This window comes from Stutzerimonas stutzeri, assembly GCF_051028275.1.
Classification (GTDB): Bacteria; Pseudomonadota; Gammaproteobacteria; order Pseudomonadales; family Pseudomonadaceae; genus Stutzerimonas; species Stutzerimonas stutzeri_AS.
This window is the reverse complement of sequence record NZ_CP069269.1, coordinates 2,789,977-2,845,637: the sequence shown is the minus strand read 5'-3', so window position 1 is coordinate 2,845,637 and position 55,661 is coordinate 2,789,977. Positions and strand designations below refer to the sequence as shown.

Genomic DNA, 55,661 nt, shown 5'->3' with positions numbered 1-55,661 from the left:
CCCGAGCGATATCCGCAGCTGCTCACCGAAGAGCAGGTGCTTCGTGGGATCGACTTCATTCGGGGCGAAATAGGTCGCTATGGGCAGATCGTGCTGACCTCATCCCTGTCGAGCTTACCGCTGTTGCTGAGCTTGATGATCTACCTGATTCTAGTGCCCATCCTGGTCTTCTTCTTTCTCAAGGATCGCCAGCAGATCAGTGATTGGCTGGTTGGCTATCTGCCGCGGGAGCGGGGCCTGATCACGCAGGTGGCCCAGGAGATGAACATGCAGATCGCCAACTACATTCGCGGCAAGGCGATCGAGATCCTGATCTGTGGTGTGGTTTCGTATGCAGTCTTTGCTGCACTTGGGCTCAACTATGCGGCACTTCTGGCGATGCTGGTCGGCGTATCAGTGGTTGTGCCTTACATCGGCGCCACCGTCGTTACGATCCCGGTGGCACTGATTGGATTGTTCCAGTGGGGATTGAGCGACCAGTTTATCTATCTGATGGTGGCATACTTGATCATCCAGGCGCTGGACGGCAACGTTCTGGTGCCGCTGCTGTTCTCCGAGGCTGTGAATCTGCACCCGGTTGCGATCATCGTTTCAGTGCTGCTTTTTGGCGGGCTCTGGGGGTTCTGGGGGGTGTTCTTTGCTATCCCCCTGGCAACGCTGTTCAAGGCGGTGCTCTATGCTTGGCCGCGTCGCTCAGCTACCGTTCCGGTTGTAGAACACGCCGGATAGCCAATAAAAAGGCCGGCATATGCCGGCCTCTGCTATTCCGCTTGAATTACTGCCTGTGCAGATCTTGGGCCGCTTGCAGTACGGCATCCACATGCCCTGGCACTTTTACGCCTCGCCACTCCTGACGAAGCACCCCCTCTGCGTCGATCAGGAAGGTGCTGCGGTCGATGCCCAGGTATTCCTTGCCATACAGTTTCTTCAGTTTGATCACATCGAACAACTGGCAGAGTTGCTCGTCTTTATCGCAGATAAGCTCGAAAGGGAAACCCTGCTTGGCTTTGAAGTTCTCGTGCGTCTTCAGGCTGTCCCGTGATATTCCGAAGATCAGCGTATTGGCCGCCGCGAACGCTTCATGCTGGTCACGAAATCCTTGGCCCTGTGTCGTGCAGCCTGGCGTGTTGTCCTTGGGATAGAAATACAGAACGACCTGCTTGCCCTTAAGCGTTTCGGGGCTCACGTGCATGTCGCTGGTGGCCAGGGCCTGAAAAGGCGGTACGGGCTGATCGATTTTGATGGGCATCAATTGATTCCTTATCAGGGGTTCTGCGGGCGCCAGGGTTCGATCAATGCGTCCAGATTCAGGGCATCGGCGAAATCCAGAAACTGGTCGCGGAGCCAGCTGATCTGTGTGCCTGCGGGCAGCGTGACGGTGAGCGTCGCGTTAAGCATGGTGCCGCCGGTCTGCGGCGCCTGATATGTATCGCAGGAGAGGGCTTCGAGTTCAACGCGATGGTCAATGAAAAATTGGCACAGCTCGTTGAGAATGTCTGGGCGGTAAACCGAGCTCACATAGGCCACATAAGGCAAGGCTTGTGGTCGGGTTTCCAACGCTTCGCTGCGCACTACGTTAGTGGTGAATTCATGCTTCTTCGCCAGGCCGGGAAGCGCGGTTTCCATACGTGCCAGGGCATCCCAGCTGCCGCTGACTTCCAGCACAAGGGCGCAGCACTCACCATGCCGTGTGAGGCGTGTGGTCACGATGGCGCAGCGATTCTCGTTACTGGCTCGGCAGAGCACATTGGTGAGCTCCATTGGGCTACGGCCCATGGCGCTGATGACGAGAAACTGTTCGCGTGGTACTGGGGGGGTGGACATGCAGCGTTCCTGGCGGTGATGGTTCGGGCGGCCAGCCAAGCCGAAAACGGCTAAGGGTAACGAAAACCAGGGTTCGATGGAATGTATGGATGGCTTCGAGCCTTGGCCCGCTTCACAGTGCGCGCCGGTAATCTCGCTGTAAGGAAGCCCGCTCGCGCACTCGCAAAGCGCAATGGAGCCTTGTACCATTACGCCTCTCTTTTTCCGGCAGGAGTGGTTGCATGATTGCGGGCAGTATGGTGGCGCTGGTCACTCCCATGGACGCGCAAGGCGGTCTGGACTGGGACGGCCTGAGCAAAGTGGTGGATTTCCATCTGCAGGAAGGCACCAACGCAATCGTTGCGGTCGGTACCACTGGCGAGTCGGCAACACTCGAAGTCCCAGAACACATCGAAGTGATCCGGCGGGTTGTGGATCAGGTGAATGGTCGCATCCCGGTGATCGCCGGTACTGGCGCCAACTCAACGCGCGAAGCGGTCGAGCTGACCGAGAATGCTAAGGCCGCTGGCGCAGATGCCTGCCTGCTTGTCACGCCGTACTACAACAAGCCGACTCAGGAAGGCATGTACCTGCACTTCCGCCACATTGCCGAAGCGGTAGCGATTCCGCAGATTCTTTACAACGTGCCCGGGCGGACCGCGTGCGACATGTTGCCAGAGACTGTAGAGCGCCTTTCCAAGGTCCCGAACATTGTCGGTATCAAGGAAGCCACCGGAGACCTCAAGCGCGGGCAGGAAGTGCTGGATCGGGTCGCCAAAGAGTTTCTCGTCTACTCTGGCGACGACGCAACCGCAGTTGAGCTGATGCTTATGGGCGGCAAGGGCAACATTTCGGTTACTGCGAACGTCGCGCCTCGTGCAATGAGCGAACTCTGTGCCGCTGCCATCGCAGGCGATGCTGAAAAAGCCCGCGCAATCAATGCGCTGCTGATGCCGTTGCACCAGAAGCTGTTCCTTGAAGCCAATCCCATACCGGTCAAGTGGGCGCTGCACGAAATGGGCTTGATGTCGGAAGGCATCAGACTTCCGCTGACCTGGCTCAGCCAGCAATACCAGGAGCCGCTGCGCGAGGCAATGCGTCAGTCCGGCGTAATCGCCTGAAACGAACATTCTGGTGTACGGGTTTATTAATGAAGGAACACGCATGAAGCGACTGGCCGGACTCTCGACCCTAGCCCTGATCATCTCTGGAACCAGTGGTTGTGGCTGGTTGTGGGGCGAAGATGGGTATTTCCGCGACCGTGGCAGCGATTATCTGCAGGCTCGCCAGGTCACGCCGATGCAGGTTCCAGCCGATGTGGAACTGCGCCCGATCGAGCCGCTGCTGCCAATTCCGCAGCAGGTTGCTGACAGCCGTTCTACCGGCGACTATGAGGTGCCACGCCCGCAACGTCTCGTGGTTGCCGAAGAAGCCAGCGAGTTCAGTCTGCAGACTTCTGAAGACGCACGCTGGTTGGTCGCCATGCGTCCAGCTACCCAGGTCTGGGCCGCGGTACGGCAGTTCTTCACCGAGCAGGGTTTCCAAATCGCAGAAGAGCGCCCGCAAACCGGCGAATTCGTTACCGCATGGCAAACCCGCGATCAGCTGGCACCCGCTTTGGTTCGTGACCTGGGACTGGGCAATAGAGAAGTGCGCGTCCGAGTGCGTATTGAGCCCGGCGTACAGCGGGACACCAGTGAAATCTATGTGCTCAGCTTGCAACGACCCGCTGGCAGCGCTGCCGACGTCGCCTGGCCAGAGTCGAGCGTAAATGCTGAACTCGATCGGGTTCTGCTCGATGAACTTCAGGTTGGCCTGACCAGAGGGGCAGAGCAGGGCGGTTCGGCTTCGCTACTGGCCGAGCGCGAATACGATGCGCCTAGCCGTGTCACGCTCACCGAAGCCGGTAGCGGCAACCCGATGCTGCAGCTCGATACCGACTTCAACCGCGCATGGTCAAGTGTAGGCCGAGCGCTACAGGCAAGCGATATTTTGGTTGAAGACCTTGACCGCAGTCTGGGCGTTTACTACGTCAATCTGGCCGAAGGCGCAGCCAATCCTGAAGACAAGCCAGGCTTCTTTTCTCGTCTGTTTGGCGGTACGCCAGACCGTGACGAGCTCGACGCGCGTGCCGAGCGGTATCAGCTTCGTGTAACCGATGCTGGTACCAACGTTCAGGTCACGGTCGACAAAGACCTCGATACCGTCGCGCCTGCCGATGTTGCGCGTCGCGTGCTGAACATGCTCAAAGACAATCTGAACTGATTCGGCGAAACATTCGGGTGCCAACCTGCTCAGGCGAAACCAATGGTTTCGCCTGTTTCGTTTCAACGAAGACCGTGCCATAGCGAGCCGAACCGCGCTTGCCGCTGCGATAAACATGAGAACTCCCATGACCACTGCAAACGCTTTAAGCCTGAAGAAGCTTTATTCCGGCAAGGTCCGCGACCTGTATGAAATCGACGACACTCGCATGTTGATGGTAGCGACCGACCGGCTTTCGGCGTTCGACGTGATTCTGGCCGAACCGATTCCAGACAAGGGCAAGATCCTCACCGCCATCTCTAACTTCTGGTTCAACAAGCTCGGCGGTCTGGTGCCAAACCACTTCACCGGCGACAAGGTCGAAGACGTTGTGAGTGCTCAGGAGCTGCCACTTGTCGAGGGGCGGGCGGTAGTCGCCAAGCGCCTCAAGCCGGTTGCGGTCGAGGCGATCGTACGTGGGTATATCGTCGGTTCGGGCTGGAAGGAATATCAGAAGAGCGGGACTGTCTGTGGCATCCAGCTACCAGCGGGCTTGAAAGAAGCCGCCAAGCTGCCGCAGCCGATCTTTACGCCTTCGACCAAAGCCGCTGTTGGAGATCACGACGAGAACATCTCCTTTGAGCAGTGCGAGGCGATCATCGGTAACGAGCTGGCGGCTAAGGTCCGTGATACGTCGATTGCGCTCTATAGTGCAGCCGTTGAGTACGCGGCGACCCGCGGCATCATCATTGCCGATACAAAGTTCGAGTTCGGCCTTGATGAAAATGGCACCCTGACTCTGATGGACGAGGTGCTTACGCCCGATTCAAGTCGATTCTGGCCTGCCGACAGTTACGCCGAAGGCAGCAATCCGCCGAGTTTTGATAAGCAATTCGTACGTGACTGGCTCGAATCCACCGGTTGGAACAAGGAGCCGCCGGCTCCGCCTGTCCCGGCCGAGGTCGCTCAGAAGACCGCCGACAAGTATCGCGAAGCGCTGACGCGTTTGACGGCTTAACCGTTCGTTACTGATCGGGGGCGATCTGCGCCGCATGCCGCCCTGACGGACGCAACGCTCTGAATAAATAGAAAAAAGCAGCGCCGTGGGGGTTCGACAATCGTTTCTGAGCTGCTATGATGCGCGCCGCTGGAGAGATGCCGGAGTGGCCGAACGGGACGGATTCGAAATCCGTTGTACCCTCGCGGGTACCTAGGGTTCAAATCCCTATCTCTCCGCCATTACGTATCGCCAAAACCCCTGAAATTCTTCGAGCTTCAGGGGTTTTTGCGTTTCTGGCTGAGACCACCATTCCCGGTTTGAATGGAGCAGGTCGACAACCAGGTGCAGCGTTTAGTTTGGTCAAAGGGCACGGCATTAACACAGCCGTTCGCTCCCTGTCTTAGTTTGCCTCGCTGCTGCGCCGACATCATCATGTAATTCAGTGTTGGCGAGTGTCCGCTTCGTCATGCTTTTTACGGTCGTCTCCGTGAGCGTTTTCGATGGTGTCGTCGTTCAAGCGTGGCTGCGGATCTTCGCCGGTAGGGTTTTGGTAACCATGCGCGCTCGCCTCGTTGTCGAGGTCTTGCTCGGTCTGGATATTGGCATTTCCCGACTGGTAGTCAGTCGTTTCCTCGGCGGCTGATGCGGTCGTTGTCAGCAAGGCCAGCAAAACTGATGCCGTGATGGTCGAGATATTCATTGCATGCCCCTCCAAAGTTTATGGTCTATCTGTCTAGACTGGCGGTGCCCGTCGTTTGTTCGGGCTTGTACCGGCGCAGCGCCGAGCGGGTTATGGGTGTAAGTGATTTATTAGCGAGAAGATACAGGCACCCAGTCGGCTAAGTGCTGTCCCAGCATGGGACTGACAACGAGGCGTTACATGATCGATTGGTTGATGAAGAACCAGCAGCTGATTTCGTTGCTGATCTCTTTAAGCACTTTGCTGGTGTGGATGTTTTATGCACACCTGCTCCTGCGAAACTTCAGACGGCAACGTCAGCCGAGCCTGCTCATCAATCGAGGTGCAGGCAAAGGGCTTGGCTCGCTGTGCCTGATATCCAACATGAGCGCCGAGCCGATGTTCATCAATCAGCTGCTGGTGTGTATCGAAACGTCTCGTGGCACCTTGTCGGTCGATATCACCGATATCCGCCAGAGCATGGATGATGATGTGCCTCCCGACCTCGCCATCCACCAAACCACCCACCAAGGTCCTCTGAGCAGCGGCGATTTCATCCACGTCGGTACGTTCCAAGGCATGGTGCGGCGTGTCGCCGAGCTAAACGGCATTGAGCTTCAAGGGCATCAGCCCGTTGGCGACTGGCAGTTTCACACCCTTGAAATCCGTGCGGTGGCGTTCTACGGACCGGAGCGCCATCCGCTGGGGGTATTGCGTCGCTTCTGCCTGGGCGACCTCACTGATCCAGAGTGTCGTCTGGTTCCTGAAAGCCCATTTACCCATCAACTGACGTCGTGGCGGGACCGACGGCGGGTACGCGCCTGGTTATCGGAAGGCCTGAACGATTAACCCGAAAATTCGCATCAGCTTAAGCAGGGTGGAACCTTGCCTCGTTTCGAGGGTCCACTTGTAACATTGCGTTTCTGCAATGTAGCGATACGTCCGATTAATAGTGGTACGCACCGCGCAGCGGGACATCGCTGACGTGAAGAGTGATTGGTCAGCCTGGCTTCGGCTAGGCTGCGTTTTGAAGGGAATCGGTCGTGGAGATCAACCGCGTAAGCGCAAGGGACGTTAGCGACGAGCATTATGAGCTAGTCGTCATCGGGTCTGGTTTTGGTTCGAGTTTTTTTCTTACCGAAGCTCTGAAGCATATCACCGGTCGGGCATTGATTATTGAGTGGGGCGATTTTCACCCCTGGGACTGGCAGATACAGACCCAGAGCAGTTCGATCATCAAGCCGGAGTCCACCTACGACAATCGGGGCGAGAAGCCCTGGAATACAACCATTGCCCTTGGTGGAGGAATGAACTGCTGGTATTCACAGACGCCGCGTTTGCATCCCAGCGACTTCGCCATTCGGACGCGATATGGGGTCGGCAATGACTGGCCGTTGAGCTATGCCGAGCTTGAACCCTACTACTGCCAGGCCGAGCAGATCATGTCGATCGCTGGCGACCCTGACATGACCCGCGTGCTGCCACGCAGCCAGCCGTTCCCTCAGCCTCCGCACAAGGGCTCCTCCATCGATATGCTGATGAAGGAGGCTATGCCCGACTATCACTTCATTATGCCGACCGGGCGCGCGAGGGTCGCGACCGGTACCCGTGGCGTCTGCTGCGCCAATGCCACGTGCAACCTCTGCCCAATGAACGCCAAGTTCACCGCGCAAAACGGCTTTGCCGAGCTGTACCGTCACCCCAAAGTTGATGTGTGCCTGAAAACGGAAGTACGAACGCTCGAATACCAGGGCAATACCATCAGGGGCGTGACGATCCGCTCTGAGGGCAAGGAATTCAAGGTATTCGGAGATCTCTTCGTGCTGGGCGCCAACGCTATTCAAAGCCCGGCGATCCTGCTTCGTTCGGATATCAATATTGGCGAAACCGGAATGGGCTTGCACGAGCAGGTGGGAGCCAACGTCGAGGTGTACCTCGATGGCCTGGGCAATTTCGACGGCAGCACCATTACGACCGGGCTTAACTACTCGTTATATGACGGTGATTTCCGGAAGGAACACTCAGCGTGCCTGGTCTATTTCGAAAATCGTTGGCCCTATGGACTGCGTCCGGAGCTCGGTCGGTGGAATCAGACCTTGCCGTTGATGCTCGTCAGTGAAGACCTGCCTAACGTGGAGAATCGGGTCGTTATCGACCCACAAAGCGGGCAGCCCATCATCGATTACCGGGGTGAGTCGGATTACGGCATGAAGGGGGTCCAGTACGGTCTGGATAGTCTGGAAAAACTGCTATCGCCGCTGCCGGTTGAATCAATCAACTTCAGAGAATGGCGTCTGACCGAGTCACATGTTCAAGGTACGCTGCGCATGGGGCACGGTGATGACGGTTCGGTCGTGGATGGGCATATGGTGCATCACAAGATGCGTAACCTCGTTGTGGTGGGCACCGCGACCTATCCGAGCTGCTCGCCAGCGAATCCCAGCCTGACTGCCGCAGCCTTGTCCATCCGTGCTGCCGACCTGCTTTACAGCTAAGGATCGCCAATGAAACGTCGTACCTTGTTGATATCGTCCGCTGCCAGCCTTGGTCTGGTAGCGGTGGGAGCTGGCGCCTGGGTTTATGAGGACCGTCAGGTCTTTATCCCGCACCTACTGCAGCGCCTGGTGGGAACCTTCCAGATGGACGATGAAGATCAACGCAAGTTTGTCGATGCCATGGCTGGCCACTACGGTTCGGAGAAGCTGACTGCGCTGATGGGGCTCTACAAAATCCGCCAGCAAACCGGCGTGGGAACGCCCTACACGGATCTTCGGGTCGACAACTTTGAACGCCGGCTGCTTACCGACTTTATGGTTTCGACTGATTTTCTGCGGCAGCAGAATAAGCCCAACCCGAAGGTCAGCTTTATCGGCTACAGGTTGCCCTGCAGCAATCCCTATGCCCGGTTCGAGGGCTTGACCTGACGCGATGGCGCGCTCGGATGCGAAGTGTGACCGGGTCCCTGGCTATATTCCTCTAACGTGAGGGCGAGCGCGGATAGGGCGCCACTTGATCCACCGCACGCGGAGGTCTGTTCATGCGCATCGCAATCTTCAGTACCAAGCCCTATGACCGCATCTTTCTTGACAAGGCAAACCAGGCACACCAACACGAACTGGTTTATCTGGATGCCAGGCTCACAGCGGAGACCGCTCCGCTAGCAGCGGGTTTCGCAGGCGTTTGTGCGTTCGTCAATGACAAGCTCGACCGCGAGGTGCTGCAGCACTTACGCGCGAACGGTACGGAGCTTGTGGCGCTGCGGTCAGCGGGTTTCAATCATGTAGACCTCGCCGAAGCCCAGCGCCTTGGCATGACGGTGGCGCGTGTGCCTGCATACTCGCCGCACGCGGTCGCGGAGCATGCTGTAGCGCTGGTGATGGGGCTAAACCGGATGACCCATCGCGCCTATAACCGCGTGCGTGAAGGCAACTTTTCCCTTGATGGCCTGCTCGGTTTTGACTTGTTCGGTAAGACGGTGGGCGTGATCGGGACCGGCAAGATCGGCCTGATCTTCGCCGACATCATGCATGGGTTTGGGTGCAAGGTATTGGCCAATGATCCCTTTCCCAGCGCCGACGCCAAGGATTTCGTCAGCTACGTGCCATTAGAAAGGCTGCTGGGTGAAGCGGACATCATTTCGTTGCATTGCCCGTTGACGCCGGAAACCCACCACCTGATCGATGCTGACGCGATCGAGCAGATGAAGCCCGGCGTGATGCTGGTCAATACTGGCCGGGGGCGAGTGGTCGATACGCGCGCGGTCATCGAGGGGCTCAAGAGCGGGAAAATCGGTCGGCTGGGGCTGGATGTGTACGAAGAGGAAGAAAACCTGTTCTTCCAGGACCTCTCACTGCGAGTCATCGGTGACGACCTGTTCATGCGCCTGACGACTTTTCCCAACGTGTTGATCACCGGGCACCAGGCATTCTTCACGACTGAAGCGTTGACCAATATTGCCGAGACCACGCTGGCGAACATCAGCGCGTTCGAGCACGGGAGCGGAACCCTGCATCGTGTGACTATCGACAAGCTGGCGTGACCTCTCGGCTCGCTTTGGCGGCCTGTCTTGCTGGTCGAGGCGATGCCCTGGCCAGATCAGCTCGGGCTTGTCTCGCTGATCAACATCCCGCATGCCACCTGGTAAACCTTGTTCCCACGACGGATCGTCAGCGGCGCTCTTTCCGCAATCACCGCGCCGCTGTCGAGCATTCTTTCGATGTGGGTGCGCAGTTGATGGTATTGCCTGGTGTATTCCCGATGCATCTGGGTCTGTCCTCTCTGCCAGCTCGAATTGTTAGGCGTAGCGATGGTATGACTCGCCAGAAACCGATTTGTCCCCGGTTAACTCAACGAGCGCCTGCAGGCTGATCGCCAAGGCTTTGTTGCAGCGTTGGTCTTCGTCCAAAAGGCAGTAGGATCACAACGCTATAGCAACCGCTAAGCTTTACGTCGGTGAGCCAGAAGCATGAAGGAACAAGGGTTGGTCCAGTGCTGATCGCGAGGCGTTTTCCATTAAGTATCGGCCCGGGTGAACGTTAAGGCCGACAGCCCTTCTAACATCCTGATACATACCGCGCTGCATGTAATGAAGGAGCTGGGCTATGGCAATTTTGCAGTTACGCAAACGCGTACCCCTCGCCGTCGTTATTTCCTGCATGCCATTGGCAAGCCAGGCCGATCTTTATTCGCTGAAGATAGAAAACGACGTTTTCGCAAACGACGACGGTCATTACACAAACGGTTTTGAGCTGATGCGTTCGTTCAAACCCGACGCCGATCATTGGTCCAGACGGTTCGCAGGGGTGATGCCAGGTTGGGAGGTGGAAGAGGTCGACAACGTCGCCTACCGGCTCGGTCATCAGATCTATACGCCCGACAATATCAGACGGGCAGCGTTGATCGAAGACGACCGCCCCTATGCAGCGCTGCTGTTTGCCGGTGTGTCGATATTCTCCGATGACCAGCACGATGGTTGGCGCGGCGCAAGCGGCCTGCATCTGGACGTCGGAATCGTCGGGCCCGCCGCGGGTGGCGAAAAAATTCAGCGGCAAGTTCATCAGTTTACTAACAGCGACGAGCCGCGTGGCTGGGATAACCAGTTGCGCAATGAGCCTTTCGTCAACCTTGCGTTCCAGTACCGCTGGTGGAAGCAGCAGCGGCTCGGGGGGCTGGAGTTCGAGTACGGACCCAGTGCCGGCTATGCGCTAGGTAATCTCTATACATACGCATCTACTGGGTTCGGGTTGCGCATCGGGCAGCGGCTCGACCGCAGTTTCAGCATCCCGGCGGTGGCGCCTGCGCAAAGTGGCAGCATGTTCTTCGATCAGGGTGGTGGGTTCGCCTGGAGCCTGTTCGCCGATGCAGAAGGTCGTTACATGGCGCAGAACATGTTGCTTGAGGGCAATACCTTCAAGGACAGCCACTCGGTGAATCCGAACGAATGGGTAGGGGATGTCAAAGCGGGCGTCGCGCTGACCTGGAACAGTTGGCAGTTGGCCTTTGCCAAGGTCTGGCGCAGCCGCGAATTCAATGCTCAGAACGAGCATGACGAATTCGGCTCGCTGACGGTGTCGACCTGGTTCTGAGGGTAATGAGAAGGGGGGGTGCAAGCGCACCCCGTGGGTGCTGCGCTTACTTCTTGGTCCAGCTGCCGTTGAGCATAATGATCTGGCCGGGTGGGGTTTTTTCGATGGCTTTCTTGCCGGCAATGGCTTCGACGTCACTGACGCTGATGCCATTCTTCTGGGCCAGACGATGGTATTCAGCGCGCCGCGCCTGGTTGATCTGACTGGCGATCTCTTCTGCCTGACCGCTGCTCTGCACGACCCCGAGATAACCGTCGGGCCTTTCGCCGAGCAGGCCGCTGGCCTTGGCCTGGCCAAGGGCTGACATGGCTTCATTGAGGGACATGGCTGTCGCCGGCAGGGTCAGACACAGCGCCATGAGGAGTGTCCCGAGTTTCAGATAGGTTTTCATAAGGCTCCTCAGAACAGACCGCTGTCTTCGTTGATGATCGAGTCGAGCTGCTTGTCGACCTTGATATAGATCTCGTGCTCAATTTTGACGTTGAGGTTGATATTGATCGGCTCGTTGGGCACCGCCAGCTCAACGCGTGGCGTACAGGCGCTGGCCAACAGGGCCAACGCCAGAATGCTAATGGGATGGCACAGCCGCATGGGGTCGTTCTCCTGGTCAATGTCGTCGCTACATTGCCTCATCTCAGGCGCTCCTGCACGCGCCGTTGAATGGTCTCGCTGACGCGATCGGACAATTGCAGACTGGTTAACAGGGCCGGGATGTCTTCTTCGAGGTTGATTGAGAAGTTGATTGGGCGCCCGCCTTCGAGGGCCGGATTGCGCCCGTGCAGCTTGAGCCCAAGGTTAAGCGTACCGTCATCGGCGTAATGTACATCGCTGGCGAGCAGATCGTAATGGAAGTCATCCAGCGCTTCGGTGACCAGACGCATCGCCGGGTTGGCCTGGCCCAGCGCCTGTATTTTCGGCGAGCGGAATTGCAGCGCGCCGCCGGGTTCACGCGCCTTTAACGAGCCCTGTTGGATGCTGATCCCGGCTTCGCCGCGCTGCACCTGCAATTGCCCGTCGATCACGCCCGTGCCGCTCAGCCCTTCTGCCGGATACGCCTCGAGCAGCAAGGGCAACTGCAGGCCGCTCAAGTGGGCAGTAAGCTGCTGCGTGTTCGCCGTGAGGTCTACAGCGCCCGGCTTCAGCCATAGGCGGCCGCCCAACAGACGGACTTCGGCGATGTCCCAGGCCAGGCGGCCCTGAGCGAGGCTGTCGACTGGACCTGCAAACTCGCCCTTGAATTGCAGCGGACCAAACGTGAAACCGGGATTGGCCTCGCGCAACGTCAGCTCGGACACATCCAGTCGCAGCTGATCTCCCTTCAACGCAATCGCCAATTCAGTATCGAGGCCATTAAGCTCGGTGCGGTCATAAATGCCGCCCAGACCCTTGGCGCTGACCGTTGCCGTAGCAGCCAAAGGGCCCTCGGCGGGCAGGGAGAGTTGCGCTTTCCCCTGCAAGCGGCCGCTGATCAATTCCAGTACACGCGGCCAGTCGGCCAGCGTGGCGGCAAGCGGATTACCGGCTCGCAGAAACAGCTCGGGCAATCGCAAATCGAGACGAGTTACACGGTTGGTCAGGTTATAGGTGAGTGCCAAAGGCAGGGTAAGCCCCGCATCATTGCCCAGTGGTCCATCAAGCGATATCCGTTCCAGGTTGCCGTCGAGCGCGCCGCTCCAGCGCCAGCCTTGAGGGCGCAGAGCCGGCTGATTGAGTTCATTGACGGCTAAGGCTGTGTTGCCTTTGACCGCAAGTCGCTGGACCTGGCCTTCGGTAAAACCGGCGTCGACACCGAGCCCAGCGAGGTCCACCTGCAGCGTGTCAAGCGTGATGTCTGGCGTTGCGCTCAGGCTGTTTACCGTCAGCCTTGAGCCCTTTTCAACGCGTATGGATGCGCCCTCCCGGGAGGCTTGACCGTTCAGCCGCAGGTCCGCCTCGACTCCCTTAAGCCGGATGTCTGGCCCCGCCCACTCCAGGTTACGTAGCTGGAGGCGAGTTTTGTCGAAGGTCGCCTCGTAGGGCGGGACGGTTGTCAGCACAAGGTGCGTGTCGAGGCTGAGAGGAGAGGGGCCGCTTGCAGCCAACTGCATGTTCAAGCGCAACGCCTGGGTTGGCTCGGTCGCTGGCGCCGGGGTGACTGCGAGGCTTATGGCATTCGGGCGCAGCTGCGCGGGCCAATCCTCAAGCAGTGCGGCGCTCGGCTGCAGCGTAAGGTCGCTCGACAGGTCTGTCGGCACCCAGGCCCCGCTTTCGACACGCGCCCCGAGATCCAGCTGCCCTTGAAGCAGGCCGATGCCGACCACGGGCCAGGGTGCGGGTAAATTGACCGATAGCCTCAGCTCACCGTCCAGCGTTTGCCAGCTTTCAAGCGGCGTGTTGGCATCGAGCGCGAGCGCCCAGCCTGCGCCGATGCGCATCTGTTGGGGCAGTTTCGGAAGCGTCGGTGGGGTGTACGTCGTCCAGTCCCCTAGCCAATCCAGTAGCCAAGGCGCCTCCGGTAGCTCGTTCATGGCCAAAGTGCCTCGCCATGAGCTCGTTGCGCCGTTGGGGCTGAATTGGTTTTGTAGGCTCACCCGCTCGGCGTCGTCGAGAAGCAGCTGAACATCCAGGTGGATGTCTTTGTTTCGCTCATAGGCTTTGGTAAGCAATGCGAGGCGATGCGTCTCGTGCCGCAGCGTCACGCTCAACTCGGCAGGCAGCAAAGCGTCGCCGGTCAGCTGCCAGCGCATCTCGCCTTGTTCCTGGCAGCTGCCGCGTGCACAGGGCAGCGCTAAATCGAAAGACGAGATAAGGCCTGTGCGGGGCAACCAGCGTGCCCAGTCCTCAAAGTCCTGGCGGCTGGGCAGCTCGAACGCGCTGTCCTTATCGATCTCGTTCGGCTTCGTCGGCCCGGTCTGCCATTCGAGGTGCAGATGATCGACCGCTAGCGTCCGAATGGGCAGCGGCTTTGTCCAGCTATGAATTGCCAGCGACACATTCTCGAGTTGCACCTTGATCTGCTCGCCGCTGTCCGACCGACGGAGTAGGGCGAAATGTCGCAGTCCAAGTCCCCGCGTTGACAGACGCAGCCCGTCGAAATCCAGTGCCTCGATACCCTGCTGATGCTTGAATTGATGCCAGCGATACCCACCGTACAAACCAGCAACCAGGACGATCAGTAGTACCGGCAGGACGGCCAGGAGGCAGATAGTGCGCAGCTTCGTCATCGTCCGTACTCGGGGTGGGTGGCGTCACAGAATAAGCTGGATGACATGCCGTTGCGATGGCATTGCCTTGGCGCAGCGCGATGACCTGTTGGCGTGCTTAAAGTTCCGTCGCGAACGGCTAAATACCACGAATCACGCTATTCGTGCGGTTTTGGCAGGGGTCGCGCCAAACTTGTGCACATCCATGCGTCGGCCTTGTCAAGCGCTTATGACAAACTGTCGCAAACCCTCCTAAACTATAGATCGAATAATAACTAACTGAAAAATATAGAGTTTTTCCAATGGCGAAAAAAACGCCAATCTAACTGGAAGCCCCTGATAATCGGGGCTGCGGAAATCTGTAACCTGTTTGTCCACTGAGTTATCCACAGGAATTGTTGATTAAAAATTTGTGTGATCGAGATCGTGTTTTTTCACTTTTTGCAAGTCTTTAACTCTTTTCAAAAAAGAGTAGAGTGCGCGGCCTTGTTCCCCCGAACCATTCGGTGACCATGAGAACGCGTCCTCTTGCCTCGACTTCAGTCGGGAGCACTTCATCCTCGCCGCGCCTGCCCATGCGTATGGCGTTGTGGCTGCTGGACAGCCAGCGTCTAGGGCAGACCAAGAGTGTCAAACGCATCGCCGGTCGGATGCTGAAGCAGCCGGCACTCGAAGGCGTAGTCGAAGCGCAGAGTCGCCTGGGACGGTTGCTCTGCCATGATTGCGACAGCCAGCGTGACCGTCGTATCGGTTTCGAGCTGCTGCGTCAGGCCGCACGGGCCGGTGATCGCCAAGCCCAGCTGGAGCTAGGTCAGCTCTATTGCGAGGGACAGCATCGTGAATTATCCAAGGCCCGTCACTGGCTGGAACAGGCCGCTGCGCAGGGCTCGGTCGAAGCCTCGCGCATCCTCTCGCGGTTGTTGGCCAAGCGCTAACGCCTGCACTGCAGACGCTCCGGACTGACCTGGCAGGGCTTGCTGGCTATACTGCCCGGCAATTCAGCCGGAGCCGTCCATGCCTCTTGATCCCTTGTTTCTATCAGTCGGGCTCGGGGCCCTCTGTGTAATCCTCGCTGTGCTAGCGGCGGTGTTGCAGCGCCGGGTGTCGCTGCAGCAAGCCGAGCGCTCACTGCTCGACGAGCGGCTGAGTCAGGCGGTCATGGCTCAGGAGGGGCTCAGCGCCCAGCTGGAGACCAGCCGCCAGGATCACGCCGACCTGCAGGAGTCCCGTGCGGCTTTGCAGGCCGAAGCGGCTGTGCTGCGTCGTGAAACCGAATGGTTGCAGGCTCAGCGCCTCGAAACCCGCGAGCTCCTCGACGACTTGCAGGCTGAGCGCGACGCCCAGCAGGCGGAGTTGCGCGCGTTGAGTGCCGCCCATGCAGCCGTTACTGCCGAGCTTAACGAACAACAGAAGACTCATGAGCAGCGCCTGGAAGATCTCCAGGGCGCCCGAGACGAGTTGCGGGCGCAGTTTGCCGAGTTGGCCGGAAAAATTTTCGAAGAGCGTGAGCAGCGGTTTGCAGACGCCAGCCATGAGCGCCTGGGGAAACTGCTTGATCCGTTGAAAGAACGCATCCAGTTATTTGAGAAACGCGTCGAGGAGAGCTATCAGAACGAGGCGCGCGAACGTTTTTCCCTCGCCAAAGAACTGGAGCGGCTACAGCAGCTCAACCAGCGTCTGGGCGATGAGGCGACCAACCTGACCCGTGCGCTGCAAGGGCAGAAAACCCAGGGCAATTGGGGGGAGTTGATCCTCGAGCGTGTGCTGGAGCACGCCGGCCTCGAAAAAGGCCGTGAATACCACACCCAGGTCAGCCTCAAAAGCACTGATGGCGAGCGTTTCCAGCCTGACGTGTTGATCCAGCTGCCAGGAGACAAACAGGTGGTGGTCGATGCCAAGGTCAGCCTCAAGGCTTACCAGGCGTTGATCGGCGCTGAGGACGAAACCAGCCGGGCGCTGGCGCTGAAACAGCACATTCTTTCGCTGCGTAATCACTTGAAGGGCTTGTCACTCAAGGATTATCAGCGTCTCGAAGGAGTGCAGAGCCTGGATTTCGTCTTGCTGTTCGTGCCTATCGAGGCGGCATTCGCAGCGGCGCTGCAGGGCGATCCGGAGCTGTTTCAGGAGGCTTACAGTAAGCACATTGTGATTGTAAGCCCGACCACGCTGTTGGCCACGCTGCGGGTGATCGACAGCCTCTGGCGACAGGAACGGCAAAGCCAGAATGCGCGCGAAATCGCCGAGCGCGCCGGGGCGCTTTACGACAAGTTCGCGGCTTTCATTCAGGATCTGGACGAAATCGGCGCGCGACTTCAGCAGCTCGACAAGGCCTATAACGGTGCGCGCAACAAACTCGCCGACGGGCGCGGCAATCTGATAAGCCGTGCCGAGCAACTCAAGCTGCTGGGTGCGCGTGCCAGCAAGCGCCTGCCCGCCGACTGGCTGGAGCGGGCAGGAGCCGAGACCCCGTTAGAAGCAGAGGACTAGTTGAGGCAGGGCAACCACAGCCTGGCTAGGCCGATACAAAAAAGCCCGGCCAGAGGCCGGGCTTTTTTGAAACTTTCAGGTTTACTGCTGTGTGACGCTCGCCAGGTTGTTGTTGCCTGATTGCATCACGTAAGCAAAATCCGTTGTGCCTGATTGAACGACATTAGCGACGTTCTGCGAGCCAATCTGATCAATCGAGGCTTCGTTCAGCGAGCCCGTTTGAGCAACAGTGATCACGTTGCCATCGCCATCCTGCATCGCAAGGGCATAGTTGTCGGTGCCAGACTGATCCAGCTCGGAGTTGTTGCCGTTGCCGTACTGGACGATTTCCGCCACGCCCAGGTCGCCGTCCTGATACACGTTTGCTTTGTTGTCGTTACCAGTCTGTTCAACGTAGGCGTCTGCGTTGGTCGCCGACTGAGTCTGACTGATAACAGTCGTGTTCATGACACCCGCCTGGATCACGTCAAGTATGCTGTTATTGCCGTATTGGCCAGTAGTCACGCCGTTTTCGCTGCCGTCTTGCTCGACGTAAGCTGTGTTGAAGTTTCCGCCCTGGGCCAGCACGGCGTCGTTGGCTGTACCTGTCTGAAATACGTCTGCGAAGTGATCGCCACCACCACCTTGCACCACGCGCGCCTCGTTCAGATCGCCTTCCTGATCCACGATAGAGTCGTTATTGCGAGAGGCTTGCAGTACCACGTCAACCAGGTTCTCGTTTCCAGTCTGGTAAATCGTAGAGGTTGAATCTACGCCGCGTTGGTTGGTGGTTGCATTGTTAGCGTTGCCATCCTGGTAGATGGACGTTGTGTTGCCGGCGTTGGTCTGATCCACCAGTGCCACGTTGGAGTCACCCGCTTGTTCCACCTCCGCGGTTTGAGAGGTGCCGGCTTGGTTGACGGTTGCCTTCTGCAACTCACCGTTTTGATCGACGGTGGCTTGGTTGCCAGCAGCCATTGCATTGACAGAAGCGGCAGAAATAACCAGGGCAAGCAGTGTCTTCTTGTTGAACATGGTGTAGCTCCGTACGAAAAAGGGGTAACCATCCTGTTCCCACTACCGACCCATACGGATCGGGGATTCTGTTCTAGGTGGCGCTTCGGGAAAATAGCCCTTGCCAGAACGGCGGACATGAACCGAACGGTTGAAATTGCAGGGCGGTCGATACTCATCCTGAAGGCACAGGCGTTGAAGCAACCAGCGCCCGGAGTCGATAGGGGGTAGGGATTCGCCCTGATTGCACGCCTGCAATGGGGATGGCTTAAGCCCGGCCATTTTGCGGCGCCGGCGCTTGAGCCTGAGCCGGCACAGCTCAGCGTCAGTTCAGCGGAACGTGGCGGCTCATCAATGCTCTGAGCGCTGCGGGTTTGACTGGCTTTGCGAGGAAATCCAGACCGGTAGCATGAATCGCTGCGATCAGTTCGGGACGGCCGTCGGCGCTGATGACCACCCCAGGAATTGGCTCGCCGAGGCGGGTGCGCAACCAGGCCATCAGGTCCGATCCCGTCTCGCCGTTGTCCAAGTGATAGTCAACCAGAACCAGCTGGGGTCGTACGTCTTCGCGCAGCAGTGCCTCGCATTCGGCCCGGGTGCCGGCTGTCCAGACCTGGCAACCCCAGCGCGACAGTAGGCTGTTCATGCCCGCCAGGATGCTGTCTTCGTTGTCGATGCACAGCACCTGAATGCCAGTCAGTGCGGTCTGCTGGGCTTCGCCGTTGACCTTGAGCTGCTTGGTCAGGTTGCTGGCAACCGGCACTGTCACACTGAATACGCTGCCCTTACCGGGCCATGAACGGACCGACAGCGGATGGTCGAGTACTTGGCAGAAGCCATCAGCGATCGCCAGTCCAAGCCCCAGTCCTTTCTCTGCACGGGTCTGGTGGCTGTCGAGGCGTTTGAACTCCTCGAAGATCACCCGCAGCTTGTCTTCGGCGATACCGGGGCCGCGGTCCCAGACCTCCAGGCGCAACGAGTCGCCCTGCCTGCGAACACCGAGCACGACACGCCCCTTGGCATAGCGGAAGGCATTGGTAAGGAAGTTCTGCAATACGCGCCGTAGCAGGCGTATGTCACTGTCGACCCGCAGCCGGCTGCCGTGCACCTTGAAATCGACGCCCTGTTCGGCCGCCAATACGGTGAACTCGGTGGTCAGCGTGTCGAACAGATTGGACAGGGGGAACGGGTTGCGGTCGGGGGTGATGCGTCCGTTTTCCAGGCGTGAGATGTCCAGAAGATCGGAAATGAGGTCTTCGGCCGAACGCAGCGAACTGTCCAGATGACGAACCAGATCCTGTGCTTCGCGAGGCAGGGCGTCGTGTTGGTGCGACAGCGCAGCGGAGAATAGCCGCGCAGCATTCAGGGGCTGCATCAGGTCATGGCTGACCGCCGCCAGGAAACGAGTTTTCGACTGGCTCGCGGCTTCGGCGGTGCTCTTTGCAGCGGAGAGGGCTTTGTTCAGTTCGGACAGCTCTTGCGTCCGTTCGCTGACGCGCTGTTCCAGACCTTCGTTGGCGTCCTTCAGTGCACGCTCGGCTTCCCGGTAGGCAGTGATGTCACTGAAGCTCATCACGAAACCACCGCCTGGCATCGGGTTGCCGATCAGCTCGACTACCCGACCGTTGGGGAAGGTTCGCTCCGATGTATGCGCTCGACCCTGGCGCATCCAGTACAGCCGCTTGGCCACATGAGTGTCGGGGTTGCCCGGACCGCACAAGCCACGTTCGGCGTTATAGCGAATGACATCGGCAATCGGTCGGCCGATATACACCAGCCCTTCGGGGTAATCGAACATCTCCAGGTAACGGTGATTCCAGGCGACCAGACGCAGCGATTGGTCAACCACGCTGATGCCCTGAGTGATGTTCTCGATCGCGCCCTGCAACAGGGCGCGGTTGAACTGAAGTACTTCCGAGGCCTCCCCGACGATCCGCACCACGTCGTCGACCTGCATGTCCCTGCCTTCCAGTGCGGCTTTGACTACCGCACGGGTCGAAGAAGCTCCCAGGACACCAGCGAGCAGCCGCTCGGTATGGGCGATCCACTGGCCATCGGCCTGCTGCTTTGGCGAGTAGTCGTGTCCATGGCGACGGGCGAAGCGCTGGAAACTAAGCTCCGCTCGCTCGGCACCGACGAAACGGGAGGCCAGCAGGAGCAGATCCTCCACCTGTACGGCGAGCAGGCGACGTGCGCCGGCAGCCGGCTGGATCTCCTGTCCGATGAAGCGGCTCGCCTGCCAGTGCTCGGCGACACGCGTCTGCGAAAGAATCGATACCCAGAAAAACAGCGTCGCGTTGCCGACAAGCGACAACGTGACGCCTAGGGTCAGTGCGCTGGTGTTGAACGGCAGGCTGGTGGTGTACATCCACTGCAGCCCAGGGAACATCTCCAGCGGCCAGCCCAGCAGTGGCAACACCAGTGTGTAGACCCAGATCAGCGCGCCCGCGGCGAGACCTGCAAATACGCCGCGGCGGTTGGCTTGCTTCCAGTACAGCGCGCCGACCATCGCCGGTGCCAGCTGGGTAAGCGCAGCAAAGGCGATCTGGCCAATGGTCGCCAGGCTCGCGCTGGAGCCCAGCAGGCGATAGCTGACATAGGCCAGCAGAAGGATCGCGACGATGCTGATGCGGCGCACCGAAAGCATCCAGTGCCGGAAGGCTTCGAAGGGCTGCTCGGCTTCCTTGCGGCGCAGCAGCCAGGGCAACAGCATGTCATTGGAAACCATGGTCGACAGCGCAACGCTGGCGACGATCACCATGCCGGTCGCCGCAGAAGCCCCTCCGATAAAGGCCAGCAGTGCCAGCGCGGGATGTGATTCGGCTAGCGGTAGGCTGATGACGAAGGAGTCGGGGCTGACGCCGCTTGGCAGCATGAGCTGACCTGCCAGGGCGATCGGAATGACGAATACCGCAGCGAGTATCAGATATAGCGGGAAAACCCAGCGGGCCAGGCGGAAATCACGCGGTTCGATGTTTTCCACTACTGTTACGTGGAACTGGCGTGGCAGGCAGACGATGGCCATCAGCGCGACGGATGTCTGCACCATCATGGCTGGCCAGTTGACCGTTTCCGCCCAGAATTCCGAGAGCTCGGGTGCATCATGGGCACGGTTGAACAGATCGCCAAAACCGTCAAAGAGGCCAAAGGTGACGAAGGCGCCGACCGCCAGGAACGCGAAGAGCTTGACCAGCGACTCGAAGGCGATGGCCAGCACCATACCGCGGTGGTGCTCGGTCACATCCAGATTGCGCGTGCCGAACAGAATGGTGAACAGTGCCAGCATCATGGAAACGATCAGTGCTGTGTCCTGCGCGCCGGAGCCGGCAACCGCTTCGCTATGGTTGCCGATCAGCAGGTTTACACCTAGAACGATACCCTTGAGCTGCAGCGCAATGTAGGGCAGCACCCCGACCAGGCAGATCAGCGTCACGACCACGGCCAAGGGTTGCGACTTGCCATAGCGCGCAGCGATGAAGTCGGCGATGGAAGTGATGTTTTCCTGTTTGCTGATCATGATCATCTTCTGGATGACCTGAGGCGCCAGCAACATCAGGAGAATGGGGCCGAGATAGATCGGCAGGAACGACCAGAGCTGCTCCGCAGCCTGACCAACCGCGCCAAAGAAGGTCCAGCTGGTGCAGTACACCGCCAGCGACAGGCTGTAGACCCAGGCTCGGGCACGCGGCGATAGCTCGCTGCGATGGCGATCGCCATAAAAGGCAATGGCAAACAGAACAGCCATATACGTGAGGGCGACTAGCGCAATCAGCCCACCGGACAATGACATGCGAACTCCAGTTACATAGGAAAAGCGTGCTTCGGTTTGGTCAATCCATCACGGCGGTCGAGCGGGGGCGGCCGGGCGACATTCACCTATGCAGGGGCATCCGAATCGCAGTTGGTGCGACCGTATCCCTGGATAATGTCCGGGCTGCTCAAAGTCGGCAGTAAGGTGAAGACCGAAGCGATTGCTCATTAAAGTTGATGGGTAAAGTTTCGCAGTAAAAGGGGGCTGAGTGTTGCGGCTGCGACCATGGTCGCATGGGCGGCTTGGTCGCAGCTGAGGCGGGCGCAGCGCCCATGCTAGACAAGCGTAGCAAGCGGGCCGCTGACATCAGGTGCGTTGGAGGCAGTTAGTCCCAAGCAGCGGCCGAGCCTTTCAGCATTCGCCGACCAGCCCTCAGCGCAGTTATGCCGGATCTGCTGTCTCTATTAGGTGCTAGCTGCTTTGCTGGTTTAGGCTTGCCGCCCCGCTTGAGCGCATGCCCAGGCAGCTGCTGCCGCTGATGCTTTAGGCTGCCGCAGAAACTTGGCGCCTCGTTTCCACCCTAGCTGGAGAATAAGTGATGTTCATGCCGCGTCCGGTCACCTTGCAGCGTGGAGCCCTGCGTCTGGAGCCGCTTGTAGAGTCCGACGTTCCGGCCCTCGTTGATCTGGCCGCTCTGAACAGTGACGAGTTGATCTACCTGAACGGGCCATTGCGTCCGGACTGGTATCGGCACGCGCTTACCGAACAGCTCGAAGGCCGTGCCGTGGTGTTCACCCTGCGCATGGCCGAGCGCATCGTCGGAACAACCCGTTTCGCTGATTTCGACCCGGTACTGCCTGCCGCCGAACTCGGCTGGACCTGGCTGGACAAGGCCGAGCATGGCAGCGGCCTCAACGCCTCGATCAAGTACCTGCTACTCAAACACGCGTTCGAAGAGTGGCAACTGGTGCGCCTGCAGTTGAAAACGGCGGCAAGCAACATGCGCTCCCAGCGTGCAATCGAAAAGCTCGGCGCGCAGCGCGAAGGCTTGTTGCGTAACCACCGCCGACTTGCCGATGGCCGCCTGGATGACACCGTGCTGTACAGCATCACCGACCGGGAATGGCCAATCGCCAAAAGCGTGCTGGAAGCGGCGGGGCGCTGAACCGGGCATTCGCGGCCGATCTTGGATCGAAGCCTTCAATCCATGCTTTCAGCCGTTGCAGACCTACCGACCGTCGCCGTCAGACCTTGAGTTGAGGTAATGTTGGGCCCCTTTGCGAACGCAGCGCCTGGGTTCATCAGCCTGTCTTCATCTTCCCCTACGCTCCGGCCTCGATGGCGGTACGTAGCTCGTTTTGTTGCGGTGTACAGCTAAGGAGCCCCGATGTCCCGCTCGCAAGAATTCTTGCACGGTTGCCGCGATATCCTGCCGCTGATTGTCGGCGCCATCCCTTTCGGCATTATTTTTGGAACCCTTGCCATTGGTGCAGGGCTGTCCGGCTGGCAGGCCATGGGTATGTCCGCACTGGTGTTCGCCGGCTCCGCGCAATTCATCGCGATAACGTTGATCACCGGAGGTGTGGGTGCTGCGGTGGTGTTGCTTACGACCTTTGTTGTCAACCTGCGCCATGCGCTGTACAGCGCCTCGATGCAGCCTTTCGTTCGACATCTGCCGAGCCGCTGGCGTGTGCCGCTGGCGTTCTGGCTGACCGATGAAGCCTTCGCAGTGATCCAGCATCGTTATGCCCGGGACGATGCCTCGCCGCACAAACACTGGTACTTCCTTGGCGCCGGCCTGACCATGTACCTGAGCTGGCAGCTAGCGACGCTCGCCGGTATCGCCTTTGGCCAGGCGGTGCCAAACGTCGCCAGCTGGGGACTGGACTTCGCCATGATTGCCACCTTTATCGGCATTGCCGTACCCATGATGCGTACTCGACCTCAGGTAGCATCAGCGCTCGTGGCAGCTGTCGTCGCGCTATTGACTTGGGAATTGCCCTACAAGCTCGGGCTGATTGCAGCCGCGCTGGCCGGCATTATCGTTGGGGTCTGGCTCGAGCGACGGGCTGAGCGTCAGTTACAAGCGGAGGCGTGCTGATGCAGACCTGGATGCTGATCCTCGGGATGCTGGCGATCACTTTTCTGACTCGATACAGCTTTTTCGCCTGGCCCAATCTGCGCTTTTCTCGCTTGGTGGAGCAGGGGTTGCACTATGTGCCCGTCGCGGTGCTGACCGCCATTGTCGTGCCAGGCATGCTCATGCCCGCCGGCGAATGGGCAGTGGACTGGCGCAACGCTTATCTGTTGGCCGGGGTGCTATCGATACTGATCGCGGCCTTGACCCGGAATCTGCTGGCGACCATTGCCGGGGGATTGCTGTTCTTCTTTCTGTTGCGCTGGGCGTTCGGGCAGTTGCCGCTGTGACGCGCTGCCCAGTCCGTGATGCAGGCACGGCAGTGCTGTGCCTTTGCCGGGTCCTAAGGTCTCAAATAGTTGACGTCTTTTGCATGGAAGCGGATCGATGACCAAGCCTCACTCGCAATTCACCCTGTTCGGCAAGCGACGTTTCCTGCCGTTCTTTCTGACGCAACTGTCGGGCGCCTTCAACGACAATCTGTTCAAGCAGGCGCTAGTCCTGGCGATTTTGTACAAGATCGGCTCGAACGCCGACACCAGCCTGCTGATCAATTTGTGCGCGCTGCTGTTCATCCTGCCGTTTTTCCTGTTCTCCGCGCTGGGCGGTCAGCTGGGCGAGAAATACGCTAAGGAGCGCCTGATCCGAACGATCAAGGCCGGCGAAATATTCATCATGCTCGGCGGTGCGGCCGGCTTGTTATTGGGCAACTTGCCGTTGCTGTTGATCGTGCTGTTCTGCATGGGGACACAATCGGCGCTGTTCGGGCCGGTCAAATACTCGGTGCTGCCCAAGCTGCTTGAGGGTCACGAACTGGTTGGCGGCAACGCGTTGGTCGAGATGGGCACCTTCCTGGCTATCCTTGCTGGCACTATCACCGCTGGCGTGATGATGGCCAGTGAAGGCTACGCTCAATTGGTCGCCGGCAGCGTGGTGGCGGTAGCGGTGGCGGGGTATCTCACCAGCCGAGCAGTGCCCGCGACGGGCGCGTCCTTGCCGTCACTCGAGATGGATTGGAACCTGTTTCGCCAGACTGGCGCAATCCTGCGCCTGGGTCTGGGCCAGCGCCTCTCAGTGTCGCGCTCGCTGATCGGCAACTCATGGTTCTGGTTTCTTGGCGCGACCTACCTGACACAGATCCCGGCCTATTCGAAGGATCTGCTGCATGGCGATGAAACGGTCGTCACGCTGATTCTGACGGTTTTCTCGGTCGGCATCGCCCTTGGCTCGCTGCTTTGCGAGCGGCTGTCCGGCCACAAGGTCGAGATCGGCCTCGTGCCGTTCGGCTCCTTTGGTCTGACCCTGTTCGGGCTGTTGTTATGGTGGTGTTCGGGCGGCTTTCCGCAAGCTGAGATGCCACATGATTGGATGGCGTTGCTGGGCATCGGCCAGGCCTGGTGGATTCTCGCTTCGGTGCTTGGTATCGGTGTGTTCGGCGGCTTTTATATCGTGCCGCTGTACGCGTTGATTCAGGCGCGTACGCCGGAACACGAGCGGGCTAGGGTGGTGGCCGCAAACAACATCCTCAACGCGTTATTGATGGTCGCCTCGGCGCTGGTCGCTATCCTGCTGTTGAGTGTCGCCGGGCTGTCGATTCCGCAGCTGTTTCTCGTGGTCTCGTTGATGAACGTGGCAGTCAGCGCCTACATCTTCAGCATCGTGCCGGAATTCAGCATGCGGCTTCTGGTGTGGCTGCTCGGGCACTCCATGTACCGGGTGCGCCATCAGGGGCTTGACGCCATTCCCGAAGAGGGTCCGGCCGTGCTGGTCTGCAACCACGTGTCCTATGTCGATGCGCTGCTGATCGCCGGAGCGGTGCGCCGGCCCGTTCGCTTCGTCATGTACTACAAGATTTTCCGAATTCCGGTGCTGAACTTCATATTTCGCACGGCGGGCGCTGTGCCGATTGCCGCGCGGCATGAGGATGAGGCGACCTACACCGAAGCGTTCGAACGCGTCAGCCGCTACCTCAGCAATGGCGAAGTGGTGTGCATCTTTCCAGAGGGCAAGCTCACCACCAATGGCGAGATGAACGAGTTCAAGGCGGGCGTCGAGCGCATACTGGAGACGAATCCGGTGCCTGTGGTGCCGATGGCGCTGCGAGGGCTATGGGGAAGCTTCTTCAGTCGAGATCCTGCCAAGGGCTTTTTCCGGCGGATCTGGTCGCAGGTCGATCTAGTCGCCAGTTCCCCGGTTGCTCCCAGCGAAGCCAGCCGACAGTGGCTACAGGCGCTGGTTGGCAGGCTACGCGGCGACCGGCGCTGAGCGCAGCGGCCGTGTGGTCCAGGTGATCTTTGTGCGGTCTGGCGGATAGACCCCGGCGTCGCCGTCCCACGCAACCGTTTAGCGCGCATGTCGGGCAACTGGCGAGCGCAAATGGATCGGTCACGGCGTGTCAGGGTCGATATAGGTAAACCAGTGTGGAGGTGAGCATGGCCGACGTGTACAAGACTGAAACCATCAACCGCGCCGAGGTCGACTCACTCGATGGAATAACGGTACTGGACTTTGGCACCAACTGGTGCGGGCATTGCCGTTCTGCCGAGCCGCACATCGAACGGGCGCTTGCCGAGTATCCGCAGATCAACCATATCAAGGTCGAGGACGGTCCGGGTCGTCCCCTCGGGCGCAGCTATCGGGTCAAACTGTGGCCAACGCTGATCTTCGTTCGCCTCGGTCAGGAGCTGGCTCGGGTGGTACGACCGACCGACGCCAAAGTCGTGGCCGAGGCCGCTGCGCAGGCCACCGGTCCGCTAGGCGATTGATCAGAGAGTCACGCTGGGCCACGACGATTCCGGCGTGGCTCTAAACGCGCTACAGGTAAGGCTGGGCCGACGGCTTTAGGTGCCGGCCTGCACACGTGGAGCCTGACATGTCTCCGACTGAAAAACAGAAGATGCTCGCCGGCGAACTCTATAGGCCGGGCGACCCCGAGTTGCAAGCCGATCAGGCTGCGGCAAAGGCTTGGATGGTGCGTTATAACGCGGCGTTGGGCGAAACACCCGCCGTGCGTCGCGCCCTGTTGAGAGAACGCTTGGGAAGCGTAGGTGAAGGTGCCGTTATCCGCCCGCCGTTTCATTGCGATTATGGCTACAACATTCATCTTGGTAACGAAGTGTTCTTCAACTTCAACTGCGTGATTCTCGACGTTGTCGAGGTGCGCATCGGCGCGGGTACTCAGATCGGGCCGGCTGCTCAGATCTATTCGGCAGATCATCCGCGGAACGCACACGAGCGCCGTAGCGGCCTTGAGTTCGGCCGTCCGGTAGTGATTGGGGAAAACGTCTGGATCGGCGGTGGCGCGATCATCCTGCCGGGCGTAACCATCGGCGATGACGTTGTAATCGGAGCGGGGAGCGTGGTTACACGGAGTGTTGCAGCGGGGGCGACAGTCGTAGGCAATCCTGCTCGTAGTCGCTGAAGGATGTGAGGTTGGCAGCCGGCTCAAAGGCCGGCTGCCGGCCTGCTTACTGCTGGGTCACGGTGGCCATGTTGCCCGAGCCCATCTGCGATACCATTGCCGCGTCACCCATGCCGCTCTGGGTCAGCATCGCACGGTTGCCGTCGCCGCCCTGCATGACCTGCGCCAGATTGGCTTCGCCGGTCTGAGTCAGGCTGACTTCGTTATCCGATCCGTAGAGCTGCTGGATGTCGGCGATGTTGAGGTCGCCGCCCTGCAGCACGTCCACACGGTTGTTATCGCCATAGCTGGAACCGGTCAGCTCGTTGCCGTTGCCGGTCTGGCTAGCAGTGAGCAGGTTGTCGGTGCCGTCCTGAGCGAAGTCGATCATATGATCGGTGCCTTCCTGCGTCACGTAAGCCTCGTTGAACTCGCCGCTCTGCTGCAGCGAAGCAGCCTGCATGCTGCCGTCGAGCTGATCGACGATGGCATAGTTGTTATCGCCAGTCTGCTCGATGTTGGCGGTGTTGCTCTCACCAGCCTGGAAGATATCAGCAACGTTGGCGGTGCCGTCCTGGGAGATCGACGCGGTTTGCAGCGAGCCGCTCTGGTCGATGTACGCTTCGTTCTCCAGTCCGTTGGATTTGATTTCAGCACTGTGCTCAGCGCCTTCCTGCGTGACGGATGCGACCTGCAGATCACCTTGCTGGTCGATGTTGGCCATGGAATCATTGGCGTCCATCTGGTAGACGGTCGCGTCGTTGCCATTGCCTTCCTGGTTGACCAGGCCGTCGTTGCGTGCGCCGCCTTCCTGCCAGACCAGCGAGACGTTGTCGTTGCCTACCTGACGCTGTTCCGAAACGCTCAGTTCGGTGTTGTCCTGAATGGACTCGGCGAAGTTGTCATTACCGTCCTGGTCGATGACGGAGGTGCTCAGGTCAGCTGCAGTCTGCTCGGTGAACGCAGTGTTGAATGTACCTTCCTGGTACTGGCGAGCGCTGGCGCCGAAGGAGTCGTTCTGGACGATGCTGGCGTCGTGATCGTCGCCATTCTGCAGCTGGATCGCTTCGCTCTGCTCGGTCGAAGACTGCACGATGTCCGCACGGTTCAGGTTGCCAGTTTGCGTCTGCACGGCATCAGACAGGGTGGCCTCGGTCTGGGTGACCATGCCGTCGTTGCCCTCACCAGTCTGGGCCTGATAGGAAATGTTATCCAGACCGCCAGTCTGGGTCACTTCGACGATGTTGTCGTCACCGAGTTGATTCTGTTCTGCGCTGTTGTCTTGGGCATGAGCCTGGGTGGCCAGAATCGCGATGATGGCGGCTGCGAGGGGCTTGCACTTGAACATGTCGTCTCTCCATGGAATTGGGATGCGTGTCGCTCCTGACTGGTCGGCTGCGCAGGTCTGCTGGGCGGCGGCTACTACAGGTCAGTCCTGGAACTGAATCGATCCTAAATGCCCCTCGTGACAGATAAGTGTCGGTTCGCTTGGTCATCGACGTTTTTATGGCGAATGATCGTTGGGCGTCTTCTGAATCCGACTGGCGCGCCAGTTACCGCATTGCTCGACCGTGCCGCTACAGGTGGCTGGTGTGATAGCTGTAGCCAGGCGACTGGGCACACGATCACCTGCACGGACGTTTCCAAAAGAGATACCGCGTCGAGGTGGGTCAGCCCTATGTGATTTGCACAGCGGCTGTCCGACGCCATCTGCCTGATGGCTTCAATGACTGAGCTTCAGGCCAAGCAGGCCGATGCAGATCAGCAATACGCTACCCAGGCGATATAGGCTCATCGACTCGCCGAACAGTATGATGCCGGCGATTACCGTTCCCACCGCGCCTACGCCGGTCCACACGGCATAGGCCGTGCCCAGCGGCAACTCTTTCATGGCGAGCCCCAGCAGACCCAGGCTAGCGGCCATGGCTAATACGGTAAGTACAGTAGGGAGAGGGCGGCCGAAGCCGTCGGTGAATTTCAGCCCGACAGCCCAGCCAATCTCGAACAGGCCGGCAAAAAACAGAATGATCCAGGACATACGCACCTCTACAGGACGGTGATGAAGGGTGGGGCCGTCCCCGGTGAGTTTGTACAGCCTGAGGCCGTCCTCAGCGGGCACTATTGTCCACAGCATGGAGATCCTGGCAACTGGCCCGGATCGGTGGCGGGCTCAGGGCGCGTCGGGGCCGTTGTTGTCCTTCATTCTGCGATAGACCGTCGCCAGCAGCGCGCCTGACAGGTTGTGCCAGACGCTGAATAGCGCGCTTGGAACCGCTGCAAGTGGCGAGAAGTGAGCGCTGGCCAGGGCTGCACCAAGCCCCGAGTTTTGCATACCCACTTCGATCGAAAGCGTCTTGCGCTGCGCCAGCGGCAGGCCGAACAGCCGTCCGACCAGATAGCCGATACCGAGGCCCAGGCTGTTGTGCAGCACCACCACCGCCATGATCAGCAGGCCGGACTCAGCGATTTTAGCCTGGCTGGCGGCAACCACGGCGGCCACGATGATCACGATGCTGATTACCGATACCAGTGGAAGGATATCGACAACTTGGTGAACCCGGTTGCCCAACAAGCGGCGAGTGATCAGGCCGAGGACGATCGGCAACAGCACGATTTGCACGATGGACATGAACAGTGCGCCGAAGTTGACCGGTAGCCAGGCCGAAGCCAGCAGCCAGATCAAGGCCGGGGTTACCAGCGGAGCGAGCAGTGTGGTGACGGCAGTAATCGCTACCGATAGCGCCACATCACCGCGTGAGAACCACGCGATAACGTTGGACGCAGTGCCGCCCGGGCAGCAACCAACCAGTATCACTCCGACAGCTATCTCAGCAGGCAAGCCCAGTAGCTGGCAGAGCAGCCAGGCAAGCGCAGGCATGATCATGAACTGGGCACCGACACCCAGTGCGACCCAGACCGGACGGCGCGCGACTTCTGCAAAATCAGCCGCTTTGAGCGTCAGCCCCATGCCAAACATGATCAACCCAAGCAGAGGGACGATCCAGGCGGTGGCGGGCAGAAACCAGCTGGGCTGAAAGAAGGCGAGAACAGCGAAGAGCAGGACCCAGAGGGCGAAGGTGTTGCCGACAAAGCGGCTAAGAGCGGTGAGGGCGCGCATCGGGCTTACCTTGTAGTTATAAGAGGACGGGCGCCGTCATTCACGCCGACGACGCCCTGGCAGTTTAGATGCCCTGCGGAATTTCCTCGCCGCCCAAGGCTTCGAATAGCGCCGGGAGGAATTCCTTGAAGGTCAGCATCATCAGCAAAAAGCTGGCGTCTTGCTGACTGAGGTCGTCATCGCCGCCGTCCTGTTCGGCCTGATCCTGGAGAAGTTCTTCGAAGCGCAGGCGCTTGATCACCATTTTGTCGTCGAGCACGAAGGACAACTTGTCTTGCCAGCCCAGCGACAATTGCGTCACCTGCTTGCCGACATCCAGATGCTGCTGGATTTCGTCGCTGGTCAGATCCTGGCGCTTGCAGCGGACCACGCCGCCGTCTTCATGGGTGTCGCGCAGCTCGCACTCGTCGAGAACGAAGAAATCATCCGCTGCCTTTTGTGTCTTGACCCAGTCCGTCATGGTGGACGACGGTGCGATCTTTACGGTCAAAGGACGAACCGGCAGCGAGCCGATGGCTTCACGCAGGGTGGAGAGCAGATCTTCGGCACGCTTGGGGCTGGACGAGTCGACCAGAATCAGACCCTGCTCAGGTGCTATCGCTGCGAAGGTGCCGGACTTGCGAATGAACGCGCGTGGCAGGAAGGCCTGGATGATGTCGTCCTTCAGCTGCTCCTTCTCTTTCTTGTAGACCTTGCGCATCTGCTCGTTCTCGATCTCATCGACCTTTTCCTTCAGCGCGTCCTTCACGACGCTGCCGGGCAGGATGCGTTCTTCCTTGCGCGTAGAAATCAGCAGGAAACCCTGGCTTGCATGTACCAGCGGCGCGTCTTCGCCCTTGCCTAACGGCGCGACGAAACCATAGGTGCTCAGTTCCTGGCTGGCGCAGGGGCGGGCGGGCTTGGCGGCCAATGCGGTTTCAAGTGTCTCGGCATCAAAAGGCACGTTCTGGGTGAGACGGTAGACGAGCAAGTTGCGAAACCACATGACTATTGAAACTCCGGTAAAAACAAAGCGCGCATTATTCTCTTCTGGCGAACGCAGGCCAACCCTGCGCGGGAGCAATGCCGATGGAAACCACAAAAACGGGTGTGAAACAGAGGGGTTTCCTAAGTCTTTGTAAGTTCTTAAATTTTTTTTTCAAAAGGGGGTTGCCAAGGTCCGGATCCCTCTCTAGAATGCGCCCCACTTCGAGAGCAAACGGGTGATTAGCTCAGCTGGGAGAGCATCTGCCTTACAAGCAGAGGGTCGGCGGTTCGATCCCGTCATCACCCACCACTCGAGGTTTAGCGCAGCGGTAGTTCAGTCGGTTAGAATACCGGCCTGTCACGCCGGGGGTCGCGGGTTCGAGTCCCGTCCGCTGCGCCATATTTGCCGTCAAGGACCACTGAACGCCTTGATAGCTCGAAGAAAGCGACCTCTGGGTCGCTTTTTTTTCGTCTGTAATTTCTCTCTTTCACGTTTCGTGCGGCACTTCTGTACTTTGCACTGTCTTTACTTATTACCGCTGTGTGCTCGGTAGCCACTGTTTGAGCTCGCTGCTAAGCTCCGGCAATGTTTAGCACCACTTCTAATGGTAATAAGGAAACAGAATGAGACCTCAACGTTTGGCGTCAGCGATAGCTCTGGTTGGCCTGGTCCTGGCGGGCTGTGACTCGGAAACCAGCGCCAAGTTGGAAACGCCGGCGCAGAAAGCTTCCTATGGCATCGGCTTGAACATGGGTAAGAGCCTGGCTCAGGAAGGTTTGGCCGACCTGGATTCGACAGCTGTCGCGCAAGGGATTGATGACGCCATCGGCAAGAAAGATCAAAAGCTGACCGATGAAGAGCTGATGGAGGCCTTCGCCTATCTGCAGACCCGTGCCGAAGAGCGCATGGTCGAGATGAACAAGGAAGCTGTCGAAGCCGGCAAAAAGTTCCTTGAAGAGAACGCCAAGCGTGAAGGCGTCAAGACCACTGAATCCGGTCTGCAGTATGAAGTAATCCAGGAATCTGAAGGCGCTCAGCCGGGGCCGGACGACGTCGTCACGGTTCACTATGAAGGCCGCCTGACCGATGGCACCGTCTTCGATAGCTCGATCAAGCGCGGCACACCGATCGATCTGCCTGTCAGTGGTGTGATTCCAGGTTGGGTCGAAGGCCTGCAGCTGATGCATGTCGGCGAGAAATACAAACTGTACATCCCGAGCGAACTCGCCTATGGCGAGCAGAGCCCGAGCCCGCTGATCCCCGCTAACTCCGTTCTGGTCTTTGATCTGGAACTGTTGGGCATCAAGGGCGACGAGGAGAATGCAGCGCCTCCGCCAGAAGCAGTCGAAGAGGCTGTTGAGGCAGACGAGCAGTAACACCTTTGCGCGATCCGAACGCCCCGCAAATGCGGGGCGTTTTCGTTTTCGGCATTGCCTGAACATCTGAACGGGTTTGCCGGGTATGCGTTTTGTAGGGGAGAGTCCGCTCGCGGTCAAAGTTAATGCGGTTCGGCATAACGGTTGTGTCCGGTTCGCCAGCAAGCTGGCTCCTCCAGGCCACAGTCGGTAGGGCATGGGGCGTTGTTGGCGGATACAAAAAAGCCCCAGACAGAAGTCTGAGGCTTTGATATGGCTCCGCGACCTGGACTCGACTGCGTAGCAGAACGCGCTTCAGCGCGGCCCCGAAGGGGTGAGGCTTGCCGAATAACCTGGGACGTGGTCCCTGGTGCGAGTCCTGCGGATACAAAAAAGCCCCAGACAGAAGTCTGAGGCTTTGATTATGGCTCTGTCCCGTCCTAAATAAGGTTTACACCTTCTGCCTGCGAATTTGGAGAGTTCGATTGAGCAAGGTGTTAAGCGTACACAGCGTGATTATTCGCTGACCTTTAAATTGGCGGTGGTTGATCAGGTCGAAAAAGGCGAGCTGACCTACAAACAGGCTCAGCAGCGCTACGGCATTCAGGGCCGATCCACCGTTTTGGTATGGTTGCGTAAGCATGGTCGGCAGGATTGGAGCCAGGGGGCATCCATTCGAGCCGACAGGAGCCAAGCCGTGACCGATCCCAAAGACCTTACGCCTGAGCAACGTATCAAGGAGCTGGAGCAACAACTTCAGTTCACGAGTCAGAAGGCCCAGTTTTTCGAAGCCGTGGTCGATGTGCTGGAGAAGGATTACGGCGTCTCGATCGTAAAAAAGCGACCCGGCAAGTCCTCTCGCAAGAACAAATCCAAGGGCTGACCATCGTCAGGGCTTGCCAGTTTCTATCCATCAGTCGTCAGGCTTACTACAAGCGCAACCGTGTTGCTGATGAGCGTCATAGACAGGATGAACAGGTCGCGCAATATGTTCAGCGCATAAGGCTGCGCCAAGCGCGGATCGGTACGCGCAAGCTGCATTATCTTCTGCGCAGCCAGGCCAATGACCGCTTGAAAGTGGGGCGTGATCGGCTGTTCAGGATCCTGGCAGAGCGCCGGTTATTGATCCAGCCCAAGCGTGCCTATCACAAGACCACCCAGAGTTTTCATCGCTTTTATCGGCACCCAAACCTGCTCAAATCAGGGCCTGATCAGGTCAAGGCGAAAGCGCCCAACCACGTGTGGGTAGCGGATATCACATACCTGCCAGGTCGAAACGGCCCTCTGTATCTGAGCTTGGTCACTGATGCCTACTCACGAAAAATCGTCGGCTATCACGTCCATGAGGGCTTGCAAGCAGAATCAGTGGCGGTCGCGTTCCGGCAGGCATTGAAAGAGCGGCAGGGTAATCATGCACTCGTCCATCACTCCGACCGAGGAATACAGTATTGCTCGGCTCTCTACCAGGCGCTGCACAAGCGCCATGGCGTCCAGTGTTCGATGACAGATGGATACGACTGCTATCAGAACGCGCTTGCGGAGCGGGTGAATGGAGTTCTGAAGAACGAATTACTGTTAGCGAGTCCCGATGACCTGATACAGGCCAGATCGATGGTCAGCGAGGCCATCAGGATCTACAACACAGAGCGACCGCATATGGCCCTGAAATACAAAACGCCCGATGCAGTGCATCGAGCGTTCTAGATAACGCAAATCTAGGCGAAACAGGTGTAAACCTATTTCAGGACTAGACACTCCGCGACCTGGACTCGACTGCGTAGTAGAACGCGCTTCAGCGCGGCCCCGAAGGGGTGAGGCTTGCCGAATAACCTGGGACATAGTCCCTGGTGCGAGTCCTGCGGACTCAAAAAAGCCCCAGACAGAAGTCTGAGGCTTTGATTATGGCTCCGCGACCTGGACTCGACTGCGTAGCAGAACGCGCTTCAGCGCGGCCCCGAAGGGGTGAGGCTTGCCGAATAACCTGGGACATGGTCCCTGGTGCGAGTCCTGCGGATACAAAAAAGCCCCAGACAGAAGTCTGAGGCTTTGATATGGCTCCGCGACCTGGACTCGAACCAGGGACCCAATGATTAACAGTCATTTGCTCTACCGACTGAGCTATCGCGGAACAGCGGGGCGTATCCTAATGATAACTAAAGAGAAGTCAACCCCTTGGCGGTCACAGGACCTGGACGATGGCGTCGGTGACATGATCCAGATTTTTGTGGTTCAGCGCCGCTGCGCAGATGCGACCTGTACCGATTGCATAGACGCCGAACTCGACGCGCAAGCGCTCGACCTGAGCGGCAGTCAGTCCGGAATAGGAGAACATGCCGCGCTGCTTGGCAACGAAGCTGAAATCCTGCTTGGCTCCCTTATCAGCCAGCTGGCGGACCATGGTCAGGCGCATGTCTCGGATGCGGGTACGCATCTCGCCGAGTTCGGTTTCCCACATCTGGCGCAGTTCCGAACTGTTGAGTACGGCGGATACCACGGTTGCGCCATGCGTCGGTGGGTTGGAGTAGTTGGTACGGATCACGCGCTTGATTTGCGACAGCACGCGTGCCGACTCGTCACGGCTCTGGGTCACCATCGACAGGGCCCCGACGCGCTCACCATACAATGAGAACGACTTGGAGAACGAGCTGGATACGAAGAAGCTCATGCCCGAGTCGGCGAACAGGCGCACGGCAGCAGCATCTTCCTCGATGCTGTCACCGAATCCCTGATAGGCGATGTCGATGAACGGCACGTGATCATTGGCACGTAGAACGTCGAGGATCTGTTTCCAGTCGTCTGGCTGAAGGTCGACGCCGGTCGGGTTGTGGCAACAGGCATGGAGCACGACGATGGAGCGGGGCGGCAGATTCTTCAGGTCCTCGAGCATACCGGCACGGTCAATCCCATGGCTGGCGGCGTCGTAATAGCTGTAATTCTGCACCGGAAAGCCAGCGGACTCGAACAGTGCGCGATGGTTCTCCCAGCTCGGGTTGGTGATGGCTACGACTGCGTTGGGCAGCATGCGCTTGAGGAAGTCAGCGCCTATCTTCAGGGCACCGGTGCCGCCAAGTGCCTGAGTGGTCACCACGCGCCCCTCTGCAACCAGTGCAGAATCGGCCCCAAACAGGAGGCCTTGAACGGCCATGTCGTAGCTGGCGATGCCTTCGATCGGCAGGTAGCCACGAGGCGCATTCAGTTCCAGGCGCGCCATCTCGGCGGCAGCCACGGCCCGTAGCAGCGGAATTCGTCCTTCTTCGTTGTAGTAGACGCCCACCCCCAGGTTGACCTTGTTCTGCCGCGTGTCGGCATTGAAGGCTTCATTGAGGCCGAGGATAGGATCGCGGGGCGCCATTTCGACAGCGGAGAACAAACTCATGATGGGGAGGCTCGAAGAGAGGAGATGACGGATGCAGCACCCTCGCTTCGCGCTGAGGGCGGTGCGCAAACGGGGCAGGAGTATAGCGGGACTAGGCTTGCGTCGCGATATGCTAGGCCGTTTTTCTGTCGGTTTAAGCTCAGCGCAAGCCCCGGTTCATCATGGCTTCGTCTGCCCGTCGGTCGGGCACTTGATATCGCCGGGCGAGGCCGCATTGAGGAGGTTGGGGTTGCTGTACGCCACGACGCAGAACAGCGCGTAGGCACGTCTGGAAATACCGCATAGCGGCTCGAATGTTGAGCGTTCGAGTCGTCTCGCCATCTGAAGAGGTCGATATGTCGCAGTTCGAATTGGTCACGCGCTTCAAGCCAGCCGGAGACCAGCCAGAAGCCATTCGGCAGATGATCGAAGGCATCGAGGCCGGCCTGTCGCACCAGACGTTGCTTGGTGTCACGGGCTCCGGGAAGACGTTCAGCATTGCCAACGTGATCGCACACGTTCAGCGGCCCACATTGGTGCTCGCGCCGAACAAGACGCTGGCTGCTCAGCTGTACGGTGAGTTCAAGGCGTTCTTTCCGAACAACGCGGTGGAATATTTCGTCTCCTATTACGATTACTACCAGCCGGAAGCTTACGTACCGTCGTCCGACACCTTCATCGAGAAGGATGCTTCGATCAACGATCACATCGAGCAGATGCGGCTTTCGGCGACCAAGGCGTTGCTGGAGCGCTCCGACGCGATAATCGTCACCACGGTTTCGTGCATTTATGGCCTGGGTAGCCCTGAAACCTACTTGAAGATGGTGCTCCACGTGGATCGAGGCGATCGCCTGGATCAACGTGAGTTACTGCGCCGCCTCACCGGGCTGCAGTACACGCGCAACGAGATGGACTTCGCTCGTGCCACCTTTCGCGTGCGCGGCGATGTGATCGATGTGTATCCGGCCGAATCGGATCTGGAGGCGGTGCGCATCGAGTTGTTCGATGACGAGGTCGAGAGCCTGTCGGCCTTCGATCCGCTGACCGGTGAGGTTATTCGCAAGCTGCCGCGCTTCACCTTTTACCCCAAAAGCCACTACGTGACGCCGCGCGAAACTCTGCTGGACGCCATTGAAAACATCAAGGCCGAACTCAAGGATCGCCTCGACTACCTGCGTAGCAATAACAAGCTGGTTGAGGCGCAGCGACTCGAACAGCGGACCCGCTTCGATCTGGAGATGATCATGGAGCTGGGCTATTGCAACGGCATCGAGAACTACTCGCGCTATCTGTCCGGTCGAGCTCCGGGCGAGGCGCCGCCGACACTCTATGACTATTTGCCGGCTGATGCGCTGCTGGTGATTGACGAGTCCCACGTCAGCGTTCCGCAGGTCGGCGCCATGTACAAAGGTGATCGATCGCGAAAAGAAACCCTGGTCGAGTATGGCTTTCGTCTGCCATCGGCCCTCGATAACCGGCCGATGCGTTTTGATGAGTGGGAAGCGATCAGCCCGCAGACGATTTTCGTGTCGGCGACCCCGGGGCCGTACGAGGCCGAGCATGCGGGGCGTGTGATCGAGCAGGTGGTACGACCTACCGGGTTGGTCGACCCGCTGGTCGAGATTCGGCCGGCGCTGACACAGGTCGACGACCTGCTCTCCGAGATCAACAAGTGCGTGGCCAAAGAGGAGCGGGTGCTGGTCACCACCCTGACCAAGCGCATGGCCGAGGACCTGACCGACTACCTCGGCGACCACGGCGTACGGGTGCGTTACCTGCACTCGGACATCGATACGGTGGAGCGCGTCGAGATCATTCGCGACCTGCGCCTGGGCGTCTTTGACGTGCTTGTAGGGATCAACTTGCTGCGTGAGGGGCTGGACATGCCCGAGGTGTCGCTGGTGGCAATTCTCGATGCCGACAAGGAAGGCTTCCTGCGCTCCGAGCGTTCGTTGATTCAGACCATCGGGCGCGCGGCGCGTAACCTCAACGGCCGCGCGATCCTCTACGCCGACAATATGACCGGCTCCATGGAGCGGGCCATCGGCGAGACCGAGCGGCGACGCAACAAGCAAATCGCGTTCAACGAGGCCAACGGCATCGTGCCTCAGGGCGTGTTCAAGGATGTGAAGGACATTCTTGAGGGGGCAACGGTGCCAGGGTCGAGGAGCAAGAAACGCCGCGGCGAGGCTAAAGCGGCGGAAGAAGCTGCACGCTACGAGAACGAACTGCGCTCGCCGAGTGAAATCACCAAACGGATTCGTCAGCTGGAAGAGAAGATGCTGGCCTATGCGCGGGATCTGGAATTCGAGGCGGCGGCGCAGACCCGCGACGAGATTCACAAACTTCGAGAGCGTTTGTTGCAGGTCTAAGGCCTTGCTGCAGCTGCTTCGTATGATCCTGCGCGCATGACACGGGCGTGCTATCGGGTCGGTTCAGGCGAGCTTGTTTGCCCGAGGCCGGTGACCTGATCAGTGCGCGGCGCCGCCCTTGATATTCGTGGGCAGTTGTCGCGTCAACAGCACGGCCACCATGCTCACCGCCAAGGCGATACCGACGAAGTGGAAGGCGTCGTTGTAAGCCATGATCATGGCTTGCTGATGCACGATTTCGCTGATTCGTCCCAGTGCCGCCTGCTCGCTGCCCAATTGCTGGGTCAGCGTGGTCAGCCGCTCGGCCACTGCCGGATTGCCTGGGACTATGGACTCGCGCAAATAGTCGAAGTAGACCTTGCCTCGGCTGTCCAACAGCGTGGCGAGGAGGGCGATACCGATGGCGCCGCCGAGGTTGCGCAAGATATTGAAGAGACTGGAGGCGGAGCCCGCATCCTGCGGTTGGATATAGGCGGTTGCGATCAACGAGATGGTCACCATGATCATTGGTTGGCCGAGCGCACGGATGATCTGGATCGGATGGAACTGCTCACCTGCGAAGTCTGGATTCAGCGCACCGGAGGCGAAACTGGAGATGCCGAACAGGGCGAATCCAGCCGCGCAGAGCAGCTTTGGAGGGATGATCTTCATCAGCTTGGGCACCAGCGGAATCAGGAACAGCTGCGGAATGCCCATCCACATGATCACCTGGCCGATCTGCAGCGCGTTGTAGTTCTGGATCTGCGCCAGGTACAGCGGCAGTAGGTAGATGGAACCGTAGAGCCCAAGTCCCATGCCCAGGCTGGCAATGCTGGTAAGTCCGAAGTTGCGCTCGCGAAGGATGCCGAGGTTGATCAGCGGGTTAGGCCGCGACAGCTGCAAGGTCGTGAACAGGATCAGGCTAACGACCGCAACTGATCCGAGCTGCACGATCAGAGTGGACTCCAACCAGTCCTTGCGGTGCCCTTCCTCAAGAAATACCTGCAGGCAACCCAGCCCCATGGCCAGCGTGACGATTCCTGCGTAGTCAGTACTTTTGAGCAGCTCCCAATGTGGCGGCTTTTTTTCCAGGCCGTACAGCAGCCCCGCAATCATCAACAGCCCGGGCGGCACGTTGATATAGAAAATGTACTCCCAGCCCCAGCTCTCGGTGAGCCAGCCGCCCAGGGTCGGTCCGATCGACGGGGCAAAGGTCGCGGTGATCGCGAACAATGCCATGCCCTTGGCGCGATGGTGCTCTGGCAGCTTGATCAGTGTGAGGGTGAAGGCCAGCGGTATCAGTGCGCCGCCTGTGAAGCCCTGCATGGCCCGAAACACGATCATGCTTTCGAGGTTCCAGGCAAATGAGCAGAGCAGGGACGAGATCAGAAAGCCTATCGATACCCAGACCGCCAGCCGCCGCGCCGAAAGCAATTGGACCAGCCAGGCCGTGAGCGGAATCATGATGATCTCCGCGACCAGATAGGACGTGGAGATCCAGGAGCCTTCCTCTAGCGTGGCGGACAACGCGCCCTGAATGTCCTTCAGCGACGAGTTGGTGATCTGAATATCCAGCACCGCCATGAATGCGCCAAGCATGGCGCTCATCACTGCGATCCAGTCACGCCGGCTGGGCTCGCCAACCGGACGGATCAGCGCATCAGCGGCCACGGAGATCGACCTTCACGTCGACCGACATGCCGGGGCGGATACGGCCTTTGAGTGGGTTGTCAGCGTCGAAGGTCACTTTGACGGGGATGCGCTGAACGACTTTGGTGAAGTTGCCAGTGGCGTTGTCGGGCGGCAACAGGCTGAATTGAGCGCCGGAGGCGGGGAACAGGCTTTCGACACGACCTTCGATAGGCCTATCGGGATAGCTGTCGAAGGTCAGCTCTGCACGTTGGCCTTCCTGCATCCGGCCGATCTGAGTCTCCTTGAAGTTGGCCTGCAACCAGATCGCCTCGTCCGGAACAACGGACATTAAATACGCCCCGACAGACACATACTGGCCGCCGCGCGCCGACCGCTGACCAATAATGCCGCTGATGGGCGAGCGGATCTGCGTGCGGCTGAGGTTGAGTTCGGCTTGCTCGATTTCAGCTTGAGCGCTGGCGATTTGCGCTTGCAGGCGTCTGATGTCCGCTTCGAGGGCCTCGACCTGCTGCTGCTGAGCTGCCAGATCCGCTTGAGCTTTCTGCTGCTGGGAACGGGCGACCTTCGCATCGGCGGACAGCGTTGTGACGCGTTCGTCTGAGATGAATCCGGGTTTCCGTAGCGCTTCTACGCGTGAAAGATCCATCTGGGTGCGTTCTAGATTGGCCTGAGCCGCGCCGACCGATGCCTGGCTGGCGGCGATCGTGCTGCTCTGCTGCGCCAGGCGGCTGCGCGCCTGGGCGAGTTCGGCTTCCCGAATCGCGAGGTTGGCCCTGGCCTGTTCCTGTGCCAGACGGAAGTCACTCGACTCCAGCGTTACCAGCAGATCGCCTGGTTTCACGTGCTGATTATCCTGAACGTGAATCTGCTCGATACGCGCAGGGAGCTGAGTTGAGATACGCGTGATATCGCCCTGCACATAGGCGTTGTCGGTGTGTTCGTAGAAGCGACCGACTTGGTACCAGTGGGCGACGAACATCGCTGCCACCAGCAATACCAGAGCAATGAAGATGAACAGTCGGCGTTTCAGCTTGGCGGGCATATTGGTAGTCGTGGCCGGGAAGAAGCCGGGCAATCTACCAGTGTTCCAGCTCCGTAATAAGTGGTTACAATCGCTAAACTTTGTTGCGAAAAAGGAACAATGAATGGGGCTGGACGATGCCTTGATCTTCACCCGCGTGGTGGAGTGCCACAGCTTCACGCAAGCGGCGGCAAGCCTCGGGATGCAGAAGTCCACCGTGAGCCGCCGTGTCGTTCAGCTCGAAGAGCGACTCGGTGTCAGGTTGATTCACCGCACGACAAGGCGCCTACGACTGACTGAAGTCGGTCAGGCCTACTACGAGCGCTGCCGGCAGATCATGCTTGATTTTGCCGAGGCCGAGCAGACGGTGATGCAGCTTCAGCAGGCACCGACCGGTTTGCTTCGGATTACCGCCCCGATCGAGGTCGGTCAGTGGATTCTGGGGCGCGTACTAGGCGAATTCATGCGCCTTTACCCGGACATCAACGCTGAGGTGGAATTGGCGTCGCGGTACGTCGATCCGGTGGAAGAGGGCGTCGATATCGCCATTTCCGTTGGGCAACCGCAGGACTCGACATTGATCGCCCGGAAGCTGTTCGAAACCCATCGGCGATTCTGCGCGAGCCCGGGCTATTTGGCGCAGCACGGTGTGCCGAGGAGCGTGGAGGATCTGGTCTGCCATCGGGCGATCACCCTGTCACGCGACCCGGTTCGCTATTGGCCAATCGTCGAGCAGAACATCAGCTGCCGTCGTGTACTGACGTGCAACAACATTACGTTTGCCCGCGAGGCGGCACTGGCGGGTGTGGGTATCGCAGCATTGCCTGCCATGATTACCGCTCAGGAGGTGCGTGACGGCCAGTTGGTCGAGGTTCTCCCAGACGTCGACCTGCCGACTGGGGGGATCTATGCAACGTACCCCTCAAGGCGATTTCAGGCGATGAAGGTCAGGGCGTTCCTCGATTTTCTGGTGCAATCGCTGCCAGTCGTAGAGGGCTGCCTGGTGGAGCCGGTAGAGGCGCGCCTGTTAACATCACGCCTTTACCCGCGCTGACTAGCCGACCGAACGGTTATCGCAGCCACCGTGTCTTCCTGTGCCTTGATTCGAGAACATCATGACCACCGTTCGCACCCGCATCGCACCATCCCCCACTGGCGACCCGCACGTCGGCACCGCCTATATCGCGCTGTTCAACCTCTGCTTCGCACGTCAGCACGGCGGCCAGTTTATCCTGCGTATCGAAGACACCGACCAGCTGCGCTCGACGCGCGAGTCCGAACAGCAGATTTATGACGCGCTGCGCTGGTTGGGGATCGAATGGGATGAAGGCCCTGACGTAGGCGGTCCGCACGGGCCGTACCGGCAGAGCGAGCGTGGCGAGATCTACAAGAAGTACTCGGACGAGCTGGTCGGCAAAGGTCATGCCTTTCCGTGTTTCTGTAGCGCCGAGCGCCTCGATCAGGTGCGCGCCGAGCAAATGGCGAACAAGGAAACTCCACGCTACGACGGGCACTGCATGCACATCCCGGCCGAAACTGCGAAGCAGCGCATTGCGGCGGGCGAGTCACACGTGATCCGCATGAAAGTGCCGAGCGAGGGAGTGTGTCAGGTCAACGACATGTTGCGCGGCACCGTCGAAATCGGCTGGGATCGCATGGACATGCAGGTGCTGATGAAGGCTGACGGCCTGCCCACCTACTTCCTGGCGAACGTTGTCGACGACCATCTGATGGGCATCACCCATGTGCTGCGTGGCGAGGAATGGCTGCCATCAGCGCCCAAGCTGATCAAACTCTACGAATATTTCGGTTGGGAGCAGCCCCAGCTCTGCTACATGCCGCTGCTGCGCAACCCGGACAAGAGCAAGCTTTCCAAGCGCAAGAATCCGACGTCGGTGACGTTCTATAAGCGCATGGGCTTTATGCCCGAAGCGATGCTCAACTACCTGGGCCGTATGGGCTGGTCGATGCCGGATGAGCGTGAGAAATTTACCTTGGCTGAGATGATCGAGCACTTCGACATCAACCGCGTTTCTCTGGGTGGCCCTATTTTCGACGTCGAAAAGCTATCCTGGCTCAACGGTCAGTGGCTACGTGAGCTGTCGGTTGAGCAGTTCGCTAATGAAGTGCAGAAGTGGGCGTTCAACCCTGAGTACATGATGAAGATCGCGCCCCATGTGCAGCAGCGCGTCGAGACCTTCAGTCAGATTGCCCCCTTGGCTGGGTTCTTCTTCTCCGGACCACTGAGCCTTGATCCTGCGCTGTTCGAGCATAAGAAGCTCGACGCCACTCAGGTCCGCCAGGTTCTGCAGCTTACCCTGTGGAAGCTGGAAGCTTTGCGCCAGTGGAACAAGGAGCGCATCACCGAGTCTATCCAGGCGGTCGGATCGCATCTTGAGCTGAAGCTGCGGGATGTAATGCCGTTGATGTTTGCCTCGATCACTGGCCAGGCCAGCTCCGTGTCGGTGCTCGATGCGATGGAGATCATAGGGCCGGACTTGACTCGCTTCCGTCTGCGCCAAGCGCTGGAGCTGTTGGGCGGCGCCTCGAAAAAAGAAGTGAAGGAGTGGGAAAAACTCTTCGCAGCGATGGTCTGAGTTGCGAAGAGGGGCGGGACGCGGTCGCAGCGTCCCGCAGCGGGTCACCCTTTGCCACTCGTCGCGGGTAAGTATTTGTTCTGATGTCAAAAATCTTTCGGAGTCAGGCGAAAATATCGTTGACACTGTGCGGGGTCGCACCTAATATGCGCCCCGTCCTCGAGATGGGGCTATAGCTCAGCTGGGAGAGCGCTTGCATGGCATGCAAGAGGTCGACGGTTCGATCCCGTCTAGCTCCACCAATCTCGATTGCCACACCGGTTCAGGCCGGTTGCCTTTGAAGGGCTTGCGTCCCCTTCGTCTAGTGGCCTAGGACACCGCCCTTTCACGGCGGTAACAGGGGTTCGAGTCCCCTAGGGGACGCCATTATTATGATCGCGGTGCGCGAGCGGCGCGAGTCGAGAGACGGTAAATCGGGGCTATAGCTCAGCTGGGAGAGCGCTTGCATGGCATGCAAGAGGTCGACGGTTCGATCCCGTCTAGCTCCACCAATCCACGACAGAACGTAGCGTCTTACGGTCTGTTCATCGAAGGTTTCGTCCCCTTCGTCTAGTGGCCTAGGACACCGCCCTTTCACGGCGGTAACAGGGGTTCGAGTCCCCTAGGGGACGCCATTTTTTGCCCGGTTTGGGCACCAAAGGGTCATTTCTAACGAAATGGCCCTTTTTGTTTTGCCTGCGATTTGACTGCGGTCATGACGGTGACATGGTCTGGCATGCTGAATGGGTCGCCATAGACGCAGCCGGCGCGCGTGACAACCGCCCAGTGCGTGGCTTCCAATAGGCGCATCGGTCGCGTAGGCGACGCATTACAGAGTGGGGGTATGCATGATCTGGGACCAGCCCGACGTGTTCATCATCGACTTTGAGGTTCAAGCCGAGCATATCGACGAACTCGGCCATGCCAACAATGCTGTCTATGTAACCTGGCTGGAGACCTCTGCCTGGCGGCACTCGCAGCATCTCGGATTGAGTCTTGATGATTATCGTCGTCTCGATCGAGCGATGGCCGTGCTCAGGCACGAAATCGACTATGTGGCCGCGGCCTACAAGGGCGACCACTTGCAGCTCGCCACCTGGATTGTGGACTCTGATCAGCGATTGAAGATGAAACGTAATTTCCAACTGATCAGGCCGGCAGACGGAACCACGCTTTTGCGTGCGCAAACCACCTTTGTCTGCATTCAGTTGTCCACCGGCAAGCCCAAGCGAATGCCGGCCGAATTCATTGAGGGGTACGGCAAGGCGTTGGTTCAGCCTTATCCCCTGGAGCTCTAGGGCTCAGCATCGATCAGCGCTGTTCCGGCTTGCTCACGTCTGCCTCGCGGCGTTCCTCAGCGTCTTCACGCCAGTCGTTCTGCACCTCGTTCTCCATTTTCTGCTCGAGCGTCTTGCTGTTTTGGTTGATGTTTCCCGTGTTGGCGCGCTGATGGTTTTCGCTCATGGCGCTACCTTGCGTGTCGCTCGTTACACCATGGTTGTTATCTTTCATGCCTTCTTGGTTGGCCATCGCGCCGGTTGCAAACAGGCCAGCAAGCAGGGCGGCAGCAATCTCGAATTTTTTCATCGGGCATACTCCGGTAGTTGGAAAGTTTGTGTGTCTCCTCCTTAAATCCGACTGGGTACCCCCAAAAATGTTCGTGGCCAGCCGGCAGGTTCGGTGATGCCAGGGCGCTTGAGAGGTCTAGCTCGGCGGCTGTGTTCGTTTACCTCCGGTCGGTTCAGGTTCGGCGCTTCGCTTGCCCGCTCATCTTCGCGGTAGCTTTCCGGTGCGCTCGATCAGTCATAATGTCGTGCGGCCCGCTTCGTGTCAGAAACCAGTCCAAGTGAAGCGGTGGTTTGTCCAGCCAAGAGTTTCCGACCGTTATCCCGTCCCGAAAAATCATCCATGTCGATTGCGATTGCTTCTATGCCGCGATCGAGATGCGCGACGATCCCAGCCTTGCCAACCGGCCCATTGCCGTTGGCGGCCTGGCTGATCGACGCGGCGTGATCGCGACCTGCAACTACGAGGCCCGAGCCTATGGTGTGCGGTCAGCAATGGCGTCCGGTCACGCTCTGAAGCTCTGTCCAGATCTCTTGATCCTGCGGCCCCGAATGGACGCATACAGGGAGGCCTCCCGGGAGATTCACGGGATTTTCCGCACCTACACCGACCTCATCGAGCCGCTGTCTCTCGACGAGGCGTATCTCGACGTCAGCGGCTGTGAGCATTTTTCGGGCAGCGCGACCCGTATTGCTCAGGATATCCGCCGCCGCGTCTGGCAACAGTTGCGCATCACGGTCTCGGCCGGTGTGGCGCCCAACAAGTTTCTGGCAAAGATCGCCAGCGACTGGAACAAGCCGGACGGCTTGTTCGTGATCACGCCTGATCAGGTGGACGATTTCGTGCTGACGCTGCCGGTGGCCAAGCTTCACGGTGTCGGCCGGGTGACGGCTGAAAAGCTCAAACGCATGGGCATCCAGACCTGCGCGGATCTGCGCAGTTGGAAACGCCTGGAGCTGGTGCGTGAGTTGGGATCATTCGGCGAGCGCCTGTGGGGTTTGGCGCATGGTGTGGATGAGCGAATCGTGCAGGTGGAAAGCCGTCGGCAGTCGGTCAGTGTCGAAAACACCTATGACCAGGACCTGCCCGACCTCGCAGCCTGTCTGGCGCGCTTACCCGAGCTGCTGGATGAGCTGGCTGGACGGATGGCGCGCCTGGACAGCGGTTATCGCCCCGGCAAGCCCTTCGTGAAGCTCAAGTTTCACGATTTCACCCAGACAACCCTCGAACAGGCCGGGGCCGGGTTGCAGCTGGAGGACTACGCCGACCTCTTGGCGGGCGCCTTCGCCCGCGGCAAGCGCCCCGTGCGGCTAATTGGTGTCGGGGTCCGCCTGATCGACCTGCGCAGTGGGTTCGAACAGCTGCGATTGTTTTAATCCAACCATTCGTTGTCTGATTCCATTCGTCAGCTAACCGTCTTTTCGCTGTGATGGTAGTGCTGAACGCAAAAGGGCCGCTCTCTGAGCGGCCCTTGGTGTCGGCTGTAAAAGAGGGAATCCCTGGCCTGCCTGTACCAGGGTCCCCAAAACTGGTTACCTGAGAGTTAGCAGGAGGCGTGCCAGTTTTGCATGGGGCGGCTAGACGACTAACAGGTTGCGCCAGCTTGCGAGCCGGATGCCTGCGAGCGACCCTCCAAACCAGGGCTTTACGCTGGTTCAGCGGGTTCGACGGTGATGGAGATCGGCGCTGCGCGCTTGGCTTCTCTTGCGCGGAAGAGGAGGGCCGTTGCTGCCGTTCAGGCTTTGCGCTTGTTCAAAGTGCGTAAAGCAGCTTGCGTGCCCATCTTTGGCGCAGCTCAGTTCTGCTCCGGCCACACCCGCAGCGGAGCGCCTTCTGCTGGCCAGAAGCGCAGTTGATCGATATTGGAAACATCCCAGCGTTCGATCTGCGCGAGCAATTCCAAAAAGTGCTGTTCCTGCTCCATGATGTGTTCAGCGCACATCCTGCGCGTGCTCCCGATTTCGCTGAAACGCAACTTCTGGCCTTCGAGCCGGTAGTTGGCGAACCAGTGGTTGCAACCGGCGTTGCCATAGGCACGGTCTTCACTAAAGGTCAGCGAGACCGGATTGCGACCGACCACGGGTTCGTCGCCGATCCACTCGGCGATATAGGTGACGTCGTTCTCCAGGGTCAAGGGCGCTACCGAACACCCCATGACGAGCAATGAGACCATGCCCGCCAACATGCCTCTATTCATGCTGGCGCCCTCTGGCAGGCTGGGCAGAGGTGGCGGTTGGCATCGTTTTTCCAGCCCAGTTCGGCGATTCGTGCTTCGGCCGCCGGGGTGCGCGCGGCGTCTCCCTTGGCCGCGTCTACCGCGAACTCGAAATCCAACTGCTTGCCGCAGCCGTCGCAATCGACCTGCCAGTTGATGATCGTCAGTTCCTTGAACACAGGTCCGCTCGCCACGGCCATCCACTGGCCTGGCGGGTTGATCAGGTGGCGAACCTTGTCGACGGTCAGGCGCTGGGAAAGGTCCCGGCTGCCTTTGAGCGTGACGATGAGCACATCGCCCGAGCGTACATTGCCACCGTTGCCGGTGACCTGGTAGCGGCCTGGCGCCAGGGCGCGGCATTCAGTGAGGGTGTGTCCAGGATTGAGTAAGGTGTAGCGGAAATCGTGTTCGGCCATGACTCGCGATCGATCAGAAAGGGGGTGCTTGCGGAGAGCGTAATGCTAGCACGTGAGCGGTCCAATGGGCGGTAGGCACGGCCAGTCCGGCTAGAAGAAGTCGGGTTCAAGCGGTCGATCGGTTACACCGAGCACGGCAGGCAAACCCAAGCGATCAGGCGCAGGACGGGTCAATTGTTCCGTCTAGCTTCTTACCGGAGCAGGGAGGAGCAGTTAGTCGGTTGGTTGGCAGGCTCAGGACATTTCGTGACGTCGGCACTGAACATGGCGCAATGCTCAAAGGCTAAGCATCTGCGCCATGACCGCTGCGATCTAGCCTTTATGGCCGATTCTCATCGAAGGTCTCGTTAAGGAACCGCTTCATGTCGTTCCAGGAGCGCTCAGCGGCGGCTTCGTTGTAAGCCACATCGACACCTTTGTCCTGGAACTTGTCAGCGCCGGGATTGGTGAAACCGTGCTTGGCGCCGGGCAGGTTGACGAATTGATAGTCTGCACCGGCCTTGACCATCTCGGCGCTGAGTGCGGCGACATCTTCTGCGCTTACCATGCTGTCCGCGCTGCCGTGTTCGACCAGCACGCGTGCTTTGACGCTGCCCGGCGCTGCTCGGGTTTCGGTGGCCAGGGCGCCGTGAAAGCTGACGACACCATCCAGCGGGACGCCTTGCCGGGCCATGTCCAGCACAACTTTGCCACCGAAGCAGTAGCCAACGGCTGCGAGTTTGGCGCTGTCGGTTTGGTCTTGCTGCTTGAGAAGATCCAGGCCGGCATTGAAACGGGCCTTGGCGGCATCGGCATCGGCCAGCGCGGCTTTCATGAAGCTCATCGCGTCTTTTGGATGTTCGGTGTTCTTGCCTTCGCCGTACATATCAATAGCCAGTGCGCTGTAGCCGAGTTCGGCCAGATCACGGGCGCGGCTTTTGGCGTAGTCATTGAGGCCCCACCATTCATGGACGACCACAACCCCAGGGCGCTGGCCTTCGAGGGTATCGTCGTAAGCATAATAGCCGACCATCTTGGTGCCGTCGGCAGCGGTGTAAGGTATCTCCTGAGTCTGGATTTCGGCTTGAGCGAAGGCGCTGACAGCCATCAGTGCGCCGAACAGGCGATAACGCATGGTGGACTCCTTGTGGTAGTTGACGTCGAACAGATCCGATTGATAACCGGTGTTCGACTCAGGTGCAACAAGGTTGTTCGTCTCGAGAGGCGGGGGGGAGGCGCGCGTACGCACCGGCGCAGCGATGGGCGAGCACGTACCTGAGCCTTCTCCTGGCTCAGGTACGTCGACAATGCCCAACGTTAGACTGTTAGGTCGACGTTGCTTCGACCTTACCAGCCGGGCACGCCATGCATGTCTGGCAGGCGGTGAGCGATGCCCTTGTGGCAATCGATACAGGTGGCTTCGCCTTTGCCCAGGGCGGTGGAGTGAAATTGCGCTGCGCGCTTGCTCTGGCGGGTGAAATCCATGAACTCGTAGTTGTGGCAGTTACGGCATTCCAGCGAGTCGTTGGCCTTCAGGCGGCGCCACTCGCGTTCGGCCATCTCCCGACGCATGCCAAGGAATTTCTCGCGTGTGTCGATGGTGCCGAAGATCTTGCCCCAGACCTCCTTGGAAGCCTGCATTTTTCGCGCAATCTTGTCAGTCCACTTGTGCGGTACGTGGCAATCCGGGCAGGTTGCCCTGACCCCCGAACGGTTGGTGTAGTGAATGGTGTCTTTGATCTCCATGTACACGTTGTCTCGCATCTCGTGACAGGAAATGCAGAACGCCTCTGTATTGGTCGCCTCCAGGGCGGTGTTGAAACCGCCCCAGAAAATGATGCCCGCAATGAACCCGCCAAGCGTCAACACACCCAGGCTGTAATGCACGCTCGGTCGCCGCAGGACAACCCAGTATCGCTTGAGAAACGACAGTATCGACTTCATCCCGGCGTCCTCACTCTTCGTTCTGCTGGCGTTCGTGATACAGCAGCTCGTCGATGTTCTCGAACTCGTTCTCCACCAGCGGCTTCACGTCGTGCTGGACCACGTGGCACTGCGTGCAGAAGTATCGGCGTGGCGCGACGGCGCCCAGCGTTTGGCTGTCTCGATCAGTGAAGTGGGTGATGCTGATCATCGGTGCCTGGGTCCGTGCGCTGTTTGAGCGGCTGTGGCAAGCCAGGCACTTGTTGCTGTTAGTGTCGACCTGATAGCCGCGAATGGTGTGCGGAATGGTCGGTGGCTGCTCGGGATAGTTTCGCTCGCGTCTGAGGTCCTTGTTTTCCTCGTCCTTCAGCGGTGGCGGGGTGAATTCCTGAGTAATCGTGCCGCCCGGCCGACGCCCGTCCGGCGCAGGCGCGTCGAGCGGGTAGTCCAGTTCTGCGGCCACGGTGAAGCCGACCCCTGCGAGGAGCGTCAATGGCAGTAAACGAAATTTCATGGTGACTCTCCTCAGGCGATGCTGACCACTTCGATCTTCACGGCACATTTCTTGAAATCGGTCTGCTTGGAGATTGGGTCGGTCGCGTCGAGGGTGACCTTGTTGATGAGTTTGTTTGCATCGAAGAACGGCACGAAGATCAGGCCCTTCGGCGGTTTGTTGCGTCCGCGGGTTTCGATACGCGCCTGCATTTCGCCACGACGGCTGATCACCTTCACCACGCTGCCGCGACGCGCCTTGAGCTCTCTTGCATCCTCCGGGTGCATGTAAACCAGTGCATCGGGAACTGCCTTGTGCAGTTCATCGACACGTTGGGTCATGCTTCCGGTGTGCCAGTGTTCAAGGACGCGGCCGGTGCTGAGCCAGAACGGATATTCCTCGTCCGGCATTTCTGCCGGTACTTCGTAGGGCAGGGCGAAGATAATCGCCTTCTTGTCCGGATAGCCGTAGAACTGGACGCCGGTGCCCTTCTCGACGTAGGGGTCGTACCCCTCACGATAACGCCAGCGGGTTTCCTTGCCGTCCACAACCGGCCAACGCAGGCCGCGCTCTTGGTGGTACACATCGAAGTCGGCAAGGTCGTGGCCGTGGCCGCGTCCGAACTGGGCATACTCTTCGAACAGGCCTTTCTGCACATAAAAGCCGTACGCTTCCGACTCTTGGTTGCGGTAACCCTCTTCGATATCGGTTGTCGGGAAGCGGTCGACCTGACCGTTCTTGAACAATACCTCGAACAGCGTTTTGCCCTTGAGCTCTGGGGCTTTCGCCAGCAAGTCGGCGGGCCAGACCTCGTCGGTAGTGAAGCGCTTGGAAAATTCCATCAACTGCCAGAGATCGGAACGTGCTTCGCCGGGCGGGCTGACGAGCTGGTGCCAGACATGGGTGCGGCGCTCGGCGTTACCGTATGCGCCTTCCTTCTCGACCCACATTGCGGCGGGAAGAATCAGGTCCGCAGCTTGTGCGGAGACGGTCGGGTAAACATCGGAGACGACAACGAAGGTTTCCGGGTTGCGCCAGCCAGGCAGCACCTCCTGCATGATGTTCGGGCCGGCCTGCATGTTGTTGGTGGCCTGGGTCCAGTAGACCTTCAGGTTGCCATCCTTCAGTTCCCGGCTTTGCTGCACGGCATGGAAGCCGGGCTTTTCCTGAATGGTGCCTTCCGGCAGCTTCCAAATCTTTTCGGTTATGGCGCGGTGTTTCGGGTTGGTAACCACCATGTCGGCTGGCAGGCGATGAGAGAATGTGCCGACTTCCCGGGCGGTACCACAAGCGGAGGGCTGGCCGGTGAGCGAGAAGGGGCTGTTGCCAGGCTCGCTAATCTTCCCGGTCAGTAGGTGTATGTTGTAGATCATGTTGTTCGCCCAGACACCTCGCGTGTGCTGGTTGAAACCCATGGTCCAGAACGACATGACTTTCGTCTTCGGATCAGCGTAGAGCTCGGCGAGCATCTTCAAACGGTCTGCTGGTACACCTGATTCGCGCGCGGCGTGCTCCAGTGTGTAGGGCTTCAGGAACTCCGCATAGTCGTCGAAGCTGATGTCTGTCCAGCCGCCCGCCGTGGCGGCGTTTTCAGCTTTGAGCTCGCGAGGGTCGGTTGGACGCAGGCCGTAACCGATGTTGGCCGCGCCCTTGGCAAATTTGGTGTGCTTCTTGATGAAGTCTTGGTTCACCGCGCCACTTTGAATGATGTGGTTGGCGATGTAGTTGAGGATCACCAGGTCAGTCTGGGGGGTGAACACCATCGGGATATCGGCCAAGTCGAAGCTGCGGTGCTCAAACGTCGACATCACCGCGACTTTCACATGCGGAGCGCTTAGGCGGCGGTCTGTCACTCGCGTCCAGAGCACCGGGTGCATCTCGGCCATGTTCGAGCCCCACAGCACGAAAGCATCGGCCGCTTCGATGTCGTCATAGCAACCCATCGGCTCATCCATGCCGAATGTACGCATGAAGCCCACGGCGGCCGATGCCATGCAGTGGCGAGCGTTCGGGTCGAGGCTGTTGGAGCGCAAGCCAGCTTTCATCAGCTTGTTGGCGGCATAGCCCTCCCAAACGGTCCATTGACCGGACCCGAACATGCCGATGGAGGTCGGGCCGTGGTCCCGCAGGGCAGCCTTGTATTTCTCTTCCATGACATCGAATGCTTGCTCCCAGCTCACCGGCTGGAACTCGCCTTGCTTGTCGTACTTGCCATTCTTCATTCGAAGCAACGGCTGGGTCAGGCGGTCGGTGCCGTACATGATCTTCGACAAGAAGTAGCCTTTGACGCAATTGATGCCGCGGTTGACCTCGGCTTTCACGTCGCCGTGGGTAGCCACGACACGATCACCGGAAGTAGCGACCATCACGCCGCAACCCGTCCCGCAGAAGCGGCAGGGCGCCTTGCTCCATTTCAAATGGGTATCTTGCGGATCGGTGAGCAAGTTGCTGGCGCTGGTTGCGATAGGCATGCCCGCCACGGATGCAGCGATAGCCGCTGCGTTGGCCTTGGCAAATTGGCGACGAGTGAGGCTCATTCGGGCTCTCCTTCGGTGGTGAGGAGTTCGTGGTAGATCAGGGCGGCGTTCAGCACGCCTGGCAATTGCTGGATGTGGCTGATGGTGTCCAGGATGCGGCTTTCATGTTCGGCTTCGAGCACCACAACGACTTTCCCGGCAGCGCTTTCCTGATGCAGTTCGAGATCGGGTAGCAGCTGCAAATTTCTTTTCACTGCCTCAAGCAATTCCGGGCGGCAATGGACGAGCAGACTCGCAATGTGCAAGGCAATGTTCATATTTCTGGTGCTCCGCCAGCATCGACTGATGCGGCTTGAGGGGGGAGTTCGAGCAACGGCTGCCCTAGGCGTAGGGCCTAGCCAGGTGGGCCGGGAGGGCCGAACAAGACCAGTTGACTGATCCAGACGGTGAAGCCGTAAGCGGCGACCAATGCAACGCTCAACAGGGGAAACAGGAACACCAGCAAGAACACCAAAAGGCGCGTTTCCTGTGGTTTGCCAATAGGGCTGGGATCGGTGTCGTTTACCACTTCAGTCACCTTGCTTGTCCTGCTGCTGTGCCGGCAGTCTAGGTAACGAGGTGTGACGAATCAAAGGCATTCGTCTACAAAGCATAGGGTTATTAGCCCTAATTTAATGTTTCTTGATTTCGCTCAAGCGAAGTCGATTAAGTTGCGACAATCCGCCCAACGGAATCGAGACAAGCTATCGATACGCACCACTAGCCCCAGGCTTATCGTCATATGGAAGCCTGGGTTGGGGCGGGTTACGGAGCCCTATGCTAGGCTGCGCGCTTTTTTCGTTCCTGACGGTAGTCGTTTGGTATAAGCATGGTTCCGGACTCACCCCCATCCGAGCATTTCAAGCGCGGCACTTCGATCTATCGTCGCGCCACGCTGGCGCTGTTCTGCGCCGGTTTCGCGACCTTCGCCATGCTCTACTGCGTGCAGCCACTGCTGCCGCTGCTGGCCTCTCACTTTTCGGTCGCTGCAGCCACCAGCAGCCTTGCGTTGTCGTTAACGACTCTGTCGCTGGCGCTCTGTCTGCTGCTGGCAGGTGGCCTGGCCGAGAGCTGGGGGCGCAAGCACGTCATGGGCTCGGCGCTGTTGTTGGCGAGCGTCCTTGGCCTTGTTTGCTCGATGGTCGAGTCCTGGACGCTGTTGCTTGTATTGCGGGCCTTGCTGGGGCTTGCGCTCAGTGGACTGCCGGCGTTGGCGATGGCGTATGTGGGGGAGGAGTTCGATCCCGAATCGTTGCCAGCAGCGATGGGGCTGTACATCGGCGGAACCGCACTGGGTGGGCTCTTGGGCAGGCTGTTATCAGGCTTGCTCAGCGACATCGGTGGTTGGCAGTTGGCGCTGGGCGGAATCGCTGCCCTGGGGCTGGTTGCCTTGGTTGCGTTCGTCTGGCTGCTCCCACCGTCGCGTCATTTCAAGGCACAACCGCTCACGTTGCGCGGGCTGATGGGAAACTTCGCAGAGCATCTGGGCAATCCGATCCTGCGTAACCTATTCCTGCAGGCGTTTTTGCTGATGGGAGGTTTCGTTGCCTTGTTCAACTACATCGGCTTTCGCCTGGCTGGGCCACCTTTTGGCCTGTCTTCGACCACCATAGGACTGCTCTTTACGGTCTATCTGGCTGGGATATTCAGTGCCGGTTGGGCAGGGCGGCTGGTCCCGCGACTGGGTGCGAGAAACGTACTGCAGGGTGGCGTGGGGCTGATGCTGGTTGGCGTGGGGCTGTGTTCGACGCCCTGGCTGCTCAGCATCGTGCTCGGGCTGGGACTGTTCACACTCGGCTTCTTTGCCGCTCACGCAGTGGCCAGCGGTCAGGTGGGTGTGCATGCCAAAGGGGCCAAGGCACAGGCGTCGGCCTTGTATCTGTGCGCTTATTACCTTGGCTCAAGCGTGGTGGGCTACGTTGCTGGTTACGTGTGGGAGCACCTGGGCTGGCTGCCCTTGATCGCGGTACTCGCCGCTCTATTCGTGATTGCCGCCTGGCGCGCCGGACGCCTCTAGCAAGGGGCGCTACTGGATCAGTCGACGCGTTGTTCGCCGCTGAACACCAATGTAGCTCGGCAGCTCCGGCAAAAGTATCGACGCCCTTTGCGCACCAAAGCATGGCGCTGTGCAGTGAACGGAAAGTCTTGGTCCGGGCAGGCGCAGCGATAGATAAAGCTGTTGGTCTGGCGCCGGGTGATTTCGTAGGTATGACAGCGATCCGGCGTCAGCTCATATACGCCGCGCATGATCAGTTGCCATTCTTCGCCATGAGGCCGAATCAGGCCGCCAAACATCTGATGAGCGACCAGGTGGGCCACTTCATGGGCCACGGTCTGCTTGAGAAAGTGCTCGCGGTTTTCCTGATACAGCTGAGGGTTGAAGCGCAGCAGATTCTGGTTCAGGTGGGCGACACCTGCTTTCTGACCGCGAAGCTTGAAGCTGATCTGTGGACGTTCGAAGCCTCGCTTGAAGAAATCCTCGGCCAGCTGGTAGCAGGTTTCGACACGGGCCTTAAGTCGCTCGGGCATCGGGAACTCCGGTTGCAGAGCGCGGCATTATGTCAAAGCGGGCCGAGGTGTTCGAGTCGATTCACTCATTGGGGCGTTCGTTGAAACGCCGCTCGTTATCCAGACCTCCTGGCTCTTCCTGCGGGCGGTTTTCTTCGAAGCCATAGCTCTGGTTTTGCTCGACGTTTCGCTCGTAGTTCGGCTGGAGGAACTGCGACCAGAACAAAATCATGGACACCAGGATCGTTACCATCACCAGCAACGCCACAGCCCAGATCGAACTGGCGTACAGAAAGCTCTGCGAACTGCGTTGGCGCATGAACGCCGGCAGGCCGGTGAATAACAGATAAGTCGAATAGATACCCGCAATCAGCAGGACCAGCGCGGC

Annotated in this window: 51 protein-coding genes and 8 tRNA genes (2 of these 59 only partly in view); 32 read left to right on the top strand and 27 right to left on the bottom strand. The window is 59.1% G+C overall.

Annotated features, from left to right (window positions below; genetic code table 11):
• Positions 1–729: the 3' portion of an AI-2E family transporter gene (locus tag JQR87_RS13060; RefSeq protein ID WP_407296480.1), read on the top strand. The gene continues 351 nt to the left of window position 1, outside the view; only the last 729 of its 1,080 coding nucleotides appear in the window; its start codon lies beyond the left edge, outside the window; its stop codon occupies positions 727–729.
• A gap of 46 nt (positions 730–775) precedes the next feature.
• Here the strand turns inward: JQR87_RS13060 and JQR87_RS13055 are convergent, their stop codons facing one another.
• Positions 776–1,249 carry a peroxiredoxin gene (locus tag JQR87_RS13055; protein ID WP_407296483.1) on the bottom strand — a complete coding sequence of 158 codons (474 nt, stop codon included), beginning with the start codon at positions 1,247–1,249 and terminating at the stop codon, positions 776–778.
• 14 nt (positions 1,250–1,263) lie between these two features.
• A complete protein-coding gene (locus JQR87_RS13050; protein ID WP_407296486.1) occupies positions 1,264–1,824 on the bottom strand; it encodes a glycine cleavage system protein R in 561 nt (186 codons plus the stop codon).
• Between the two features lie 221 nt (positions 1,825–2,045).
• Here JQR87_RS13050 and dapA point away from each other — a divergent pair, with 221 nt between their 5' ends.
• From dapA to JQR87_RS13030, 4 genes are all read left to right on the top strand, one after another.
• Positions 2,046–2,924: a 4-hydroxy-tetrahydrodipicolinate synthase gene (dapA, locus tag JQR87_RS13045; RefSeq protein ID WP_407296489.1), complete on the top strand. Its 879-nt coding sequence runs from the start codon at positions 2,046–2,048 to the stop codon at positions 2,922–2,924.
• 43 nt (positions 2,925–2,967) lie between these two features.
• Positions 2,968–4,068, top strand: a complete 1,101-nt coding sequence (gene bamC, locus JQR87_RS13040) for an outer membrane protein assembly factor BamC (protein ID WP_407296490.1) — start codon at positions 2,968–2,970, stop codon at positions 4,066–4,068.
• Positions 4,069–4,195: 127 nt separating this feature from the next.
• On the top strand, positions 4,196–5,065 hold the full coding sequence (locus tag JQR87_RS13035) for a phosphoribosylaminoimidazolesuccinocarboxamide synthase (RefSeq protein WP_407296493.1): 870 nt from the start codon (positions 4,196–4,198) through the stop codon (positions 5,063–5,065).
• A gap of 131 nt (positions 5,066–5,196) precedes the next feature.
• Positions 5,197–5,286: transfer RNA gene (locus JQR87_RS13030), tRNA-Ser, on the top strand.
• Between the two features lie 200 nt (positions 5,287–5,486).
• Here the strand turns inward: JQR87_RS13030 and JQR87_RS13025 are convergent.
• A complete protein-coding gene (locus JQR87_RS13025) occupies positions 5,487–5,747 on the bottom strand; it encodes a hypothetical protein (RefSeq protein WP_407296496.1) in 261 nt (86 codons plus the stop codon).
• A 180-nt stretch (positions 5,748–5,927) separates the two neighbouring features.
• Between JQR87_RS13025 and JQR87_RS13020 the strand changes: the two genes are divergently transcribed.
• From JQR87_RS13020 to JQR87_RS13000, 5 genes are all read left to right on the top strand, one after another.
• Entirely contained in the window at positions 5,928–6,575 is a 648-nt protein-coding gene (locus JQR87_RS13020) for a hypothetical protein (protein WP_407296499.1), read from the top strand.
• Positions 6,576–6,769: 194 nt separating this feature from the next.
• On the top strand, positions 6,770–8,221 hold the full coding sequence (locus JQR87_RS13015) for a GMC oxidoreductase (RefSeq protein WP_407296502.1): 1,452 nt from the start codon (positions 6,770–6,772) through the stop codon (positions 8,219–8,221).
• Positions 8,222–8,230: 9 nt separating this feature from the next.
• Complete coding sequence (locus JQR87_RS13010; protein ID WP_407296504.1) at positions 8,231–8,650, top strand: hypothetical protein; 420 nt, start codon at positions 8,231–8,233, stop codon at positions 8,648–8,650.
• 113 nt (positions 8,651–8,763) lie between these two features.
• Positions 8,764–9,765, top strand: coding sequence for a 2-hydroxyacid dehydrogenase (locus tag JQR87_RS13005; RefSeq protein WP_407296506.1), 1,002 nt, complete (start codon positions 8,764–8,766; stop codon positions 9,763–9,765).
• Between the two features lie 616 nt (positions 9,766–10,381).
• Positions 10,382–11,311 carry a lipid A deacylase LpxR family protein gene (locus JQR87_RS13000; protein WP_407297707.1) on the top strand — a complete coding sequence of 310 codons (930 nt, stop codon included), beginning with the start codon at positions 10,382–10,384 and terminating at the stop codon, positions 11,309–11,311.
• Positions 11,312–11,357: 46 nt separating this feature from the next.
• Here JQR87_RS13000 and JQR87_RS12995 read toward each other — a convergent pair whose 3' ends face one another.
• From JQR87_RS12995 to JQR87_RS12985, 3 genes are read right to left on the bottom strand one after another with little or no spacing between them, the layout of a single operon-like run.
• Positions 11,358–11,702 carry a YdbL family protein gene (locus JQR87_RS12995; protein WP_407296509.1) on the bottom strand — a complete coding sequence of 115 codons (345 nt, stop codon included), beginning with the start codon at positions 11,700–11,702 and terminating at the stop codon, positions 11,358–11,360.
• A gap of 8 nt (positions 11,703–11,710) precedes the next feature.
• Positions 11,711–11,902: a YnbE family lipoprotein gene (locus JQR87_RS12990; RefSeq protein WP_025241104.1), complete on the bottom strand. Its 192-nt coding sequence runs from the start codon at positions 11,900–11,902 to the stop codon at positions 11,711–11,713.
• Positions 11,903–11,940: 38 nt separating this feature from the next.
• On the bottom strand, positions 11,941–14,514 hold the full coding sequence (locus tag JQR87_RS12985) for a YdbH domain-containing protein (RefSeq protein WP_407296511.1): 2,574 nt from the start codon (positions 14,512–14,514) through the stop codon (positions 11,941–11,943).
• A 554-nt stretch (positions 14,515–15,068) separates the two neighbouring features.
• On the opposite strand from JQR87_RS12985, the gene JQR87_RS12980 reads away from it, so the two are divergent.
• Positions 15,069–15,428: a tetratricopeptide repeat protein gene (locus JQR87_RS12980; RefSeq protein WP_407296513.1), complete on the top strand. Its 360-nt coding sequence runs from the start codon at positions 15,069–15,071 to the stop codon at positions 15,426–15,428.
• A 79-nt stretch (positions 15,429–15,507) separates the two neighbouring features.
• Positions 15,508–16,980, top strand: coding sequence for a DNA recombination protein RmuC (gene rmuC / locus JQR87_RS12975; RefSeq protein ID WP_407296516.1), 1,473 nt, complete (start codon positions 15,508–15,510; stop codon positions 16,978–16,980).
• Positions 16,981–17,061: 81 nt separating this feature from the next.
• On the opposite strand, the gene JQR87_RS12970 is transcribed toward rmuC, so the two are convergent.
• Positions 17,062–17,994 (bottom strand): hypothetical protein, encoded by a 933-nt coding sequence (locus JQR87_RS12970; RefSeq protein ID WP_407296518.1) that lies wholly within the window; start codon positions 17,992–17,994, stop codon positions 17,062–17,064.
• Between the two features lie 304 nt (positions 17,995–18,298).
• A complete protein-coding gene (locus JQR87_RS12965; protein WP_407296521.1) occupies positions 18,299–21,763 on the bottom strand; it encodes a hybrid sensor histidine kinase/response regulator in 3,465 nt (1,154 codons plus the stop codon).
• Positions 21,764–22,322: 559 nt separating this feature from the next.
• On the opposite strand from JQR87_RS12965, the gene JQR87_RS12960 reads away from it, so the two are divergent.
• From JQR87_RS12960 to JQR87_RS12935, 6 genes are all read left to right on the top strand, one after another.
• Complete coding sequence (locus tag JQR87_RS12960; protein ID WP_407296523.1) at positions 22,323–22,889, top strand: GNAT family N-acetyltransferase; 567 nt, start codon at positions 22,323–22,325, stop codon at positions 22,887–22,889.
• A gap of 222 nt (positions 22,890–23,111) precedes the next feature.
• Entirely contained in the window at positions 23,112–23,825 is a 714-nt protein-coding gene (locus JQR87_RS12955; RefSeq protein WP_407296524.1) for an AzlC family ABC transporter permease, read from the top strand.
• Positions 23,825–24,151, top strand: coding sequence for an AzlD domain-containing protein (locus tag JQR87_RS12950; RefSeq protein WP_407296527.1), 327 nt, complete (start codon positions 23,825–23,827; stop codon positions 24,149–24,151). Before JQR87_RS12955 ends, JQR87_RS12950 begins: the two co-directional genes overlap by 1 nt.
• Before the next feature lie 97 nt (positions 24,152–24,248).
• On the top strand, positions 24,249–26,126 hold the full coding sequence (locus JQR87_RS12945) for an MFS transporter (RefSeq protein ID WP_407296528.1): 1,878 nt from the start codon (positions 24,249–24,251) through the stop codon (positions 26,124–26,126).
• A gap of 167 nt (positions 26,127–26,293) precedes the next feature.
• The gene (locus JQR87_RS12940; RefSeq protein ID WP_407296531.1) at positions 26,294–26,626 is read left to right on the top strand and encodes a thioredoxin family protein; all 333 of its coding nucleotides are present in this window, start codon (positions 26,294–26,296) and stop codon (positions 26,624–26,626) included.
• A 107-nt stretch (positions 26,627–26,733) separates the two neighbouring features.
• On the top strand, positions 26,734–27,282 hold the full coding sequence (locus tag JQR87_RS12935; protein ID WP_407296534.1) for a sugar O-acetyltransferase: 549 nt from the start codon (positions 26,734–26,736) through the stop codon (positions 27,280–27,282).
• Positions 27,283–27,328: 46 nt separating this feature from the next.
• Here JQR87_RS12935 and JQR87_RS12930 read toward each other — a convergent pair whose 3' ends face one another.
• The 4 genes from JQR87_RS12930 to rdgC all read right to left on the bottom strand — a co-directional run bounded on the left by JQR87_RS12930 (position 27,329) and on the right by rdgC (position 31,364).
• On the bottom strand, positions 27,329–28,609 hold the full coding sequence (locus tag JQR87_RS12930) for a hypothetical protein (protein WP_407296536.1): 1,281 nt from the start codon (positions 28,607–28,609) through the stop codon (positions 27,329–27,331).
• A gap of 375 nt (positions 28,610–28,984) precedes the next feature.
• The gene (sugE, locus tag JQR87_RS12925) at positions 28,985–29,299 is read right to left on the bottom strand and encodes a quaternary ammonium compound efflux SMR transporter SugE (RefSeq protein WP_407296538.1); all 315 of its coding nucleotides are present in this window, start codon (positions 29,297–29,299) and stop codon (positions 28,985–28,987) included.
• A gap of 132 nt (positions 29,300–29,431) precedes the next feature.
• On the bottom strand, positions 29,432–30,379 hold the full coding sequence (locus JQR87_RS12920; protein ID WP_407296540.1) for a bile acid:sodium symporter family protein: 948 nt from the start codon (positions 30,377–30,379) through the stop codon (positions 29,432–29,434).
• A gap of 64 nt (positions 30,380–30,443) precedes the next feature.
• Positions 30,444–31,364 carry a recombination-associated protein RdgC gene (gene rdgC / locus JQR87_RS12915; protein ID WP_407296542.1) on the bottom strand — a complete coding sequence of 307 codons (921 nt, stop codon included), beginning with the start codon at positions 31,362–31,364 and terminating at the stop codon, positions 30,444–30,446.
• Between the two features lie 215 nt (positions 31,365–31,579).
• Between rdgC and JQR87_RS12910 the strand changes: the two genes are divergently transcribed.
• The 4 genes from JQR87_RS12910 (at position 31,580) to JQR87_RS12895 (ending at position 34,405) form a co-directional block, all read left to right on the top strand.
• Positions 31,580–31,655 (top strand) — tRNA-Val (locus JQR87_RS12910).
• Between the two features lie 13 nt (positions 31,656–31,668).
• A tRNA-Asp gene (locus JQR87_RS12905) sits at positions 31,669–31,745 on the top strand.
• Between the two features lie 224 nt (positions 31,746–31,969).
• Positions 31,970–32,722, top strand: a complete 753-nt coding sequence (locus JQR87_RS12900; protein ID WP_407296545.1) for an FKBP-type peptidyl-prolyl cis-trans isomerase — start codon at positions 31,970–31,972, stop codon at positions 32,720–32,722.
• A gap of 463 nt (positions 32,723–33,185) precedes the next feature.
• A protein-coding gene (locus JQR87_RS12895; RefSeq protein ID WP_407295720.1) for an IS3 family transposase occupies positions 33,186–34,405 on the top strand; the annotation gives its coding sequence in 2 pieces (ribosomal slippage) (positions 33,186–33,534 and positions 33,534–34,405; 1,221 coding nt in all).
• A gap of 348 nt (positions 34,406–34,753) precedes the next feature.
• On the opposite strand, the gene JQR87_RS12890 is transcribed toward JQR87_RS12895, so the two are convergent.
• Both JQR87_RS12890 and JQR87_RS12885 read right to left on the bottom strand, forming a co-directional pair.
• Positions 34,754–34,829, bottom strand: a tRNA-Asn gene (locus JQR87_RS12890).
• A gap of 51 nt (positions 34,830–34,880) precedes the next feature.
• A complete protein-coding gene (locus JQR87_RS12885; RefSeq protein WP_407296547.1) occupies positions 34,881–36,077 on the bottom strand; it encodes an amino acid aminotransferase in 1,197 nt (398 codons plus the stop codon).
• A 335-nt stretch (positions 36,078–36,412) separates the two neighbouring features.
• Between JQR87_RS12885 and uvrB the strand changes: the two genes are divergently transcribed.
• Entirely contained in the window at positions 36,413–38,428 is a 2,016-nt protein-coding gene (gene uvrB / locus JQR87_RS12880; protein ID WP_407296550.1) for an excinuclease ABC subunit UvrB, read from the top strand.
• Between the two features lie 99 nt (positions 38,429–38,527).
• Here the strand turns inward: uvrB and JQR87_RS12875 are convergent, their stop codons facing one another.
• Positions 38,528–40,078: an MDR family MFS transporter gene (locus JQR87_RS12875; RefSeq protein ID WP_407296553.1), complete on the bottom strand. Its 1,551-nt coding sequence runs from the start codon at positions 40,076–40,078 to the stop codon at positions 38,528–38,530.
• Complete coding sequence (locus tag JQR87_RS12870; protein ID WP_407296556.1) at positions 40,068–41,102, bottom strand: HlyD family secretion protein; 1,035 nt, start codon at positions 41,100–41,102, stop codon at positions 40,068–40,070. Before JQR87_RS12870 ends, JQR87_RS12875 begins: the two co-directional genes overlap by 11 nt.
• Positions 41,103–41,205: 103 nt before the next feature.
• Between JQR87_RS12870 and JQR87_RS12865 the strand changes: the two genes are divergently transcribed.
• The 7 genes from JQR87_RS12865 (at position 41,206) to JQR87_RS12835 (ending at position 44,955) form a co-directional block, all read left to right on the top strand.
• Positions 41,206–42,135, top strand: a complete 930-nt coding sequence (locus tag JQR87_RS12865; RefSeq protein WP_407296558.1) for a LysR family transcriptional regulator — start codon at positions 41,206–41,208, stop codon at positions 42,133–42,135.
• A gap of 61 nt (positions 42,136–42,196) precedes the next feature.
• Positions 42,197–43,678: a glutamate--tRNA ligase gene (gltX, locus tag JQR87_RS12860; RefSeq protein ID WP_407296561.1), complete on the top strand. Its 1,482-nt coding sequence runs from the start codon at positions 42,197–42,199 to the stop codon at positions 43,676–43,678.
• Between the two features lie 166 nt (positions 43,679–43,844).
• Positions 43,845–43,920 (top strand) — tRNA-Ala (locus JQR87_RS12855).
• A gap of 48 nt (positions 43,921–43,968) precedes the next feature.
• Positions 43,969–44,044 (top strand) — tRNA-Glu (locus JQR87_RS12850).
• Between the two features lie 49 nt (positions 44,045–44,093).
• Positions 44,094–44,169, top strand: a tRNA-Ala gene (locus tag JQR87_RS12845).
• 47 nt (positions 44,170–44,216) lie between these two features.
• Positions 44,217–44,292 (top strand) — tRNA-Glu (locus JQR87_RS12840).
• Between the two features lie 213 nt (positions 44,293–44,505).
• A complete protein-coding gene (locus JQR87_RS12835; protein WP_407296563.1) occupies positions 44,506–44,955 on the top strand; it encodes an acyl-CoA thioesterase in 450 nt (149 codons plus the stop codon).
• A gap of 13 nt (positions 44,956–44,968) precedes the next feature.
• Here JQR87_RS12835 and JQR87_RS12830 read toward each other — a convergent pair whose 3' ends face one another.
• Positions 44,969–45,244, bottom strand: coding sequence for a hypothetical protein (locus JQR87_RS12830; RefSeq protein WP_407296565.1), 276 nt, complete (start codon positions 45,242–45,244; stop codon positions 44,969–44,971).
• A gap of 356 nt (positions 45,245–45,600) precedes the next feature.
• Between JQR87_RS12830 and dinB the strand changes: the two genes are divergently transcribed.
• Positions 45,601–46,599: a DNA polymerase IV gene (gene dinB / locus JQR87_RS12825; protein ID WP_407297709.1), complete on the top strand. Its 999-nt coding sequence runs from the start codon at positions 45,601–45,603 to the stop codon at positions 46,597–46,599.
• A gap of 419 nt (positions 46,600–47,018) precedes the next feature.
• On the opposite strand, the gene JQR87_RS12820 is transcribed toward dinB, so the two are convergent.
• The 8 genes from JQR87_RS12820 to JQR87_RS12785 all read right to left on the bottom strand — a co-directional run bounded on the left by JQR87_RS12820 (position 47,019) and on the right by JQR87_RS12785 (position 53,294).
• A complete protein-coding gene (locus tag JQR87_RS12820; RefSeq protein WP_407296567.1) occupies positions 47,019–47,420 on the bottom strand; it encodes an META domain-containing protein in 402 nt (133 codons plus the stop codon).
• Positions 47,417–47,854 (bottom strand): hypothetical protein, encoded by a 438-nt coding sequence (locus JQR87_RS12815; protein WP_407296569.1) that lies wholly within the window; start codon positions 47,852–47,854, stop codon positions 47,417–47,419. The genes JQR87_RS12820 and JQR87_RS12815 overlap by 4 nt, the downstream gene beginning before the upstream one ends.
• Positions 47,855–48,173: 319 nt before the next feature.
• Positions 48,174–48,968 (bottom strand): dienelactone hydrolase family protein, encoded by a 795-nt coding sequence (locus tag JQR87_RS12810; RefSeq protein WP_407296571.1) that lies wholly within the window; start codon positions 48,966–48,968, stop codon positions 48,174–48,176.
• Positions 48,969–49,180: 212 nt separating this feature from the next.
• Positions 49,181–49,777 (bottom strand): cytochrome c3 family protein, encoded by a 597-nt coding sequence (locus JQR87_RS12805; RefSeq protein WP_407296573.1) that lies wholly within the window; start codon positions 49,775–49,777, stop codon positions 49,181–49,183.
• Between the two features lie 10 nt (positions 49,778–49,787).
• Entirely contained in the window at positions 49,788–50,270 is a 483-nt protein-coding gene (locus JQR87_RS12800; protein WP_407296576.1) for a nitrate reductase cytochrome c-type subunit, read from the bottom strand.
• Between the two features lie 11 nt (positions 50,271–50,281).
• Positions 50,282–52,786 (bottom strand): nitrate reductase catalytic subunit NapA, encoded by a 2,505-nt coding sequence (gene napA / locus JQR87_RS12795; protein ID WP_407296579.1) that lies wholly within the window; start codon positions 52,784–52,786, stop codon positions 50,282–50,284.
• Positions 52,783–53,043, bottom strand: coding sequence for a chaperone NapD (locus tag JQR87_RS12790; protein ID WP_407296580.1), 261 nt, complete (start codon positions 53,041–53,043; stop codon positions 52,783–52,785). Before JQR87_RS12790 ends, napA begins: the two co-directional genes overlap by 4 nt.
• Positions 53,044–53,120: 77 nt before the next feature.
• Positions 53,121–53,294, bottom strand: a complete 174-nt coding sequence (locus JQR87_RS12785; protein WP_407297711.1) for a nitrate reductase — start codon at positions 53,292–53,294, stop codon at positions 53,121–53,123.
• A gap of 300 nt (positions 53,295–53,594) precedes the next feature.
• On the opposite strand from JQR87_RS12785, the gene JQR87_RS12780 reads away from it, so the two are divergent.
• Positions 53,595–54,782 carry an MFS transporter gene (locus JQR87_RS12780; protein ID WP_407296583.1) on the top strand — a complete coding sequence of 396 codons (1,188 nt, stop codon included), beginning with the start codon at positions 53,595–53,597 and terminating at the stop codon, positions 54,780–54,782.
• 17 nt (positions 54,783–54,799) lie between these two features.
• On the opposite strand, the gene JQR87_RS12775 is transcribed toward JQR87_RS12780, so the two are convergent.
• Entirely contained in the window at positions 54,800–55,294 is a 495-nt protein-coding gene (locus tag JQR87_RS12775) for a SprT family zinc-dependent metalloprotease (RefSeq protein WP_407296585.1), read from the bottom strand.
• A 61-nt stretch (positions 55,295–55,355) separates the two neighbouring features.
• On the bottom strand, positions 55,356–55,661 hold the final stretch of the coding sequence (locus JQR87_RS12770; RefSeq protein WP_407296588.1) for a Yip1 family protein. Its footprint extends 396 nt past the window's final position; the window shows 306 of its 702 coding nt (coding positions 397–702); its start codon lies off the right edge, out of view; it ends in the stop codon at positions 55,356–55,358.

What these genes read in the sequence shown, in the direction of transcription:
- JQR87_RS13055 (WP_407296483.1), bottom strand. Translation starts at nt 1,249, where the DNA reads ATGCCCATCAAAATCGATCAGCCCGTACCGCCTTTTCAGGCCCTGGCC.
- JQR87_RS13050 (WP_407296486.1), bottom strand. Translation starts at nt 1,824, where the DNA reads ATGTCCACCCCCCCAGTACCACGCGAACAGTTTCTCGTCATCAGCGCC.
- dapA (WP_407296489.1), top strand. Translation starts at nt 2,046, where the DNA reads ATGATTGCGGGCAGTATGGTGGCGCTGGTCACTCCCATGGACGCGCAA.
- bamC (WP_407296490.1), top strand. Translation starts at nt 2,968, where the DNA reads ATGAAGCGACTGGCCGGACTCTCGACCCTAGCCCTGATCATCTCTGGA.
- JQR87_RS13035 (WP_407296493.1), top strand. Translation starts at nt 4,196, where the DNA reads ATGACCACTGCAAACGCTTTAAGCCTGAAGAAGCTTTATTCCGGCAAG.
- JQR87_RS13025 (WP_407296496.1), bottom strand. Translation starts at nt 5,747, where the DNA reads ATGAATATCTCGACCATCACGGCATCAGTTTTGCTGGCCTTGCTGACA.
- JQR87_RS13020 (WP_407296499.1), top strand. Translation starts at nt 5,928, where the DNA reads ATGATCGATTGGTTGATGAAGAACCAGCAGCTGATTTCGTTGCTGATC.
- JQR87_RS13010 (WP_407296504.1), top strand. Translation starts at nt 8,231, where the DNA reads ATGAAACGTCGTACCTTGTTGATATCGTCCGCTGCCAGCCTTGGTCTG.
- JQR87_RS13005 (WP_407296506.1), top strand. Translation starts at nt 8,764, where the DNA reads ATGCGCATCGCAATCTTCAGTACCAAGCCCTATGACCGCATCTTTCTT.
- JQR87_RS13000 (WP_407297707.1), top strand. Translation starts at nt 10,382, where the DNA reads ATGCCATTGGCAAGCCAGGCCGATCTTTATTCGCTGAAGATAGAAAAC.
- JQR87_RS12995 (WP_407296509.1), bottom strand. Translation starts at nt 11,702, where the DNA reads ATGAAAACCTATCTGAAACTCGGGACACTCCTCATGGCGCTGTGTCTG.
- JQR87_RS12990 (WP_025241104.1), bottom strand. Translation starts at nt 11,902, where the DNA reads ATGCGGCTGTGCCATCCCATTAGCATTCTGGCGTTGGCCCTGTTGGCC.
- JQR87_RS12985 (WP_407296511.1), bottom strand. Translation starts at nt 14,514, where the DNA reads ATGACGAAGCTGCGCACTATCTGCCTCCTGGCCGTCCTGCCGGTACTA.
- JQR87_RS12980 (WP_407296513.1), top strand. Translation starts at nt 15,069, where the DNA reads ATGCGTATGGCGTTGTGGCTGCTGGACAGCCAGCGTCTAGGGCAGACC.
- rmuC (WP_407296516.1), top strand. Translation starts at nt 15,508, where the DNA reads ATGCCTCTTGATCCCTTGTTTCTATCAGTCGGGCTCGGGGCCCTCTGT.
- JQR87_RS12970 (WP_407296518.1), bottom strand. Translation starts at nt 17,994, where the DNA reads ATGTTCAACAAGAAGACACTGCTTGCCCTGGTTATTTCTGCCGCTTCT.
- JQR87_RS12965 (WP_407296521.1), bottom strand. Translation starts at nt 21,763, where the DNA reads ATGTCATTGTCCGGTGGGCTGATTGCGCTAGTCGCCCTCACGTATATG.
- JQR87_RS12960 (WP_407296523.1), top strand. Translation starts at nt 22,323, where the DNA reads ATGTTCATGCCGCGTCCGGTCACCTTGCAGCGTGGAGCCCTGCGTCTG.
- JQR87_RS12955 (WP_407296524.1), top strand. Translation starts at nt 23,112, where the DNA reads ATGTCCCGCTCGCAAGAATTCTTGCACGGTTGCCGCGATATCCTGCCG.
- JQR87_RS12950 (WP_407296527.1), top strand. Translation starts at nt 23,825, where the DNA reads ATGCAGACCTGGATGCTGATCCTCGGGATGCTGGCGATCACTTTTCTG.
- JQR87_RS12945 (WP_407296528.1), top strand. Translation starts at nt 24,249, where the DNA reads ATGACCAAGCCTCACTCGCAATTCACCCTGTTCGGCAAGCGACGTTTC.
- JQR87_RS12940 (WP_407296531.1), top strand. Translation starts at nt 26,294, where the DNA reads ATGGCCGACGTGTACAAGACTGAAACCATCAACCGCGCCGAGGTCGAC.
- JQR87_RS12935 (WP_407296534.1), top strand. Translation starts at nt 26,734, where the DNA reads ATGTCTCCGACTGAAAAACAGAAGATGCTCGCCGGCGAACTCTATAGG.
- JQR87_RS12930 (WP_407296536.1), bottom strand. Translation starts at nt 28,609, where the DNA reads ATGTTCAAGTGCAAGCCCCTCGCAGCCGCCATCATCGCGATTCTGGCC.
- sugE (WP_407296538.1), bottom strand. Translation starts at nt 29,299, where the DNA reads ATGTCCTGGATCATTCTGTTTTTTGCCGGCCTGTTCGAGATTGGCTGG.
- JQR87_RS12920 (WP_407296540.1), bottom strand. Translation starts at nt 30,379, where the DNA reads ATGCGCGCCCTCACCGCTCTTAGCCGCTTTGTCGGCAACACCTTCGCC.
- rdgC (WP_407296542.1), bottom strand. Translation starts at nt 31,364, where the DNA reads ATGTGGTTTCGCAACTTGCTCGTCTACCGTCTCACCCAGAACGTGCCT.
- JQR87_RS12900 (WP_407296545.1), top strand. Translation starts at nt 31,970, where the DNA reads ATGAGACCTCAACGTTTGGCGTCAGCGATAGCTCTGGTTGGCCTGGTC.
- JQR87_RS12885 (WP_407296547.1), bottom strand. Translation starts at nt 36,077, where the DNA reads ATGAGTTTGTTCTCCGCTGTCGAAATGGCGCCCCGCGATCCTATCCTC.
- uvrB (WP_407296550.1), top strand. Translation starts at nt 36,413, where the DNA reads ATGTCGCAGTTCGAATTGGTCACGCGCTTCAAGCCAGCCGGAGACCAG.
- JQR87_RS12870 (WP_407296556.1), bottom strand. Translation starts at nt 41,102, where the DNA reads ATGCCCGCCAAGCTGAAACGCCGACTGTTCATCTTCATTGCTCTGGTA.
- JQR87_RS12865 (WP_407296558.1), top strand. Translation starts at nt 41,206, where the DNA reads ATGGGGCTGGACGATGCCTTGATCTTCACCCGCGTGGTGGAGTGCCAC.
- gltX (WP_407296561.1), top strand. Translation starts at nt 42,197, where the DNA reads ATGACCACCGTTCGCACCCGCATCGCACCATCCCCCACTGGCGACCCG.
- JQR87_RS12835 (WP_407296563.1), top strand. Translation starts at nt 44,506, where the DNA reads ATGATCTGGGACCAGCCCGACGTGTTCATCATCGACTTTGAGGTTCAA.
- JQR87_RS12830 (WP_407296565.1), bottom strand. Translation starts at nt 45,244, where the DNA reads ATGAAAAAATTCGAGATTGCTGCCGCCCTGCTTGCTGGCCTGTTTGCA.
- dinB (WP_407297709.1), top strand. Translation starts at nt 45,601, where the DNA reads ATGCGCGACGATCCCAGCCTTGCCAACCGGCCCATTGCCGTTGGCGGC.
- JQR87_RS12820 (WP_407296567.1), bottom strand. Translation starts at nt 47,420, where the DNA reads ATGAATAGAGGCATGTTGGCGGGCATGGTCTCATTGCTCGTCATGGGG.
- JQR87_RS12815 (WP_407296569.1), bottom strand. Translation starts at nt 47,854, where the DNA reads ATGGCCGAACACGATTTCCGCTACACCTTACTCAATCCTGGACACACC.
- JQR87_RS12810 (WP_407296571.1), bottom strand. Translation starts at nt 48,968, where the DNA reads ATGCGTTATCGCCTGTTCGGCGCACTGATGGCTGTCAGCGCCTTCGCT.
- JQR87_RS12805 (WP_407296573.1), bottom strand. Translation starts at nt 49,777, where the DNA reads ATGAAGTCGATACTGTCGTTTCTCAAGCGATACTGGGTTGTCCTGCGG.
- JQR87_RS12800 (WP_407296576.1), bottom strand. Translation starts at nt 50,270, where the DNA reads ATGAAATTTCGTTTACTGCCATTGACGCTCCTCGCAGGGGTCGGCTTC.
- napA (WP_407296579.1), bottom strand. Translation starts at nt 52,786, where the DNA reads ATGAGCCTCACTCGTCGCCAATTTGCCAAGGCCAACGCAGCGGCTATC.
- JQR87_RS12790 (WP_407296580.1), bottom strand. Translation starts at nt 53,043, where the DNA reads ATGAACATTGCCTTGCACATTGCGAGTCTGCTCGTCCATTGCCGCCCG.
- JQR87_RS12780 (WP_407296583.1), top strand. Translation starts at nt 53,595, where the DNA reads ATGGTTCCGGACTCACCCCCATCCGAGCATTTCAAGCGCGGCACTTCG.
- JQR87_RS12775 (WP_407296585.1), bottom strand. Translation starts at nt 55,294, where the DNA reads ATGCCCGAGCGACTTAAGGCCCGTGTCGAAACCTGCTACCAGCTGGCC.